Below are 56,802 nucleotides of genomic sequence, written 5' to 3'. Positions count from 1 at the left end.
CACGGCGCAGCACCTCACTGATCTGGCGCATGAAATGGTCCAGGCGGGGCATCAGGTAACTGTGGTGGCGTCGTCTCGTGGCTACGACAATCCAGAGATCCGCTACCCCGTGTGTGAAAAGTGGCGCGGTATCGACATTCGTCGCATTTGGACGCCTGGGCTCGGAAAGAAGGCCAAATGGCGGCGGTTTGTGGATTTTGCAGCCTTCTGGGGAAATGCGATGCGCATTCTCTTCTTTCTCCCACGGCACGATGTCACAGTCTGTCTGACCTCGCCCCCGCTGATCTCCACTCTGGGCACCGTCGTTGCCCGTCTTAAAGGAGGGGCTGTTGTTCCTTGGGTCATGGACCTGAATCCTGATGAAGCCGTGGCTGCGGGCTGGCTTAAAGCCGGGGGCCTGGTGGAGCGCGCGCTGACGTTCATTCAGAACTGGAGCTTTCGCCGTGCTTCCCGCATCATCGCACTGGATCGTTTCATGGCAGACCGGCTCACGGCCAAAGGTGTCCGCCCCGAGGTCATTCACACCGATGCGCCATGGTCTCACGATCAGGCTGTGCAGTATGATGTGGCTGCGCGGGATGCCTTTCGTGCCGAGCACGGAATTGCTGGAAAATTTGTGGTCATGTATTCCGGGAATCACAGCCCCTGCCACCCACTGGATGATGTGCTGGCAGCAGCAGACCAGCTAAAAGGGGAGGAGAGGCTTCATTTTCTCTTTGTGGGTGGTGGCAGCGAGTTCAAAAAGGTGCAGTCGTTTGCCAGGAGCAAGGTTCTCCAAAACATCACCTGTCTTCCATATCAGCCCATGGAAAAGCTCTCCGGCTCTCTTTCATCCGCAGATCTTCATCTGGTGGTGATGGGAGATGCTTTTGTGGGGATTGTGCACCCGTGCAAGATCTACAACATCCTCACTCTTGGTATTCCGTTCCTTTTTGTGGGCCCGGATCAAAGCCACGGCTCCGATCTGGCGCGGAGGCTCGGCCATCCTGAGCACGGGCGGGTGGCGAGAAACGGGGATGTACCGGGCATTGTGCGGCAGATCCAGGAGGCTGTGGCGCTTGGGTCACAGCCCGTCAATCCGGCCGCCAGGACACTTGGCGCGGAGTTTTCCCACTCGGTGCTCTGCCCGCGCCTGGTGCAGGTCATTCAGCAGGCTGCAGCACGCGCTTGATCAGTTCGTAACTGGCCAAGCGTTCGGCGTCGGGAAAGTCGTGGTCTGAGTCTGGGTGCGCCACCTGCAGGTGCGACTCTGCTCCGTGGAGTCTGAACAATGGCAGAGCTGCGCTCACAATCCGGTCCACGCTCTGCCAGCGGAAGTTGGCATCCCTGAGCGGTGCGTTCACATAAAGGTAACGCGGAGCCAGGCAGGCGATGAGCTCGTAGTGGTCCCATGGGCAGTCCTGCGGATGTCCCAAATAGTCAGCCATACGCATCATGTAGCGTTCCTGCACGTAGCCTTTGATGTTGCCGCCGTAGTAGTCCAGCAATGAGTCAAAGCCGCAGCTGGAGACGATGACTTGAATACGATCGTCAAAGACAGCGGTGAAGATGGCATTGTGCCCGCCCAATGAGTGACCGATGGCGGCATAGCCATGCTGACGGTCCACGTAGGGCAGGGAGTCCAGATAGTCCAGCCCACGCAGATTGTCCCAGATGGCCTTCATGGTGCCGCTGGGCATGTGCAGCGCCTTGAGGTCCGGCTGGTAGTCCGCGAGTAGCGGATAGCTGGGGGAAAGCGTTACAAAGCCCCGCTCCGCCAGCTCCTGGGCATACTGCCGGTGGGGCTTGCCCCCGAGCCCGACAACCACCTTGAAGCCGATTTTATTCTCTGTCGGGTGCAGGCACAGCACAGCAGGTGTTTTCTTTCCAGCCAGTGCAGCTTTGGGGATGCACAGATAGGCTGGCACCCGACCTCCCGGCTGAGAGGTATAGGTGATCAATTTCCGCACATAGCTGCCGCAGTCGGTTTCCTCCAGTGTCTGCGCATCCAGTGCACAGCGCATTTCCTGGCCGGGCAGGGGGCCGATGACCTGCTGAAATCCCGCCAGCGCTTCTTTCCTCCTGGATTCCCATTCGGCTGTCGTCTGCGCGGTTCTAAGCGTGCCGTCTTTGGCGCGGTATTCGAGCAGGTTGGTGCGGCTTAGCCCGCGAATGGGTGGAATATCCTGAGCTGCTAAGCCCAGCCAGGGCAGTAGGAGAAGAAGAGACGAAACACGGCGCATGGGAGCCATACGCCGCGTGGTGGCAATTCTTTGGTACACTTTGCCATGGCACTACTCGTCCCTGCGGTTGTTGCCCAGCAGGAGCATTACGTAGTAGAGGAAGGTGCCCAGCGCGCTGATAAAGGCTGCCACGTAGGTCAGGGCTGCGGCATCCAGTACACGGCTCATGGCGGCGGTTTCCTCTCCAGGAGCCACGGCTCCGGTGCTGGCCAGGATGCGTTTGGCGCGCGCTGTAGCATCAAATTCCACCGGCAGCGTGACCAGCTGAAAAAGCATCACAATGCCAAAGCAGACAGCCAGGATCGGCAGGGCGATCTTTGGCATCAGCCACAGCAGCCCCATGCCTACAAAAGGGATGATCTGCCCCGCGATGGTCGTGATGCCCACCGCAGCCATGCGCCATTGCAGGGGCGCATAGAGCTGCTGATGCTGAATAGCGTGGCCGCACTCATGAGCCGCCACTCCCAGTGCCGCCACATTCGTGCCGTAGTAGTTTTCTTCGCTCAGCATCAGCCGCTTGTTGGCGGGGTCGTAGTGGTCGCTGAGCTGGCCTGCGATGGGGTGGATGGACACATCCTGGATGCCGTTCAGGTCCAGAATGCGCTGGGCGATCTGCGCACCCGACAGTCCGGAGCGGGCTGGTACCTGAGAATACCTGCCGTAAGCGCTCTTGACACGCCAGGAGGCGTAAACTGACAGGGCGATCGTGCCAAACGTGAGCAGAAGATAAAATGGATCAAAATAGAAGCCTGGGGAGTACATGACGAAATGTAATGTGGGTTTGACAATAAATACGCAGCTACAGCGGTCTTGGGAAGCACCGGCGCATTCCAAAATTTCGCATAGTTTGTCACACAAAATCCCGTGTTGCGTCCACGCCAGCCTGCGATTGAGTCCGCAGTTATCATTCATGGAAAATCTTCCCCCCACATCCAGTCCCGCATCCTCGGAGACCATTCTCTGCCATATTACCAACTGGTACTACCGCCGCATGGGCATGTTGGCGGGGCTTTGCTTCGTCTTCGGCCTCGTGTTCCTTTATGATGGTGTCTGGGGGTATCCGAAGGTGGTGGCCATCGCCAAGGAGAAGGAACGGTTTCTGAAGGAGTTCATTCCTTCGTTTGACGCCGCCAAGCGTGAGGGGCGCATGGAGCAGTGGCTGGCGGACGCCAAGGCCAAGGGGATGCCCACAGGCGTGGATGGAGATTCCCCACGCTGGAAAAGCTACGCAGCCAAGAACGGCTGGGATGAGGAGCCAAAACACTACACTGACAACGAAATCGCTGAGCAGTTTTACTGGGCCTATGGCTGCTTTGCGGCTGCGGGCATTGCTGGCATTCTTGTCCTGCTCAATCGTGGCAAAACCCTTCGTGGGGAGGCTGACCACTGGGTGACGCCAGAAGGCGTGCAGGTTCACTACAAGGACGTCTTCCGCGTGGACAAGCGGAAGTGGGAGCACAAAGGCCTGGCCTATGCCTGGTACCGCACGCCATCAGGCGCTGAGAAGCGTGCCGTGATAGACGATCTGAAATTTGGCGGGGCCGACAAGGTTTTGACCCGCCTGCTTGGCCGTTTCAGTGGTGAACTGATCGAAAAAGTCAGCGATCCCGATAGCGGTGAAACACAACCTACGGCCACGGAAAAATAGCGGTATTAAGCCAAGGTGAAAAAAGGTGGGAATTTCCTCTTGCTAAACCAAACTCAGCCGCTAAAGCTCCGCCCCATCCCAACAACCCCCATCTATGGCAGAAAACATCACAGAAAAAGTCAGAGACATCATCGTTGAACAGCTTGGCGTGAATCCCGAGCAGGTCACATCCGAAGCCAAGTTCATCGAAGATCTCGGTGCCGACTCCCTCGACACCGTCGAACTCGTGATGGCCTTTGAAGAAGAATTCGGCATCGACGTTCCAGACGAAGAAGCTGAAAAGCTTCAGTCCGTGGGCGACGTCGTTCGTTACGTTGAAGAAAACGCCGAATAATATCGGTCGAACATCAATCTCTTCTAAAGCCAGGTGGTTCATCCACCTGGCTTTTTCTTTGGACTGACTCCGGTCTCACGTGATTTTCCAGTCGGTTGAACTGCGGCTTAAGGGCTGGTAGCGGAAAGGATGGGACAGAGCCTACTTTGAGAGCCCTGCGGTGGCTCAATCAGCCTGCAGTAACGGTGTGCGATCACGATTCATGATCGCGGGAACTGATCCGGAAAGCCGCTTCCAGGGAGATTCAGCCCATTAAAACCTCAGCACATACTCGCCTTCCTTCTGCAGGTGCAGGCGGTCACGGGCGGCCATTTCGAGGTAGGCGTTGTCGCTTTTGATCCACTCCATTCGGCGCAGGAGTTTGTCGCGCTGGGCTTGCAGTTCATTGCGTTGCCCTTTGAGCTGTTCCAGCTTGGCCCTCATGGCGGTCTGGGTGTCGATCGGGTTGTCGCACAGGACATACACGACAGGAACAACCAGCAGCAGAAGGATAAAGCGTCCGATCTTGAGAAATGCGCGCACCCAATGTTCCCAGCCTCGCTGGGGTTCTGATGCGCGCACTTCTCGGTAGTTCATGGATCGGGTCTGGGATTAGACTTTCATGCGGCCGCCAAAGATGGCGTTTTCGCCCAGTTCCTGCTCGATGCGCAGGAGCTGGTTGTACTTGGCGATACGGTCGCTGCGGCTCATGGAGCCGGTCTTGATCTGACCGCAGTTTGTAGCTACGGCAAGGTCGGCAATGGTGTAGTCTTCGGTTTCACCGGAGCGATGGCTCATGACGGCGGTGTAGCCGTGGCGGTGGGCCAGGTCCACAGCGTCGAGTGTCTCGGTCAGGGAACCGATCTGGTTCACCTTCACAAGAATGGAGTTGGCGACTTTCTGGTCGATGCCCTTCTGGAGGAATTCCACGTTGGTGACGAAGAGGTCATCACCCACCAGCTGGGTGGTGGCGCCGAGCTCCTTGGTGATCGTGCTCCAGCCTGCCCAGTCGTTTTCGGCGCAGCCGTCTTCGATGGAGATGATGGGGAACTTCTTCTTCAGCTCGGCGTAGTAGGCCACGAGTTCGGCGGCAGAGCGCTCGGACTTGTCGGACTTCTTGAAGACATACTTGTTCTTTTCCTTGTCGTAGAACTCGGAGGAGGCGACGTCCAGTGCGATGAAGATGTCTTCACCGAGCTTGTAGCCAGCCTTGTCCACGGCCTGGGCGATGACTTCCAGCGCGTGGTCAGCGCTCTTCAGAGTGGGGGCAAAGCCGCCTTCGTCACCCACAGCGGTGCTGAGGCCCAGGTCGTGCAGGATCTTCTTCAGGGAGTGAAACACCTCGGCACCGTAGCGGAGGGACTCGGAGAAGGTGGGGGCGCCTTTCGGCATGATCATGAACTCCTGGAAGTCGATCGGGGCATCAGAGTGTGCGCCACCGTTGATGATGTTCATCATCGGTACGGGAAGCACCTTGGCGTTCGGGCCGCCGATGTACTTGTAGAAAGGCACTCCCAGGGTGGCTGCGGCGGCCTTGGCTACGGCGAGGGAGACGCCCAGGATGGCGTTTGCACCGCACTTGGCCTTGGTCTTGGTGCCGTCGACTTCCAGCATGGCTTTGTCGATGCCCACCTGATCCTGTGCGTCGGCGCCGATGAGGGCGTCTGCCAGCTCGTTGTTCACGGCATCAACAGCCTTCAGCACGCCTTTGCCGAGGAAACGCTTCTTGTCGCCGTCGCGCAGTTCGAGCGCTTCGTGCTCGCCTGTGCTGGCACCGCTGGGGACTGCCGCACGGCCCATGGCACCGCCTTCGATGTAAACATCCACTTCAACAGTGGGGTTGCCGCGAGAGTCGATGATTTCGCGTCCGATGACGCGCGAGATGGTGAGTTCGTCCATGTGGATAGGATTATTTAAGTTTTGCTAATTAATGGGGATTTTTCAAGAAGGTTTCCAGAAATCTCCAGAAAGGCTTCATACACGGATGCGGCTAGCGCTCAAATGGTAGTTTTGTGCAGCGCAGCAAGACGCGAGCCACCAGCACCGGCGCAAGAAGGGGAAAAGCCTGCGAGAAGGGATTTTCGACACACATTTGTCACCCGCAGCCTGCCCGCAGGGGCTTCAGCGAAGGCCGGTCTGGCCGCTGGGCAGGGCAGGGGCCTGTACATTGATCTGCCCGTTGGGTATCTGCGCAGCAGGCTGCCCGTTGGGCAGTGTGTTGCCAACCGGAGCAGGCTGGATCAGTGTCAGAGGCTGGGACGGGGCTATCCAGAAGACCTGTCGGAGGCTTTCTTCCCCTGGCTGCTCCAGCACCAACTCCACGAGAGGCGGATGTTGAAAAACCATCGGTGCAGCGGTGGGGTTCTCCTCCGCCCAGACCGTGACCCACTGCTGTGTGGCGGGTACGTAGAGGCGCCAGTCGCATTGAAGCAATTCCTCAAACAGCACGACGGTGGTGACGTTGGCTGGCTTGTTTTTGAGCACATCGTTCGGGTTGGGCATCGGTTGGCATGAGAGCAACAGCCGCATGCCGCCTCCGGCCAATCCCTGGGTGTAGAGCTTGACGATGAAGTTGGGCGTTCCGTCAAAAGGAGAGGGGACATTCTGCAGTTCCAGCTCGTGCAGGTACTGCCCGCCAGACTGGGTGGTCTTCAGGTTCAGCGTCGAGGTGGCTGGAAGAGCGGTGAACAAAGATTCGCAAAAGGTCGCAAAAGCATGCTTGCGCGTGTCTCGTGCTTCGGCGCGGTGCACATCATCCGCCAGGGTCAGGGTGCCCTGCGTGATCGTGTAGATGGCGGTGATCACCAGGGCGGTGATGCCCAGGACGATGATCATCTCCAGCAGAGTGAATGCCTTGCTGCGGCTGCTCCGCAGTGCTTTTAGCCGGGGGGCTTTCATGGCTGGAAGAGCGGGGGGTAGAGCCAGGTTTCAGTGCTGGCTTGCTGCGGGGTGCGGCCTTCCATCCAGTCTGCCGTGACGCTGACCTCGAAGATGCCCTGAATCGCCTGCCCGTTACGGTCTGAAAGCTCCAGCGGGGTGCGTCGCACGGTGTAGGTGATCAGACCTTCCTTGATCTTCATCTCCTCAGGGGGATTTTGAACGAAAATGCGTGTCTGCTCGAGCAGGATGGAGCGCATGCGCTCTTGGATGGCAGCCTCATGCTGTCGCTGCAGAGTGTTTTCTCCGAGTTGGTGCACCGCCTCCACCAGCGCCACCACGGCCATGCTGAAAACAATGATGGCCAGCAGCGTCTCCAGCAGGGTGAAGCCCTCTCTCTTCATGGGGTTTCCTCCATGTCTTGAAAGGTGGCGGTCAGCGGGTCCAGGACGGCTGTCACGGCAGCATCTCCTTGCTGCCAGCGCAGCGTCAGGGGTTCGCACAGGCGTCCTGGGCGCAGAAAAAGACGTTGATTGCGGGAGGTGACAAAGATGCTGGCTCCAGCACGCTTCACCGTCAGCTTCATGCCTTTGGCCAGTTCGTCCAGCTCCACCTGCTGGCCTTGGGCAGTGGCCACTGTGCGGGTCATTGCCTGCATCAGCACGCTCTCCGCTTCATGCGCTACTTTTAACAACTGGTGGTCCTCGTTGATGCGTTGGATCGCTCCCACACCGATGCCGATGACGAGGGACGCGATGGCAAGCACCACGATCATCTCCAGCAGCGTGAAAGCAGCGGCGCGAGAGGGCATGCCCAAGGGGGATGAGGTTGGCTGAGCTTACCAGTTGCCGATGTCATCCTCGGTGTTTTCGACACCGTCAGCGCCGAGGGAGAAGACATCGTATCCTGCGGGGTTGTGTTTGCCTGGATTGCGATAGACCAGCTTGTGTCCCCAGGGGTCGAGGAGGCCTTCAGGCTTGGCCAGTTGCTTCCAGCGCTTGGGTTTGGGCTCGGCGGTTGGACGTGTCACCAGTGCATCCAAACCCTGGGCCTGGGTGGGATACATCATGGCGCCGAGCTTGTAAGAGGTCAGCGCGGATTCGATGCCTTTGATCTTGGACTGGGTCGTGACGTCCTGGGCGTTGCCTTCAATGCCCTGCACCATCACCGCTACGGCACCCAGAATGAGGGCGATGATGAGCAGCACGACCATCATCTCGAGCAGGGTAAAGGCTTTGGTGCTGAAGCGTGGGCTGGATGCGTGGATGTGTTTCATGGGTTGGAAAAGTGTCAGTGCTTGAGCTGGTTGAGGGTGGAAAAGACTATGTTGATCATCGTCCAAACGAGCCCACCTACAAGTACCGCCATGATCATGAGCAGGCAGGGCTGGATGAGGGCTGTGGCCCGCTCGATCACGCGGGAAAGCTGGGTGTCCATGCGCGCGGCGGCCTTTCCCAGAACCTCGGACAGGTGCCCGGTGTCTTCGCCGATGCGGATGACATCGATGGCCTGGGAGTCGAGGGCCTTGGTCTTTTTCATGGCGTGACTCAGAGATGCCCCCTCCTGGACCAGCACCTCAGCCTGAGAAAGAGCATGTTTCAGGTGCAGGTTGGTAATGGCGCGCCGCACCAGCTCCAGTGCAGGCAGCAGAGGCACGCCACCACGCAGAAGGCTGCCCAGGGTTTCAAAGAACTGAAGCTCAAAGTGCGCCCGTGTGATGTCGCGGATGGCGGGCAGGCTGATCATGAGCTTGTGCCACCAGGACTTGAAGGCGGGCGTCTTGTGCACAGCCACCAGGGACATGACCACCAGTGCCAGCAGGATGGCCAGTGCCCACCAGTAGCCTCGCAGGATTTCGGACAGGGCCAGGCTCAGCCTGATCATCAGTGGTGGCTCCTTGCCAGTACCTGTCAGCAGGCCTGCCATCTTGGGCAGCAGGTAGGTCACCATGATGACCGCCAGCGCCGCTCCTGTGGCAAACAAAAAGGCCGGGTAGATCAGTGCCCCAACCACCTTGGCGTGCACGGACTCCATCAGCCGCAGATGCCTTGCCTGCCGGTCCATGATCTCGTCCAAAGCGCCGCTGTTTTCCCCGGCGGCGATCATGTTGCAGTAAAGCTCGTCAAAGGCTGAGGAGGCCTGACGCAGTGCGGAGGAAAGAGGCACGCCATTGCGCACCAGTTCGCGTGCTTGTCCGGCCAGTGTGCCGAGCTTGGAGGCGCTGCGGTTTTCCATCGCGTGCAGGGCCTGCTCCACCTGGAGTCCGGAAGACAGCAGGTCTCCCATGTCTTCCGTGAAGCGGATGACATCTGCCTTGTTGAGTGCGAGCGAGTTTGGTTCGGCTGGCTGGGCTTTTTTCTCTGCGGTGGCCGCTGCGGCCTGGCCATGCGATTGGGACTGAATGGAACGTGCCTGCAGCCCACGCCGCGCCAGCTGGCGCAGGGCATCGCTGCGGTCGGCAGCTTCAATGGTTCCGGCTTTGACCGATCCGTCAGCGGACAGGGCTTGGTAGGCAAAGGCTGGCATCACTCAAACTCCTCGCTGGTCACACGTGCCACTTCTTCCAGCGTCGTCACGCCGGCAGCAGCCTTCTTCAGTCCGTACTCTCGCATGGGGACAAATCCGTCTTTGCGTGCCTGCGTCTGCAGATCCGCCTCGGACGCACGTTCAGAGACGAGCGTCTGCATCGTCGGCGTCATGAGTGCGATCTCGTAGAGTGCCACACGGCCCGAGTAGCCTGTGCCACGGCATTGCTGGCAGCCGCCGCGCGCCGCACGGTACAGCTTGAGGTTCTTTGCTTCAGGAAAGCCGAGCTTCAAAAAGTCTTCCCGCTTGTAGTTCGCAGGCTCTTTGCACGCAGAGCACAGACAGCGCACCAGTCGCTGGGCGATGAAAGCGCGCACTGCCGAGCTGACCAGGAAGGGTTTGACCCCCATTTCGATCAAACGTGTGATTCCCGCCACCGCGTCATTGGTATGCAGCGTGGAGAAGACCAGATGGCCCGTGAGCGATGCACGCACCGCGATCTCCGCTGTCTCCAGGTCACGAATTTCCCCCACCATCACAACGTTGGGGTCGCCGCGCAGAATGCTGCGCAGGCCGCTGGCAAAGGTGAGGCCGATCTCGCTTTTCACCGGGATCTGCACGATGCCTGGCAGCTTGTTTTCCACCGGGTCCTCAATGGTGACGATGCGGCGGTGCACACTATTGAGCTGGGAGAGGAAGGTGTAAAGAGTGGTCGATTTGCCGGAACCTGTAGGACCTGTCACAAGCACAATACCGTTGGGCTTGGCCAGCAGGACTTCGATGCGCTCCCGTAGTTCATCGCTCAGGCCCAGGCGATCGAGAGTAAAGCGCTCCTGGCCCAGCAGACGCAGGCTGATGGACTCGCCCTCCACACTGGGGATGCAGGCCACACGGACGTCGATGGACTGGTTGTCCGCCTTCAGATTGATACGGCCGTCCTGTGGCAGACGCTTCTCGGCAATGTCCAGTTTGCTCATCACCTTGATGCGCGCGATCACCGATGACTGCAGGGATTTGATATTTTCCGGCACCGGCACCTCATGCAGGAAGCCGTCGATGCGGTAGCGGATGCGCAGGCTGTCCGGCTGCGGCTCCACATGAATATCAGTGGCCTTCTGCGCCAGCGCTTCACGGATGATCTGATTCACAAACTTCACCACCGAGGCGTCTTCATCCTCGTCATCAATGACATTGGCCTCGTCCCGCAGGTGCTGGTCATCCGTGCCTCCTCCGCCAGCGGCGATCAGCGCGTCAAAGGTGTCCGCACCCACCCCGTAGAGCTGCTGAACGGCATTGAGCAGTTCTGTCCGAGGGGTGAGGCACCACTTTACCGGCAGTTGGGAAACACGTGCCACCGCCTGCTTGGTGATGAGGTCAAACGGGTCGTGACAGGCCAGCAGCAGCCGACGCTGGCTCTGCGGCTCGTCGTTGGTGAAGCCGACAGGGTAGATCTGGTGCCGTACCGCGAAGCGTGCAGGGATGAGGCGCTTGAGCTCCGCTGCTTCATCCGGGTGGGGCTGCGGAGATTCCAGCCACTGCCAGCGCAGATGCTCCGCCAGATGGCGGGAAAACTGGCGCTCATCCACAGCGCCGCTCTCCACCAGTGCCAGTGCAGGGGAAATGCCGCCTGCTGAGGCATGATCAAGTGCGGCCTGCATGTCGGCAGCATCCACCCCGGCGGCCTGCGCGACTGATTTGAGAATGACGTTCATGCGTGAAGACTAGGGGCGGGGATCCTCCTGGCTTCTTGGCCAGGCCGGGATTCCAAGCGCTGAATGGCAGACTACAAGAAATCCACCCCCAGGGCTAACCTTTTTACGATGTTCCAGCCACTTTTCACCTCGCATTAGTGCGATGGTGAGTGACAAATTCTTCACGAAGACGCCTGATGAAGGCTGACCTTCTTAGCCAAACAGCGAGGTCAGCGGCTTGCCTTTGTCTGCTACGGTGAAGGGGCGCTTGCTCGGGCTGTACAGCACTTGGTCCAGAGGAATGCCCAGTGCGTAGGCGATGGTTGCGTTGAAATCAGGAATCGTGACCGGGTTCACGGTGGCTTCATCACCGCTGTCATCCGTGGCTCCATACACCTGTCCGCCGCGGATGCCGCCGCCCGCCAGCAGGCAGGAGAATCCGCGCGCATGGTGGTCGCGGCCGTCGTTGGCGTTGATCTCCGGCGTGCGGCCAAACTCCGTGGCCAGCACCACCAGCGTCTCCTGCAGCATGCCGCGGGATTCCAGATCCTGCAGCAGGGTGCTGAGGGCGGAGTCCAGCTCGTCGCACAGCTCTGGCACACGGGTGAAGTTGGCGTTGTGAGTGTCCCAGCTGCCGAAAGAGACTTCGACAAAGCGCACTCCATTTTCCACCAGACGGCGCGCCAGCAGGCAGCCCTGGCCAAAGCGGTCGCTGCCGTACTTGTCGCGCAGCTTTTCGGGCTCGCTGCTCAGGTCGAATGCCTTCAGCTCCTCGCTCTTCATCATCTTGAGCGCGTCGTCATACATGTCGGCATAAGCACGCACGTTTTTGACGTTATAGGTTTCGGCAAACTGGCGGTCGAGCTGCTTGGCGGTGTTGAGTCGGCTGGCGAAGCGCTCTTCGGTGAACCACTGATTCGTCTTAACATTGTTGATGCCGCTTTCGGGATCATTGATCATCAGCGGGGCGAAGCGGCTCTCAAAGAAGCCGGCGCCGGGATGGCGGCTGTCATTGCCGATCATCACGCTGCCGGGCAGGGTGGGGTTTCCACGATCTTGAAACTTCTGCAGCCACGCACCCATGGAGGGGTGGCGGATGCTGCTGCGCATGGTGTAGCTGGTGTGCTGGTAGTAGTTGCCCTGCTCATGCGCGCCCTGGGTGGTCATCATGCTGCGGACAACCGCCAGCTTGTCCATCTGCCGGGCGATAAGGGGGATATTGTTCGAGACCCGAATGCCATCCACATTGGTGTTGATCACCTTCGTCAGGCCCATGATGTCGGTCTTTTCCGGCTTGGGGTCAAAGGTGTCCAGGTGGCTCATGCCACCGTTCATGTACAGGTAGATCACATTGCGCGCCGTCGCCGCCTGCTTCAGTGGGGAGGCCCCCTGGCCCGGAGCCGCTATGACACGCGGGGCGAAGTGCGCTGCGGTGCTCACTCCGAGAAAGGTCTTGGCGGCTCCAGAGACAAAGGACCGGCGGCTGAGATCGTGGCGAAGGGAATTCATGAGACGTGCGCGTTTTTTGGGGTGCGCCCCTTTAACGCAGCCTTCCTGCAGACTTATCACAAGATTTGCATTCCACACTCAGCCCGGCGCACGCCGCCCAAACTTCCGCTCAAGCTCTGAGGTGGAGATCTGCACCAGCGTGGGGCGGCCATGCGGGCAGCAGTAGGGCATCTCGCAGGCAAAGAGATCCTTCAACAAGGCTTGCAGTTCAGGAATGGAGAGCACGTCGTTGCTCTTCACCGAGGCGCGGCAGGCGATGGTGGCGATGGCGTCTTCGCTCAAGCGCAGGCTGGAGGATTTGGAACTCAGGCTGCTGAGCTCCTCGATGACCTGGTCCAGCCACGCGGAAGGATCATCCGTTTTCAGAAAGGAGGGCAGGGTCTCCACCTTGAAAATATTGGGGCCAAAGGGCTCGATCTCGATGCCCAGACGGTTCAGCGAGGTCAGGTTTTGCTTCAGCAGGTCGGCGTCCCGTGGAGTCGTCTGCAGCGTGATCGGCATGAGCAGCCGCTGGCAGGGGACACCGCCGGATTCAATGGCGCGGCGGAACTTTTCAAAGTTTACCCGCTCGTGTGCGGCGTGCTGGTCCATCAGCACCAGCCCCTCCTTGCTCTCCATCAGCACATAGAGCTTTTGCAGCACGCCGATGATGCGGAAATCCGGCGCTTCAGGTGCCTTCGTGTCGACGACTGCCTCCTGAGGGTGCTCCTCGGTTTCTTCCTCCGGGCTGGCGATTTGCGGCTGCTGGGGTTCTTCGGCTTTTTCTTCTTCAGTAGCGGCAGTTTCTGCTGGGAGCGGTGGCGCTGCAGGGGTGCGTGCAGCGGCGATCCTTGCCAGCACATCCGCTACGCGATGCGAGACGACCGATGTAGGAGTACTTGCGGGCACCTGCGGACGAGCCGGTTCAATATTTCGCAGCGGCGCAGACGAAGCTGCCACAGGCATGTCAAACTGCTCCTGCCGGCTGCTGGGCAGGGTGGGGGTGCTGCCGGCTGCGTGCGGAATCGGTGCCGGACGTGCAGGGGCGTGGCCAGTCGGCAGCTTGGCGGCCTTTTCCAGCGTGCGACTCACGCAGCGGGCAATGGCCTCTCGCACGCTGTTGCCGTCATGAAAGCGCACCTCTTTCTTGGCTGGGTGCACGTTCACATCAAAGGCCTGTGCATCCATCTGGATGAAGAGGAAGGTCACCGGATGCTGACCCTTCATCAGCGCCGTGTGGTAGCCCTCCCGCAGACCGTAGGAGATGCTGGCGCTCTCGATGGGACGGCCGTTCAGATAGGTGGTCTGCATCTGCCGGTTGGAGCGGCTCATGCCTGGGCCACCGATATAGCCGGAAATCGTTACGCCGTGCAGGGTGGTCTCCTCCACTTTGAGAAGGCGTGAGGCCAGTTCATCGCCCACCAGGCCGCGAATGCGCTCCAGCATGTCCCGGGTGGCTGGCAGGTGCAGCACCAGATCGCCATTATGGGTCAGTGTGAAAGCCACCTGCGGATTCGCGATCGCATGCAGACGCAACTGCTGCTCCACATGGGCAAATTCCGTATTCTCCGTGCGTAGAAACTTGCGCCTTGCTGGCACATTGAAAAACAGCGATCGCGCCTCCACAACAGTCCCCGGAGCGCCGCCATGGTCGCGCACGGCCACCATTTTGCCGCCGTTCACCTCGATCTCCGTTCCCACCAGCGCCGTTTTTTCCCTCGTGGCCAGTCGGAAGCGGGACACACTGGCGATGCTGGGCAGCGCCTCTCCACGAAATCCAAAGGTGTGAATCGCTCCCAGGTCCTCCTTGGTCCGTATCTTGCTGGTGGCGTGGCGCTCTAGGCACAGCATGGCATCCTCCCGGTCCATTCCAGAACCATCATCCACAATGCGAATCATCGCGATGCCGCCGCGCTGGGCGTGCACCTCGATATGGCGTGCTCCGGCGTCCAGGCTGTTTTCCACCAGTTCCCGCACCAGGGCGGCAGGGCGCTCCACGACCTCACCTGCCGCCACCTGGCTGGCGAGTGCGTCTGGAAGAATGCGTATTTTGGCCATGAAATTGGATAAAGTGTATGGCGGGGAGCGTAGCCTCTATAGTCATACAAGATTGTTACCTTGGACGCCTGATGGGGATTTGCAATCTCCGTGCTTCTCGGCCATCTGGCTGCTTCTTCCTTTTGTTCTGCCTCGCATGATTTCCCTGACCTCCAGCGCCATCGACCATCTGAAGTCCCTTATCGCCGAAAAACAGGCTGCGCCCGGCACCGGGTTGCGCCTCAGCGTAGAGAAGGGAGGCTGCGCGGGCTTCCAATATGTGATGGCGCTAGACCAGTCTCGGGAAGGGGATGCCGTGCACGAGCAGGAGGGGGTCTCTGTCATCATTGGGCCAGACAGCATCGGTTTCCTGCGCGGCTGCGAAATCGATTACGTGGACTCTCTTGCGGATTCCGGTTTCAAGCTCAACAACCCCAATGCAGCCCGCAGTTGTGGCTGCGGCACCTCTTTTGAACCGCAGCCGACAGAAAAGTAAGCCTTGGATTATTTGACCAAGCTAAAGCAATAGAAGCAAAGTATCTGCCAACTTATTCACAAAATTTCCTTTTCAAAATCCGTCAATATTGTAGAATTTGAACATATCTGTTTTATAGAAACTAAAATTTTCGCAATTCTGTTATGCAAATCCGATTTTTGAGCGACGGCAACGAGTACCGCTCCTACGGCGGTGGCAGTTTTTCCAAGAAGAAAGACTCCGGAGGCATCTTCTGGTGGACGATTCTCATCACTTTGCTGATGGGCTTTGCCACTTTTTGCTGGTTCTTCAGCATCATGGTGTTCGCGCATCCTGAAAAACCATTCAACTACCGCGTGCTGTCGCGTTTCGATAAACTCGACCCGCTTCGCAAGTTTACCAACTACACCGTTCCACAGGGGAAATTCCTGCCGGCGCGCGATTTGCTAGCAGAGTTCTATTCCTTTAATCGTGAACAGCTCGCGGTGAAGAATGACCTTCTGAAGCGCTCCTACATCCGCAACTACAAACAGGAGCAGCCGCTTTATGTCAAAGGCAGCTTCCAGGTGATCAATGCACGGCCTCTTACTGCTTCTGATGTTATCACCGATGGCTGGGTGGTGCGTGCGCGCTCTGCTGACATTGAAGACGTGGATATTGAGATCGTGCTGCCTGGCAACAAAGATAAAGCGGATCCTTATCAAGCCGGCGATACGCTGGTGCTCGATCAAAAAAGCACCTTCGCTGCTGCGCTGCATGTTCAGAAGTTTGATCAGGAGCGTGTCTGCATAACGCTGATGCCTCTGGCATACCAAGGTTTTGTCACCAAGGACGGCAAGCAGTTCAAGATGACACCTCCTGCCAAGCTCAACATGGACGCCTACTGGCCGCTCACTCGTGATCCTGGCGCTTCCGTTCTGGAAAGCAGCTCTGATAAAGTGGTGTCCAAGCAGGGCTGATCAGATTTGAGACATATTTTTTAAAGCGGGAGGTTTTGCCTCCCGCTTTTTTTTGCATCTTTGCTGCAGGCCTGAATAGGTGTTCAGGCTCGGCTAATCGCATGATCCTGCATCCCCGCAAAGATGGGTGTGAAATTGAATGAAGATGCCCACAGGTCGAACGACGGGGGAATGGCGGCGGCAACTTCATGCGCGTTGTCAAGCCACCAGATGATGATGCTTCTTCACTCTTTTGAAGAGGCGTATTTTTCCAGATGCTCGTTCCTTGCATCCGTTCAGGTTCACGCCATTAGCAGTGCGCATGTCCGCTGACTACACACCCGCCACCATCGCCGACGTCCGGCGTTTGCGTGACACCCTGGACCAGCAGGGAAAAAAGCTGGTCTTCACCAATGGCTGCTTTGATTTGCTGCATGCTGGCCATGTGCGTTATCTCGAGCAGGCTCGCGCTCTCGGAGATGCCATGGTGGTGGCTTTGAATTCCGACGAATCTGTCCGCAAGCTCAAAGGGCCGGATCGTCCCCTCAATTCGGAAAATGACCGCGCTGAAGTCATGGCTGCCCTGCGTGCCGTGGATGCTGTTGTTGTTTTTGGAGATGAGCGTGCCACTTCGCTCATCGAAGCGATTCAACCCCACGTTTATGCCAAAGGTGGGGATTACACGGTGGATTCTCTTAACCGTGAAGAGCGTACAGCTTTGGAACACGTTCGCGCAGAGATTCGCATTCTGCCACTTGTCCCAGGACGCTCCACTACCAGCACCATCAATAAGATGCTGGCAGGAGATGGAACTCAAGCCGCCGCTGGCGAATGCGGGCTGCGCATTGCTGTGCTGGGCTCTGGCGCAGGCTCAAACCTTGCCGCCATCATCGCAGATCCAAAGCTGCGTGCGCAGATGGTTGTCACCATCACCGATCAGGCTGACTCAGGTTTCCGTCAGATCGCGCAAGCGGCCGGAGTGCCCGCCCTGTATGTGGACGGCGGTGCCAATACACGCCGCCTCAGCGATGCCGCGCAAAAGGAGATCTATGAGCACCTGGAGCGTGCTCGCGTTGACGTCGTTGTGCTGGCGGGCTTCATGCGCATTCTTAAAGAGCCGGTGATCAGCGCCTATGCCGGGCGCATTGTGAATGTGCATCCCTCGCTGCTGCCAAAGCATAAGGGCGCCAATGCGCCGCAGATGGCCATCGATGCAGGTGATCAGGAAACCGGCTGCACCGTGCATCTCGTCACTGCAGAGATTGATGCCGGACGTATTCTGGCTCAGGCCTCGGTGCCCGTGCTGGCTGGCGACACGGCCGAGAAACTGCATGCACGCATCAAGGTGGAGGAGCACAAGTTGCTGCCTCAGGTGCTCAATGAATGGCGTGAGCGCGGCCTGCCCGTGCGTGGAGGAAAGGGGTTATCATGAGCGGATTTACTGGAACACTCAATGCCCAGCAGCGCGAGGCGGCCACACACATCCACGGACCGCTGCTCATTCTCGCAGGTGCTGGCACCGGCAAGACGCGCGTGCTCACCGCGCGCATCAGCTACATGGTGAACGAGGGCATCAACCCGAAGAACATTCTGTCCGTCACCTTCACCAACAAGGCCGCCAATGAAATGCGCGAGCGTATCAAAGGCATGGTGCGCGACGGCTTGGGCAAAAAAGTTGTCGTTGGCACCTTCCACGCCTTCTGCGTCCGCCTGCTGCGTGAGTTTGCCGAGCACGTGGGCTACAAAAACAACTTCGCCATCTACAGCCAGGGAGAGCAGGAGACGCTGATCAAGCGCGTGCTTCAGACTCTCCTGGTGAAGGACGAGACGCTGGACCCCAGCATGGCGCTCATGCGCATCAGCAAGGCCAAGAACGCGGGAGAGGGGCTCGGAGATCCCAAGGAAAACCTCGATGCCGCGGTCATGGAGAAGTACATGGATGAGATGCGCGGGCTGAACGTCATGGACTTCGATGACCTCATCATCCTCGGGGTGAAGTTGCTGGAAGAAAATGCCCAGGTGCGCGCCACAGTGCAGAGCCGCCACCATTACGTGATGGTGGACGAATTCCAGGACACCAACTCCCTGCAGATGCGCCTGCTGCGCGCCCTGGTGCCTGCACCATACAACGTCTGCGTGGTGGGCGATGACGACCAGTCCATCTACGGCTGGCGTGGTGCGGAGATTACCAACATCACCGAATTCGAAAACTTCTTCCCCAATCCACACGTGGTGAAGCTGGAGGAAAACTACCGCAGCACCACGCCCATCCTGCACACGGCCAACAGCCTCATCAAAAACAACGCGGGACGTCGCCCCAAGTCTCTCTGGAGCCGCAATCACGGCAACGACCTCGTTCGCCTCATCGTCACTGAGGATGAGAAAGAGGAGGCGGATATGATCGCGAAGGAGGTGGAAACCGCGCACTTCGCCAACAAGCAGCCTCTGGAGGAGTTTGCCGTGCTCTTTCGCACCAACGAGCAGTCGCGGGTGCTGGAGCAGGCCTTCCGCCAGCGCAAGATCGCCTACCGCGTGGTGGGCGCCCGCAGCTTCTTTGACCGCCGCGAGGTGAAGGATCTCGTCAGCTACCTCAGCGTGCTGCACAATCCGCACGATGACATGGCGCTGCTGAGAATTCTAAACACGCCCACTCGCGGCATCGGCAGTGCCACCGCCGAACTGGCGCGAGAGCGCAGCATGGAGAAGCACCACAGCATCTGGGTGGCCTTGTGCGATGAGGACTTCCTGCGCCAGATCCCTGAGAAGGGCCGCAATGCCATTCGCAATTTCACTGCGCTCATCACCAAGTATTCCGGCCCTGCGAACACCCCAGGCACGCAGCTTGTGGACATGACGCAGGCCCTGATTCTTGAGGTCGGCTACATGGATTATCTCAAAAAAGCAGCCAAAGAGCCGGATGATTTCACCGGTTGGGAAAACGGCGTCAATGAGCTGCTCAAGAGCATGGCCAACCACGCGGAGAGGGATCGCGCCAGCGGCCTTGCCGGTTTCTTGGACGAGGTGTGCCTCAATGACGATCGCGAGGAGAAGGACGATATCGAAAAGAAAAAAGGCGTGTGCCTGATCACCATGCACGCGTCCAAAGGACTCGAGTTTCCCGTCGTTTTCCTGCCTGGCATGGAGCAGGGCATCCTGCCTCACAAGCGCAGCTTTGACGAAGGTCGTGTGGACGAGGAGCGCCGCCTCTTCTATGTGGGCATCACCCGGGCCAAGCAGAAGCTTACGCTCAGCCACACGCGCATCCGCATGAAGTGGGGCAAGAAACAGACCAGCGCCCCCAGCACCTTCCTGAAGGAGCTGGATCGCAAATACGTCGAAGAGCTGGACTACACACGGCACATGAACGAGACCACGACTCAGGAGGAAAACACGAACTTCTTCTCCGGGCTTCGCGCCATGCTGGCGGATCAGCAGACGTAATCACCCGCCTGCCTGCCGTTTGGCGCCTCATGTCCCCCTCTCGTCTCCAGTTTCAGCTCGATGCCCAGGCCTCCGGTTCTCGTGCACGTGCCACCACCTTTCATACGCTGCACGGCACCATACGCTCGCCGCTCTTCATGCCGGTGGGCACTCAGGCCACGGTGAAGGCGCAGACGCAGGAGTCGCTGCATGAGTCCGGTTCGCAGATCCTGCTGGCAAATACCTACCACCTGCTGCTTCGCCCCGGCCCGGATGTTTTCTCCAAACTCGGCGGCATTCATAAGTTCATGAAGTGGCCCGGCTCGGTTCTCACAGACTCCGGTGGCTACCAGATTTTTTCGCTGCCCCACTCGCGTGAGATGACAGAGAAGGGGGCTGTCTTCCAGAGCTACGTGGATGGTCAGCGTATCCTTCTCAGCCCTGAGCTCAGCATCCAGACTCAGCGTGCCATCGGCAGCGACATCATGATGGTGCTGGACCAGTGCATTCCTTCCACGGCAGATGAGAAAGCCGCACGCGCGGCCCTGCAGATCACTCAGCGCTGGGCGGTACGCAGTCTCGCTGCACGTGAGGACTCGCCGCAGTCCATGTTTGGCATCGTGCAGGGGGCGCTCTATCCGCAGCTCCGCCGCGAGAGTGCCGAGGGCCTCATGCAGCTCGACTTCGACGGCTTCGCCATCGGTGGCTTGGCCGTGGGCGAGGAAAAGCAGGAGCGCGAGGACGTCTGCGAGCTCACCGCTGCCCTGCTGCCCGCAGACCGCCCGCGCTACCTCATGGGGGTGGGCACACCACTGGACGTGCTGGAGGCCGTGCACCGTGGCGTGGACATGTTTGACTGCATCATTCCCACGCAGGTGGCCAAGCGCGGCACCGCCTTTACCTCCCGCGGCATTGTGGAGCTGCGTCGCTCCGTGTACAAATTTAGCGAGGCACCTCTGGACCCCGCCTGCACCTGCCCGGTGTGCTCTACGCACACCCGCGCCTACCTGCACCATCTGACCAAAACTCAGGAGCCGCTCGGCTGGACGCTCGTGGGCCAGCACAATATCCACTTCTATCACCAGCTCATGCGCGAGGTGCGCCAGAGCATACTCGAGGATCGCTTCCTGCCGTTGTACCACCACTGGCGCGAGATCCTGCCCATCGAGGACATCGACCACCCCGTTACCCATCCCAAGCGCACCTCCACCAAGGTGGAAATGGTAGGAGACTACGAACTCTGCGGCGATCCACCGGCGATCCGCCACCGCATCTCGACGCGCACGGTTTGCACCACGCCGCAGCTCGATGCCACCACCGAATCCCAGATCGTGCAGCACCTGCGCCAGCCCGCCGACTCCCCGCCGCTGGTCGTGTGGGACACGCACCTGGACGCCGCCGCCACCGCCCTCGCGGTGATCCTGCTCTACGAAGCCGAAGCCGCCAAAGGCCACGTGCGCCCGCTGCATCTTGTCAGCTTCAGCGATGACCTTTCCCCGCTGCGCCTCGCCCTTCATCACAAGCGCCACTTCCCCTATCTCCGCCACGGCGCCGCAGACACCCTCATCCGCCGCGATGTCTGGGAATCCCGCTACTGCATCGGGCTGAAGTGGACGCTGGTGCACGGCGCTGCTGTGGATGCACAAGCTCCTGCCGCAGACGTCTTGTTGCCGCGGGCATGATGTAGAACGACTTCCAAGCTCGTTCCCGCCCGCCACCGAACTTGGAAGTTCGGTTTACATCTTCTCCACGTCAATGTCATGTGTCTTAGGGGCAGGCTTTGTGCTCGCGTCCTTGCGCTTGAACAAATGCCCCAGATCCACGCCAAAATAGGCAAGGCAGTTGATCAGCAGCGCCGTGGCCGCCGCCTCATCCAGATTGCCAAAGATGGGCGTGTTGTCGGGAATGATCTCCACAATGCCAAAACCCATGTTCAGCAGGTAAAGGGCGGAGACGATGCCCGAGCCGAGCACCACAAGATCACGAATCAGTTTCATAGGGAAGGGGGAAGACTTGCCTCACAATGTGCTCGCACGCCTGCCGATGCGCCAAAACATCCTCAGGCCAATTTTGGAATGGCTAGCAGACGCCCACACCTAACTGTTGTTGAGGGGTTCACTCACTTCTTCCCCCACCCGTCCTTCAGCGTCACCGTACGGTTAAACACGGGCGCTCCGGGCTTGGAATCAATCGGGTCCGCATAGAAATACGCCACGCGCTCAAACTGCCAGAGGCTTCCGGGAGCGGCTTCTTTGAGCGAGGGTTCCAGCTTGGCATTGGTGATGACTTCCAGAGAGGCCGGATTCAGGAACTGCGCAAAGTCGCCGTCCTCACCCGCATCCGCATCTGGCGTCTCTACGGTGAAGAGGCGGTCGTACAGACGCACAGTGGCATCGATGGCATGGCGGGCGCTGACCCAGTGGATGATGCCCTTGGGTTTGGTGCGGCCTTCGGGCTTCTTGCCGTGTCGGGTGGCGTCGTCGTAGGTGCAGCGCAGTTCCACGATATTGCCTGCGGCGTCCTTGATCACCTCCTGGCAGATGATGCAGAAGGCGAATTTCAGGCGCACCTCGCCACCGGGCTTCAGACGGTGGAATCCGTCCACAGGCACCTCCATGAAGTCGTCTGACTCGATGTAGAGCTCGCGGCACAGCGGTACCTGGCGTGTGCCAGCGGCGGCATCTTCAGGGTGGTTCGGCGCTTCAAAGTATTCGATCTGGTCCTTAGGGTAGTTGGTGATCACTACCTTGATCGGACGCAGCACACCATAGGCGCGCAGGGCCACCTTGTTCAGGTCTTCGCGGATGGCATGTTCCAGCAGGGCGATCTCGGTGAGCGAGTTGAACTTCGTCAGGCCGATCGTCTTGCAGAAGCTGCGGATGGCGGCGGCGGTGATGCCACGGCGGCGCATGCCGCTGATGGTGGGCATGCGCGGGTCATCCCAGCCGCTCACCAGATTGTCCTTCACCAGACGCAGCAGCTTACGCTTGCTCATCACGGTGTAGGTCAGGTTTAGGCGGGCAAACTCACGCTGGTAGGGCGCGCCGGGCAGGCCGTCCACGTTGTTGATCAGCCATTCGTACAGCGGGCGGTGGTGCTCAAACTCCAGCGTGCACAGGCTGTGGGTGATGCTCTCCAGCGCATCGCTCAGCGGGTGTGCGTAGTCGTACATCGGGTAGATGCACCACGCGTCTCCCGTGCGGTGATGGTGCGCATGCAGGATGCGGTAGATCACCGGATCGCGCATGTTCATGTTCGGCGATGCCATGTCGATCTTGGCACGCAGCACGCACTGTCCTTCCTTAAATTCACCTTTCCGCATGCGGCGGAAGAGGTCTAGATTTTCTTCCACGCTGCGGTCCGCACCTGCACTGCGTGTGCCCGGAGAGGTCAGCGTGCCGCGGTTGGCGCGCATCTCCTCGTGCGTCTGGTCATCCACATAGGCGAGACCTTTCGTGATGAGCTGTTCGGCAAAGGCGTAGAGTTTTTCAAAGTAGTCGCTGGCGTAGTACAGGTTCGTGCCCCAGTCAAAGCCCAGCCACTTCACATCAGCCATGATGCTGTCCACGTACTCCACTTCTTCCTTGGTGGGGTTGGTGTCGTCAAAGCGCAGGTGGCAGCGCGCGTTCGGAGCGTGTTCCTGGGCCAGGCCAAAGTTCAGGCAGATGCTCTTGGCGTGGCCGATGTGCAGATAGCCGTTGGGCTCCGGCGGGAAACGGGTCACGACCTGGCCGCCGTTCCGACCAGCGGCAAGATCGGCGGCGATCATTTCACGGATGAAATCGAGGGAGGCGGGGGAGGGGGCTGCGGCTTCGGACATGGAAGGGCGGAGTTTGGGCCGAAACTTTAAAGTTCAAAGTTTAAAGTTCAAAGTTCGCGCTTCTCTGTTCGCAGTTGCACAGGGGCGGAATCCGTTGTTTTTCCCTGCAACCATGTCCCATCCCGCCCCAGCGCCCACACATCTTGACCTCTCCAAGCTCGGTCAGCCCGTCTATCGCGGCTCCGTGCAGAATCTCTACGCCGTCCCGGATCACCCGGGCTTCGTCGTCTGTGAAACCACCCCCGCAGGCTCCGTCTTCGACGTCGGGTCTATTTTCAACATCGAGGGAAATGACCTCAATCGCGCCATTTTCCGGCACGCCATGTATTCCCGCCTTGGCCAGCCGGAGACCTGGCAGCGCGTCAAGGCCGCCATTGAGAACACCCCCATGGACGCCGCCTGGCGCAAAGAACTGCTGACCGGCCCCCTGGAGCTCATGCTGGAGCGCGGCGCGGCAACGCACCACATCGGCATGGTGGACGCTGTCACCGGAGAGATCGTGCGTTCCGGCCTGCCGGCCAATCCCAGCTGTTACAATGTGGTGCGCCGCTTTCCCGTGATGCATCCGCCGCAGCGTACACTGCTGGGCACACATGTTTTTGACTACGCTCAGTTCCACCAGAGTGCCACGTACGTGGTGCCGCTGGAGTACATCGTGCGTTTCGGCGTCACCAGTGGTTCCTCCATTCTGAAAAAGTATCAGAGCTTGAGCGAATCCGCCAAGCGCAGCTATGAGCAGGAGCTGGGCCTCTCCAAGCCCATGGGCGTGTGGGAGATGCTGGAGCGTCCCATCTATGACCTCACCAGCAAGTATGAGCCCGAAGACCGCGCCGTGAGCAAGCAGGAGGCCCTCATGATGTCCGGCCTCAGCAGCGATGACTTCCTTCACACCGTTAAACTTGCCATCTTGGGCGGCTGGGCCGTGCGTGAGCTCCTGGAAAGCGCAGGTCTTCTGCTCTGGGATCTAAAGTGGGAGTTTGCCGTGGACCGCGAGGAATTGCTCTTTGTGGACACCATCGACGCCGACTCCTTCCGTGGCACCACTTTCCTCGATGTGGACGGTCGCAAGCTCGTCATTCACTACAACAAGCAGGCCATGCGCGACTACTACCGCATCGTGCATCCCGAGTGGTATGCTGGCATCAATGAGGCCAAGGCTCAGGCGCAGAAAGCTGGTGTGCCCTTCAAGCAGGTTCTGAAAGCGGGACAGGCCGAAGGTAAATGGCCTCAAACTCCTGTGGTGGACATCGAATTCCTCGATCTCCAGGCACGCAAGACCGCTCTCATCCGCGAACACGTCGCTGCCGAGCGCGATGCAGCTGCCATCCGCAGCGACCTTGAAGCCACCGGACAGGCGGAGGTGGAATTCTACCGTCAGCGTGGCTTGCTGCCCGCTTTGTTGCAGGCAAATGCCGTGGGTTGAAAAAAACACTTCAATTCATTGTGATAAAATACTTGCGCGCTCGATAGGACCGTCTATCAATCTCGCCCCCTTCTTCGGGAGGGAAAAAAGAAATGATTCCTGAGTAGCTCAGCGGTAGAGCGGGTGGCTGTTAACCACTAGGTCGTAGGTTCGAACCCTACCTCAGGAGCCATCGCAATGGCAGAGTAGCTCAGGGGTAGAGCAGAGGACTCATAAGCCTTTGGTCGGGAGTTCAAATCTCCCCTCTGCCACCACTTCAAAACTAAAAGTGGTGTGCTTGTTAAAGATGGATCCGCAAGGATGCGGAAATCCATTCGTGACAGCAGTCACGCCTCCAATGTTTAGTTCACAGTCTCATTTTCCCGGCAGCACGTTGCCAGTGCATGAAAACAGCTGGAGGCCTGCTGAAGACAGCAGCAATTCCGACCTCTCACCAGTCAGCTCTGTACTTCAGCCATGTACTCGCGCACCGCTCGCAGCGTTTCTCCTGCCACGTCAGCACGTGCTTTGGCAAAGGGAGGCCTGAACCAAGGGAAGCTGCCTAGGAGGTCAGGAGTGACCAGCACCTGCCCGTCGGTTTCAGTGCCGGCACCAATGCCAATCGTGCTGGCCTTGATGAGGCCGGTGATCTTTGCAGCCACCTCAGGGACGATGCTTTCCAGCACAATCGCTGCTGCGCCAGCCTCATCCAGTGCCAGGGCATCCGCGATGAGGTGGTCGATGGATTCAGCAGTCTTGCCCTTCTTTTTGTAGCCGCCTTCTTCTCGCACACTCTGGGGCAGCATGCCGATATGGCCCACGAAGGGAATGCCTGCGGCGATGATCGCGCGCACCTGGGGGATCATGCTCACGCCGCCTTCGAGTTTTACGCACGCGGCACCGCATTCCATGAGGCGCCGCGCATTGGCCACGGCGATCTCAGGGGTTGCGTAGCTGGCATAGGGGAGGTCAGCTATGACAGGTGCACGGCTGACGCCTCGGCAGACTGCGGTGGTGTGGTGCACCATCATGTCCATCGTCACACCCGTGGTGTCAGGCAGGCCCAGCACCACCATGCCCAGGGAGTCTCCCACCAGCAGGAGATCCACCCCTGCCTCGTCCAGCATGCGGGCGGTGGGATAGTCATAGGCGGTCAAAACGGCCAGTTTTGGCCCCTGAATTTTGCGTTGAGGGAGTTCGGAAAGGGAGGTCAGCATGGACGGGCGCGTGCGTAGCAGGGTTGGCTTTTATTAGGGAGGGCAGGCATTCGCTGTCACGCTGAAAATCATGCGTGACACTTTGGCGCAGATGCGTTGAAATCCACTGCCGTCTGATTTTGTTCCAACCGATTTCGATGCTGCTGCGGCGTTCCAGACTTCCTGTCCCCGCGTCAACGCGGCCTTGCTTCTTTAATTCCCTCTTGAGCCCCAGACTGCCCGGCGGATAGACGCTGGCTTCATTTTCCTTCATGTCATCCAGTTCACCGGACACCTCCTCTCAGACTGCGGCGCTAGACCGCGCACGCAGCAAAGCCTACTGGCACCTGCTGCCGCTGCTGTTTGTCAGCTATATGATCGCTTACGTGGACCGGCAAAATGTGGCGGTGGCCAAGCTGACGATGACCAAGGATCTGCAGGGCTTTGACAATGCGGTCATCGGCTTTGGCGCAGGCATCTTTTACATCGGCTATGTGCTGCTGGAAATCCCCGGCACCCTGATGGTGGAGCGCTGGAGCGCACGGAAGTGGATTTGTCGCATCATGATCACCTGGGGCATGATGGCAGGTCTGACGGCGGCGGTGACGACTCCCTGGCAATTTTACACCGTGCGCTTTCTTTTGGGACTGGCGGAGGCGGGGTTTTTCCCCGGAGTGATCGTGTACCTGACTCACTGGTTTCCCAGCCGCGATCGTGCACGGGCGCTGGCTATCTTTTTGGTGGCGGCACCGCTGGCGCAGATCGTGAGCCCGTTCATCTCCTTCCGGTTGCTGCAGATCGGTTCAGATGCCGCGCACCCCGTTCTCCTGGGCTTGGTAGGCTGGCAATGGGTGTATGTCTTCTGGGCCCTGCCTGCGGTGGTGCTGGGAGCCATCGTCTTTTACAAGCTGGTGGACCGCCCCGGGCAGGCCGCCTGGCTTACGGCAGAGGAGAAGGCGGCGTTGGAGTCTGAGCTGGAGCGTGAGAGCGGTCAGGCCAGCAAAGGCAGGCGCATGACGGTTCTGGAGGCTCTCAGCCATCCCAAGGTGCTCCTGTTGGCACTGGCGTATTTTTGCATGACCACCGGCAGTATTGGCATGGAGCTTTTCATGACCAGCATTCTCAATGACTGGTATCATCCGGGTCCGGATACTTTGAAGTGGCTCATCACCCTGCCGCCTATAGCGGCGTTGGTGGGCCAGCTCGTGGCGGGCTGGAGCTCGGACCGTTTCAAAGAGCGCCGCTGGCATGCAGTGGTGCCGATTGTCATGGGCTCGGCCGCCATGGGCCTCCTGCCGCAGACGCAGGGCAGCATGGTGATGACGGTGCTGTGCTTCATGGCCGCCTTTACCGGGTTCAAGAGCTACATGCCGGCCTTCTGGGCTTTGCCGAGCATGTTCCTCACCGCGACTGCGGCGGCTGGCAGCATCGGCCTCATCAACTCCCTCGGAAATCTCGGCGGTGCCTTTGGCTCCACACTGCTGGGCACCGTGGAGAAAATGACCGGCTCCTATGTGGGAGCCCTTTATTACATGTGCTGTTCCGCACTCGTATCTGCCACCATCATCTTCTTCTTTGGCATGGGGCGGAAGGGAGAAGACTCCGCCCGCTGACACCTCACACTGCGCTTTTTCTGCTCCACCTGCCATGAGTCTCAACACCAAGAAAAACGACAACCCTCTGGAGCGGGACATCGCCATCCACATCTTCAGCGCCTCGGCTGCGATGGTTGGCGTGTGCCTGACCGTCATCAGCATCGTGCAGACTTTCACCCGTTCTCGGGAGGTTCAGACGCTGGTAGACGACCTCCTGGCGCTGAATGCTCTGGTCTTCCTCTGCGCCTGCCTGCTCTCATACTGGGCGTTGCGCACCCGCAGCGTCCGGCGCATGCACCGGGTGGAGTCTGCCGCAGACATCGTCTTTCTGGTGGGCCTGGGAGGTACGGTGTGCGCCTGCGGCATGATCGTCTGGGCCGCTACGGCGTGACGTCCTCCACCTTCTCTTCTACCTATCTCATTGATCTTTTGGTTATTGCGGCACGACCTCTGCACCTCCTATACTTTTCACCTCTTCTCCCGCACACATGAAAAAAGGCCTGTTCATCACCAAATCCACCTCTCAGCTCATCGCCGAGTCCAATGACGATTCCCATGGCCTGAAGCGGGTCCTTTCACGGTGGGCGCTCGTCTCCCTCGGCATCGGGGCGGTGATCGGCACGGGCATCTTCGTCCTCACCGGGCATGCAGCCGCAGATTATGCCGGGCCGGCTGTCGCGCTCTCCTATGTGCTCTCCGGCGTGGGCTGCCTTTTTGCGGGCCTGTGCTATGCTGAATACGCCGCCGCCATCCCCATCGCAGGTAGTGCCTATACCTATTCCTACGCCACGCTGGGCGAGTTCGTGGCCTGGCTCATCGGCTGGGATCTTATTCTCGAATACCTTTTTGCTGCCGCTACCGTGGCCGTGGGCTGGTCCAAGCACTTTATCCCTTTCATGCGGGATTTTTTCAATGTGGACCTCCCTGAGAAGTGGTGCCGGGCGCCTCTCGACTACATCGACGGCCACATCGTCCACACCTCCAACTATGTGAATCTGCCCGCCATTTTCCTGATCTGGGTCATCTCATGGCTGCTGGTGGTTGGCATCAAGGAATCCGCCAGTTTCAACAACCTCATGGTCGCCATCAAGGTGGTGATCATCCTCATGATCATTGGTCTGGGCTGGGGCTACATCAATTCCGACAACCTGACCCCCTTCATCCCTGAAAACACCGGCAAATTTGGCCAGTTCGGCTGGAGTGGCATCCTCAAAGGTTCGGCCACCATCTTTTTTGCCTACATCGGCTTTGATGCAGTATCCACGGCTGCCCAGGAGACCAAGAATCCGCAGAAAGACATGTTCTGGGGCATGATCGGCTCCCTGGCCATCTGCGCCGTGCTCTTTGTGCTGGTCTCCATCGTGCTCTGCGGCATGGTCAACTACAAGGAACTTCATGTGGATGCCCCTGTGGTCTATGCTCTTGAGAAAGTGGCTGGCGACGGCCTTAAATGGCTCCGCATGGCAGTAGAAATCGCCGTGCTGGCCGGACTGAGTTCGGTGATCTTGGTGCTGCTCATGGGGCAGCCGCGTGTGTTTTTCAGCATGGCTAAAGACGGCCTGCTCCCCCCGGTCTTTGCCAAGGTGCATCCCAAGTACGGCACGCCGCACATCACCACCATCGTCACGGGTCTGGTGTGCTCAGTGCTCGCAGGCTTCCTGCCACTGAACCTGCTGGGAGAGCTTGTCGCCATCGGCACACTCATGGCCTTCAGCGTGGTGTGCATCGGCGTGGTCGTCTTGCGCAAAAACAAGCCCGACATGCCGCGCCCCTATCGCACGCCGCTGGTGCCCTGGGTGCCGGCTGCAGGTGCCATCATCTGCGTGGGGCAGGCTGCCTCGCTTCCACAAGACACCTGGGTGCGTCTTTTCGCGTGGATGGGCATAGGCCTCGTCATCTACTTTCTCTACGGCATCAAGCACAGCAAACTGCGCAACCAGCCCTGAGGTGACATCTGTCCAGCGACAGTCCCAGGGCGCTTTTTCCCGCCTGGCTTCTCAAGTTGGCTGAAAACTCCAAGCTGTACACCGGGTTTACCGTTACACTGCTGCCATGCTCACCAACCCTGAGGAATTCCAACATCTGCCAACGGTGGATGATGACGACCACATGGCAGAGTCTGGAGCCGCCCCGGTGAGGCTCCCCCAGCCTCTGCCCGAGGCGTACGCTGGGCATGAAATTCAGGATCAAACACCGGAAGCCCTCGCGGAGCCTTCCCACCCGCAGGAAATCCCGCCTGGAGAGCCCTTTCAGGAGCTGATACAGGAAGCGGCTTCCGAGGTGCAGACAGCGCCTCCTCTCGAAATCCCGGCCGCTCCACCTGAAATCTCCGTCACAACTCCTCCGCCCAAGGCCGAAGAAGCCGCAGTCCACGAATCAAAGAGCAACGAGTCGCCCAAGGCACGCCTCAAGACGGCGAAGGTGCCCGTTGAGGCATATCCACGCTCGGCACCGCCATCGGAAGTATCGTCAGAGCTCAAGCCTGGAGTGCAGGCAGAGAAGGCCACAAACAAGGCCACCAAGAAGATTTCTCTGTCAGAGAAAGCAGCCGAGCCCCCCCCGGCAGAGCATCCGGAGGAAACCGCAGCACATCTCGAGGCCATCAAAGCAGAGGCAAAAGCCAAGGCGGAGGCCGCCGAGGCCGAGGCCCCACCGAAAGAGCCGTGGCGCGAACGCTGGGAAAAAATGGGAGGGCGTTCCCTGGCTATAAGTGTCGGAGCCCACCTGCTCCTGCTCATCATCGCCGCAGTCACGGTTTTCCATCATGTCATCGACAAGCAGATCGACTTCCTCCCAGGCGGTGGGTCGGTCCAGGGGCAGCAGGCTCAGCAGGCATTGCAGCACAAGATTCAGCAGAAGAAAAATCCCTGGCTGAAGCAGTCCATGCCCAGCCGGAAAATCGCCGTGGCCAGCAGTATGAACAACTTGGTGCTGCCAAAAAACGAGATGCCCGATGTGCTCGATCTCCCCCAGACCTCCAAGCCTCTGGGGGGCGGTGCCATGAGCGGAGGCTTTGGTCTGGCCGGCGCAGGCGGCGGTTTCGGCAGCGGCGTGGGGCTGGGTGCCAAAAACGGCATGGTTTTCGGCCCGCTCTTCGGCATGAACATTAAAGCGAGGAAGCTCGCCTTGGTAATGGATGTCTCCTACTCGATGGCTCCGCACTTGGAGCGAGTCGTCAAGGAGGTGGACAAGGTGGCCAAAGGCAGTGTGGTCGTGCTCTATTTTGGCTGCGGTCTGGAGAAACCCGGAAAGCAGCTCGCGGGCACCAAGGTCTTCAAGACCTCGACGACGGAGTTTGAAAAATTTTGGAGAAGAGATTGCGCTGCTACATTCATGGAAACGGCCAGCTTCAAGATCGACAAAAAAGAGCCCATCCCCAACAAGGATCTGTTTCTCCAGCTTTCGAAACGGCCGCAGACTTATTTCATCCACAATGTGGGGGTGGGCTTTACGTGGCTGGCACTGCTGAGCGATGAGGTGCGCAACGCCGACGGTCTCTACTGGTTCTCCGACTTTCAGGACACCGTGGACTTCAAGCAGCTCGGTGTGGTGCTGGAAAACCTGCAGCGTCGGAAACAACGCCTCTACATCCACTCCTATGGCAAAGGGCAGTACTTTGACCTGATCAAAAACCAGCTCGTGGAGCCTACCAAGGGAGACTCCTACGTCGAGGAGTGATCGTCTTCAGCGCACCGGCACAAACCGCACGATGTTGCGGTGGTACACCTCGCACTCCTTCTTGTGCATCCAGATGCTGAACCAAAAAAGGAACGCGCCAAAGATGATCACAAAAAAGAGCAGCAGCTTTCCTCTGGGGCTGCGCATCGTCGCCAGTGCTGCCAGGCTGCTCAGCGCCATCACATAGTAGGGCCAGGCCCAGTCTTTGCGTCGCTGCGTCTGCTCTTTGATCAATGGGGCAAAATCCGGTGACCGCGTGGCCAGGATGCGCGGCGTGGCCATGTCCCGCAGATCCAGATAGGGCCAGACACTGGCGCAGGATACGCAGATGATCGTCAGGGCCAGCATCCGGCTGCGCACCTCCCGAAACACAAACGCCACAATCAAAAACGTCAGACCGATTCCAAGGCCATACAACGGCAGAGGCTCCAGCAACAGGTGCAGGTATTCAGGATCGCAGATGCTCTGCCAGAGAGTGGTGAGTTCACGCCACATGCGTAGCGCATGCTGAATGACGAACGGCAAAACAGCAAGCCGTGGATGAGCGGCCACCCGCATAATACTGGATTGAATTGGGGATGGCGCGGCAGAGATCTAAATTTGCATGCATTCCAAGCCAAACGACTTGCAGGCTTCCCATTCCTGTCGGTATCGTACTTGCATGAACCTAAGAAGCCTTTTGTTGCTGATCTTGACCCTTTTCTGTCTTGTCTCCTGCAACGATCTGGTCAAGGGGAAGGGTCTGGCGGATGCGGCCATTGTGGACTTTCATCTGCAGTTCAACGAAGGGAACTTCAAGAAACTCTATGCGGCGGGTCATCAGGAACTGAAGGCTTCCGCCACTGAGGAGGACTTTGTGAAGCTCCTGGAGGCTGTGCATCGCAAGCTGGGCAAATATGTGAAGGATGGTGATGGCAGCTGGCGGGTGAACACCGTCAATTTCAAAACCGTCGTGTCGGTGAGCCGGAAAGCCGAGTTTGAGCACGGGAAGGGGACCGAGACGTTCTCCTTCATCGTTTCAGGAGAGTCTTGCCTGCTTCTCAGTTACTACATCCAGTCCAACGATATGCTGGTAAAGTAGTGGCTCGGGCGCAGTGGGCCTTTGTGACGAGCCAAAGTTCTAAAACAGCTCCGACTGCCCCGTGTTCGGCGGAATCAGCCCCAGCTTTCGGTACGCCGCAGGCATGGCCACACGTCCACGTGGCGTGCGTTTGAGGTAGCCCTGCATCACCAGGTAGGGCTCGTGCACATCCTCCAGCGTGCTCGTATCCTCGCCCACAGCCACAGCCACGCTCCCCATGCCGACAGGACCGCCGTCAAACTTGCCGATGATGGTTTCCAGGATGCGAGTGTCCATTTCATCGAGCCCTGATTCGTCAATGTCGCGCATGGTCAGCGCCTGCTGTGCCACCTCTTCGGTGACGATGTTCTGCGCCTTCACCTGGGCATAGTCGCGCACCCAGCGCAGCAGGTGGTTGGCGATGCGCGGTGTGCCGCGTGAGCGCCGTGCGATTTCCAGCGCACCTGCGGGTTCGATCCCCACATTCATCAGCCGTGCAGAGCGGATCAGGATGTGCTGGATCTCCTCGGGCGTGTAGTAGTCCAGCCGGTTCGGAATGCCAAAACGCGACCGCATGGGCGCGGTGAGCATGCCTGCTCGTGTCGTGGCTCCCACTAGCGTGAAAGGCGGCAGGTCGATGCGGATCGTCCGTGCCTTGGGGCCCTGGTCGATGATGATGTCCAGCCGGTAGTCCTCAATGGCGGGGTACAGATACTCCTCGATGCTGGGATGCAGGCGGTGGATTTCGTCGATGAAAAGGATGTCGCGTTCCTGAAGGTTGGTCAGGATGCCGGCCAAGTCTCCCGCACGGTCAATCTGCGGGCCGCTGGTGGTGTGCAGTTTCGTGCCCACGGCGTTGGCAATGAGGTTGGCCAGTGTCGTCTTGCCCAGGCCGGGCGGCCCGCAAAGCAGCACATGATCCAGAGATTCCCCGCGCATCTTTGCAGCCTCCACCATGACTAGGAGCTGTTCTTTGACCTTGGTCTGTCCATGAAACTCGGAAAAGTCCGCCGGACGCAGGGCCAGATCGAAGGGAGAGTCGGGTTCGTTGAGCGCAGGATTCACTGGCATCTATAGGAGCGTGCGCAGCCCAGAGTGCAAGGCGGTGTGCGTATTACTCCCGGCGTATGGCATCCGTCAGGCGGCCGCGCACGGCTGAGCCTACGGCAAAGACACACACCACCAGTCCAAAAACAAGCACCGCAGTGATCAACTGGCCGAGGAATCCCACCGGCAGGCCGCCACCGCGCTCGATCAGCTGTGGCAGCACCGCCAGCGCTGCGGTGAAGACGCCCAGAATGACACCCAGCACCAGCAGTACTCCATGCTCTCCCAGGATCATGCCGCGTAGCGCACCTGCCTGAAATCCCAGCGCCTGCATCAGGCCCAACTCTCCGCGTCGCTCCAGCACATGGCGGGCGATGAGCACGCCGATGCCCGCCGTTCCCAGCAGCACGCCCAGGCCGCCCAGCACGGTGAAGATGCCGATGTAGGTGTTCTGCACACTGAGAAACAGTTCCAGCCTCTGGCGCGCAGGTTCCAGCGCCAGCCCGCGCTGTTCCAGTTGCCGGGTCAGGTGCTCGGAAATCTCAGCGGCCTTGTCAGGCTTGGCATCGACCAGAAAGAAGCGGTATCCTGCTGCATCGGGATATTTGGAAAGAAAGTCCTTCTCACTGATAATCATCTTGCCTTGGAGCACCGATCCCGCCAGAAGGCCGACGAGCTTGACCTGGAAAGTCTTCCCGGTGCTGTCTTGATAGTCCAAGGTGTCTCCCACACCTTTGCCGAGTCCCCACATCGCCGTGGCCTGGTCTGCAATCGCGGGGATGTAGGTGGAGTCGTGGTAAGAATCATTGAGTTTGTCCCAGGTGCCATCATCAAAGCTAACTGAGGCAAACGCAAACGTGCCGCTCAGCTTGGCTGGATCCGCGGCCACCAGCACCGGCTTCTGCGCACGGTTCAGGTTCAGGCAGCTGGCGTCATCGCCTTCACGGATACGGAAAGGCACCACCCGGGCCTGCGGCATGAGCTTTTCATCCAGGCCAAAAGCATCCCAGCCGGCCTTCGCGTTCAAGTCTTCATACACGGGCAGGGAGGATTCTCCCACCAGGGCAAAACCGCCTGTGCCTGAGCGGCGCTCCGTAGCATCGCCAGCGCTCATGCGGAAGGCGTTCACCGCCACTACCAGAAAGATGCCACCGGCCATCATGCCGATCACAGCCAGACTGCGGGAAGGGCGGCGTGAGATGTTGCGTGCACCGATCTGCCACAGAGTGCGTGCCAGGGAGCCGCTGTCACGCCGCATCCAGCCACGCAGCACCAGCAGGCCCGCCACAAGCATGAGCATGCCGGAGCCAAAGAACATCCCTGCCACGGCTTCAGGATTTTTCATCACAAACCCGCCCGGCAGAAGCGCCAGCGCCACCCCGCCGATGATCAGAGGTAGCATTTTTTTTGCAGGCTTCTTGTCCTGCACCGGCTGCAGTTCATCAGCCCATGTCCCCGCCAGAAGATCGCGCGCCTGCACTTTGAACAGCTTTCGGCTGGCCCAGGCCAGGGTGAGCAATACAACGATCAGCGTACCCAGAGCCGCATTAAAGACCGTGCCAAAACTGGCGCTGAAAACGAGAGGCAGCCCCTGCGTGGCGCCACTCCAGACAGCGGAGAGGCCATGCAGCGCCGTCTGCGTGTAGATCATGCCACCAAACACGCCCAGCAGCACGCCTGCGACAGCGATGACCCCCGCCTCCAGCAGCCAGGCGCGCCGCACCATGCCGCGCGTCCAGCCCATGGCCAGAAGCAGGCCGATCTGTGAGGCGCGCCGCTCCAGCGTGAAGAGGAACAGCAGCGCGGCAAACACCAGCGCCGCTGCGATGAGAAACATGCTCAGCCCGATGAAAAGTCCGCCAAAGTCCACGCTGCCCTGGGCGGCGTTTCCAGCCTCGTGTTTGAAATCACGCGGCACCAGTCCGATGTCTGCCAGTTGCAGACGCAGGGCCAGGATGTTGGCTTTGGCCTCACGGGTTTGCCCTTCATTCGGCAGACGGATGGCGGTTAGTTTGCCAAAGCGGTTGGACCAGAGTTTTTGCCCCGCTGCCAGTGTGATGAATCCCTTGGGCGTGCCTTTGTGCTCGTCCCAGTATTCTTCGTCCTTGTCTCGGATGGCTTTCATGTCCATCGGAATGCCAGGCTCCCAGTCTCGGCAGTTGTCCACATCAGACACACCTGGAAATTCCGGTGTCCATGCTTTCGTCACGCGAGGATCATCCATGGGCAGAATGCCCGCCACTTTGAACTTGGCCGATTCTTGTTTGAGATCACGCCCCAGGCCGACCACGAAATATTTGATCTCCAGCTCATCCCCGACAGCCAGTTTTTGGTCATCGGCCAGCCATTGAGTGATGGTGATCTCATCGTCCTTGCCCGTGCCTGTCGCTGTTACCATCGAGTAGGGAGTGCCACCTTGTTTGGAGGTGATGCCATTGACCAGATAAGTCAGCACACCATAGGCCCCTTTGAAGTCGATCAGCTTGGAGGCGATGTTGTTTTCCAGAAACACCCGGCTGGTGCTGATCTCCCATTCTTTCTTGGCTGCCTCAATCCGTTTCAGGCTCAGGGAGAAATCTTCCAGAGTACGATGTTTTTCGAGCTGGGCGCGCAGGGCATTGAACTGCGGATGCAGCATCGCATTCACCCGGCCGTCCATCTCCAGCTGGTTCTGCAGATCGGCCAGATTCACAAAGACGGTGTCCGGCGGGACCTGTGAGGCGATGAGCTGGAAGGCACCAAAGTCCTCTGCGCTGACCACGGCGGCGACAGTGCGGCGCAGCGAGATGTCCTGATTGGTGCTGCCGGAAAGAGGTGCATCGCGGGAGATCGCGCTGGGGCGCTCCATTCGGACAAGGATGGTGTCTCCCACTTTGGCGCCGAGTTTGCGTGCCAGCGGTTCGTTGATGGCCACTGAGGTTTTTTCAAAAGAGACAGCCTTGGAGCTGGTGCTGAGCTTCCAGAATCCGGCATCCACGCCCATCACCTGAGCTCCGTTCACACGCACCTTGCCGCCTGTGGCGCTCGCAGATCCTGTGGCGATGATGACCGGGGCAGCCTGGCATTTGCGGGCCAGACCTTCGGTGAACCAGTGATCTCCGCCCAGCACGCCGCCCTCCACCATGCCCAGTCGCAGTGCAGCCACACGCTGCAGGCTCGCTCGCACAGAATCACCCACCAGCAGTGAGCCGGTGAGAATCGTTGCTGCCAGAAAGGTGCCTAGCAGCAGGCCCAGATGACCGCGCCCGTAATGGCGTGCAGATTGGATGACATAATCCGTGAGTTTCATTGCAGCACGCCTTCGTGGATGGTGAGCACACGTCCCATGCGATCCGCCTGCGCCCGGTGATGGGTCACCATCACCAGCGTGACACCGCTGCTTTTCTGCAGGGTTAGCAGCAGGTCTGTTAAAGCGGCAGCGTTGGTTTCATCCAGCGCGCCAGTTGGTTCGTCGGCCAGTATCAGCTGCGGCTGGTTGATCAGCGCACGCACAAAAGCCACACGCTGGCGCTCTCCGCCGGAGAGTTGGGCTGGCTTCCAGTTCATGCGCTCCTTTAGTCCCACCTGCTCCAGCAAGGACTCCGCGCGTTGCAGTGCGTCTCCCGGAGCCTTTTTCAGCGCCAGTGTTGGCAGCAGCACATTCTCCAGTGCGGAGCACTGCGGCATGAGGTGATGCATCTGAAAGATGAAGCCGATTTTCTGGCTGCGCAGGGCAGCGAGCTTCTGCGCCGTCAGTCCGGCCAGAGACTCTCCATCAAATGTGACTTCGCCTGTGTCTGCCTGGTCCAGCGTGCCGAGGATGTTCAGCAGGGTGCTTTTACCACACCCTGAAGGCCCGACGATGGCCACGGACTCACCGGCTTCGATGGCGAGATTAATCCCGCGCAGCACCGGCACCTGCGCTCCGCTGCCAGGATCAGTGTAGGATTTGGAAACGTTGGTCAGCTGGATGAGTGGCATGGGGCAAGCCTAGTCAGGACGGTTGGAGATGAACAAGGGGAAAATGACGAAATCAGAACGACTTCTCCACGGCAGGCATCAGGCCGCCTGCACCATGCGCCAGCGTCGCGCCTTAAACTCATGGCGTGGCAGGCTGTTTGAATCGGCAAGTCGAACGGGAATGCGCAGCGAAAAAGTGTCCTTGAGCTTGGCTTCGAGGCGCTTCTGCAAGGATTTGGCGGTGGTGCCGTCCACTTCGATCAACAGCTCAATCTCGTCCATCGCATCGACTTTGCGCTGTTCGACCATGAACTCGACCACTTCAGGGAACTGCCTCACCACGGCCTCGATCGCGCTCGGGTAGATGTTCACGCCACGCACCACGATCATGTCGTCCACACGGCTGAGAATGCCGCCTTCCAGCACAAGGCGTCCGCGATGAAGCTTCTTCTTCACCCAGTCGCCAGTGCGATAGCGCAGCAGCGGGCACGCAGTGCGGTCCAGGGTGGAGAGAATGAGCTCGCCACATTCACCGTCAGGCACTTCTACGCCTGTTTTCGGATCCACCACCTCGGCCAGATAGGATTCCTCCATCACCACAAGTTGGCGTGGCAGATCCTGGGTCTCATAGCTCACGGGGCCTACTTCCGTCATGCCGTGATGGTCAAAGACACGTGCACCCCAGAGCTCCTCCAGCCGGTTGCGCACTTCAGGCACGCTGCCTCCCGTTTCACCGGCTACGATGATCTTTTTGATGTTAAGGCTTTCGCGGGAGATGCCGGATAGTTTTCCAATATGCTCTCCCAGTCTTAGGGCGTAGGTGGGCGTGCAGCACAGCACCGTGGGGCCGTAGCGTGCCATCGCCTCCAGCCGGGCCTGGCTGGAAAGGCCGCCGGTGGGGATCACAAGAAAGTCCTTGGCCGCAGCCTCGTAGGCCGTCCAGAAGCCTAGAAAGGGACCAAATGAAAAGGCGAAAAAGATGCGGTCCTGCCCTTTGACCAGCCCTGCGGCTTCAAAGACGCGCTGCCAGCACTTGAGCATGGCATCCCAGCTCTCCGGCGTGTCCACCCAGGCCATCGGCACCCCGGTGCTGGTGCCGCTGGTCTGGCAGAAGCGTGTGTACTGATGGATGGCACGTGTCAGATTGGTGCCAAAGGGTGGGTGTGCCAGGCGGTCCGCCTGGATGTCAGCCTTGGTGGTGAAGGGCACCTGCGCGATGAAATCCTCCACCCGGTTCAGCCGGCTCACTTTCAGCTCCCACTCACGGATTTTCTTGCCGTAAAAGCTGTCCGTCGTGGCCAGATTGAGCACGATGGAGCGGAGCTTGCGCCACTGGTTGGAACGCAAACGGACTCGGTCAATCAATGGCGGGCCGTCAGACATTCCGGTTAGAAATGGCGAGGCGGCTGTCGGGGTCAAGCAACGCGGTAAATTTGAAGAAATAGCTAATCCGAGAAGCGGAATTCACCATTTTTCGCACAGCCCCCACCACCCCGGCAGCCGATGCCTCAATCTTACAGCTTTCTCACCTCGATGCGCTGCGTCAGCAGGTGCTCATGGCCCGGCTGCACGGTGACGACATCCTCACCGGCATTCGCCGCCTCGATGCAAAGAAACTCAGGGTAGGCTTCATCCGGCAGATCCGCGAGACGCTTGGACTTTTCGATCCACGGATTCCACACCACCGTGGCCAGGCTGCCTGCCTTCTCAATGACCAGCTCACGCTTCCACAGCGGGTCATGTACGATGACGGTCGCATCAGAGATGTACATGCGGTCCACCTCCTGGTCGATGATGATCATGCCGCTTTGCGGGCGCTTGTCGGGGGAGAGGCGGCCTTCCACATACTGGGTGCCATGCAGCCCGTGGATGCTGATCTTGCGCACATCCTCCACATTCAGGTAGGTGTGCAGGGCACCTGTCATGGTCCAGGCGGCGGTGCCGGTGTTTTGCGCCTGCAGGCTGACCTGCAGTGTAGCCCCCATGTGCACATGCATTCTCACCTGAAAGGAATGCGGCCAGAAAGCCTTGCTCTCAGCAGAGTCTTGCAGCTTGAGCACGATGTCCACGCCTGCGTCGGATTCACGTGCCACATCCACTTCCCAGGCCATCTGGCGCACAAAGCCGTGCGCGGGCTTGGTGCTGTCTGTGGGGTGCGGGCCAAACCACGGCCAGCAGACTGGGATGCCGCCGCGGATGGGCTTGCCAGTTTCCAGAATGGCATCCGCGCTCATGTACAGCACCGGGTCGTGCCCTTCCGGAATCCAGTCGGTCACATGCGCTCCATTCAGCGCGATCCGGCCCGTGGCCGCAGCGTGTTCGATGACCAGGACAGGATAACCAGCGGGTTCTTCAATGAGGGTGACGGAGGGTGGGAGAGTCATGAGGTCGTACTCATAACTTGAAGCTGGCTGGCAGCAACTCCGCCATCGTCAACCTCACCGGTTTTCCGTCCCGCAGAAACCACACCGGGGTCTCGGCATCCGCAAATTCGGCGATCACCTGCCGGCAGGCACCACACGGGGGAAATTCATGCCCCAATGCGATCACCGCCAGCTCGGCGATTCTCATCTCCGGCCCCTCGGCTGCCACGGCCTGAAAAATGGTGCCACGCTCCGCGCAGATGGTCAGGCCATAGCTGGCATTCTCCACATTGCAGCCGGTGAAAAGATTCCCCTGCGCCGTGACCAGCGCGCAGCCCACCTGAAACCGCGAGTAGGGCGCATAGGCCTTCGCGGCGGCGGCGGTGGCGGCTTCCAGCAGGGCAGGGGCTTGGTGCATCACTTCTTCTTTTTCTTCTTCGGCTCGTTGGCGGGGGCAGGTGCTGGAGGAGCATCTTGCGGGCCGTCTTTGATCAATCCGGCACGGGTCAGCTGCTCCTTGGCTTTGTCCACCTTGATGCCGCCAGTGGGCAGGTCAAAACCGAGGGTGTCGCCGTTGGGCGTGAAGCCGTGGCCGTCAGCGTCCACGTAGATGGGGTTGTTGTAGGCGCAGGGGCGGACCTTGGCGTAGTCGCTGGTGCCGTAGCCGATCTTCTGATTGCCATCTTCGTCGAGGGCTACCACGATGAGATGCGCATCGTGCTCCAGCGGCACGTGGATCTTTTCTTCAAACTTCACCACGCCGTCCTTGAACATCTGCGGGTGGGTGGCGCGGGTAAAGTTCAGCTTGGGATCAGGGCGGCTGTTTACCAGCACCTGCACGCGGTCGATGTCCATCCAGTCGGTGCACTGCACACGCACCTTCAGGTCGATGCCTCCCGTGGCGCGGTCGTCATCTCCGGCGATCTTGCCATTCTGCGTGGTCACTTCGAGGAACGGGCCGGTGCTCAGCACCAGATGGCCGGCCTTGGCATGGGGGGAGAGTTCCGCCCAGTCAATCTTGGCGGGCTCATCGGAGCTGCTGGGCAGGTAGCAGCGCCAGCAGCCCACGCCATTGCCATACACGGAGTGCGCATCGGCCACGCCCACGGCGGTGACGCGCAGGCCCTGGTTCAGCAGTTGGCGCCACACAAATTCCCGCACGGCGCTGACTTTCATCGCTAGCGACCCTTTGGGGCGGCTCAGCGTGAAAGGGGACTCCGCAAGGATGTCCGTGCCTGCACCGTTCTGCGATTCCGCACCGTCGATCATGCTTCCCACGCCCACAAAGCCACCGTCCTGCACGCCGTCGCTATCGCGGTCAATGAACATGTTGGAGAGGTCGGGATGGTTGAACTGGATCCAGCGGTCGGCGCGCTCAGTCTGCCAGCGGCGCAGTGTCAGCACCGTGATGCGCGGATCGTCATTCCAATCGGGAGCACCACCGTTCTGCTTGAGCGGCTCGGGCTCAAACGGGAAGGCATTCACATGCTGGCGGCTGCCGGTGAGCTCGATACCCTTGACGGTCTTGATGAAGTTTTCCAGCCCCAGCGCCTTGATGGTGGGCTCCCAGTCGTAGAAGCGGTTGTGCTCGGTGGTGGGGGTGAATTCCAAGTTCTCCGCAGCAATGTTGATCAGGCGACCGTCCGTGTCGCACACGTTGTCACCGCTGGGGGTGCTGTGGTTGTGGAAGTCGGCGCTGATCCAGCCCTTGGTGTCCACGATGCGCTTCAGCGTGCCTTTAAAAACGGCTTCCTTCCCGGCTTCGAGGGTGATCTCCTTTTCGAGGTGGGAGTACTCAGGACCACGCACCACAACGACCTGATATTTTCCAGCAGGCAGCTGCTGGGTGAACTGGCCATTCTCGCTCATGTACTGGTCCACGCAACCGTGTGCACGCCACTTGGGCCCGAGATCGAGCTCCGGTGCCCCCTCGTCCAGCGGGGCAAAGTGGGCCTTGCACGGAATGGGCTTGCCGGATTCATCAGTGATCTCAAACCGAATGCGCGAGGCATTGGCCATGGCCAAATTGGGAGCGGTGGTCGTTCCTTCGGCCACGGTCAGGGAGATTTTCGTGTCCGGGCGGCCCAGGTCCTGCACCTGCAGTTCCACCGGCCCCTGTGGGATCTTGAGGCTGAATTTGCCATCAGCATCCGGATAGGCGGGAATGCCTTTGTCACCTTCGGGAACGACGATCGTGGCAGTGGCGACTCCCTTGCCGCTGCCATCGGCGATCGTGCCGCTCACCGTGCCGACCTTGTCGCCTTTGACGGAGCGGAATTCGCCCACCGCCTGTGCGGGCGAGGTGCCCACGGCAAAGAAACGTGCAATGACCACTTCCTGCTTCGGTGCCAGGCTCAGGTTGTCCTCCACTTTGTCAGTGCCCTTCACCTCCAGGTTGCCCACGGCGTAGCCGCATTTGTGCGCGGGATTGATGGCGTCCACCCAGGAGATGCCGTCCTTGGTTTTGCCGGTGGAATCAAAGCGGGTGAAATCAGACTTCGTGAAAACAACCTGCGGCTTGTCAGTCTCGTTGCGCAGTGTGGTGGTGATGTAGATCCCCTGCACACCATCCTGCACACGGTACTCGTGGCGCTTGTACACACCGCCGTTTTTCGCTGCGGTGGTCACAGATTCCACAGCAGCGCTGCCAGCCTCTGTGGTTTCCACCCTTTTCACATAACTCACCGGGCCGTGGCCGCAGGGGGCATAGACGACGAGCTGATCGTTGTTCGCACCGCGCAGGGTGATGTCATACAGGCAGCCGGGGGTTACGCCGTCCTCACCGTAAAAGGTGCTCATGTTGGCTTTACGCCCCGGGGAGTTCTGCGAGATCAGGGCCTCCACCTTGTCGCTGCGCAGTACAAAGTCACCCAGGATACCATCCGCCTCCTTGCCCTTGGGCAGTTCGGTTTCGCGGCCGAGCGCGGCTTCAAAGACTTCAGCGGCAGGCAGTGAGCCTGCCATGAGGAGAGAGAGCAGAATAGCTGACTTCATGGGTTGGAAAAGTGAGGTGTAACCAACGTCGCTCGGAGTGACATCTTGTGAATGGAAACAAATTAGTTATTCTCGCGCGTGCCCGGTTCCTCAAAACGCCTCCTCTGGCTCGATCTCTTCCGCGGTCTGGCCGTGCTGGGCATGGTGTGGACGCATTCGGCCAATACCTTTCTCGACGCTGGCCTGCAGAAAACCGCATGGTATCGTGAGATGAGCTACTACCACGGACTCATCGCGCCTGCATTCTTCTGGATCGCAGGCTACGTGCGGGCGCACATCACTGCCGGGTCTCCAAAGCCGCCGCTGCCAGCGCTCAAACGCCTGCTCATGGTGCTGCTCATCGGATATCTGATGTATGTGCCGTGGAATGATCTTTTTCATGCTCAGGCATGGCGCGCCGCCTGCACCGTCAATGTGCTGCACTGTTTGGCCATCAGCGGCATGCTCATGCTGCTGGCCGAGCGCTTTGGCCGCTGGCGGCAGATGGTGGTGGCTTTGTTTCTGCTCTTCTTTGTCGGACTGCAAACCTCCGCCGAGCACTGGCACACGGGGCTGCTCCTCATAGATCAATACTTCAATCGCAATCAAGGATCCCTCTTCGCCCTCTTTCCTTGGGTCGGCTTTGGACTTGCGGGCTTTCTGACGCGCAGCCTTTGGAGCGGCACTCCGGACCGCCATGCGGCAGTCGTTTTTACACTGGGCGCACTGCTGGCCTTTGCCCAGCCTTGGTCTCCTTGGCCGGGCGGCGCGCCGGAGTTCTTTCTGGAGCGCCTCGGCTGGGTGCTGATGGCCGCCGTGCTGGTGGCCTGTGCGGCAGAGCGCGTCAGCTCAGTCACCGGCTGGCTGCGCCTGGCGGGGCGTGAATCACTGACGCTCTACGTAGTCCATCTGCTATTCATCCATGCCGTGCCGCTGCCACGACAGTCACTTCAGTTCCTGATCGGGCCTACGCAGCAGATGCCTGCAGTGTTTGCCATCTTCATCGTGCTTTTTCTTCTTTCTCTGGCTGTAGGATGGGGAAACGAGCGCAGGAAGCATAAGCAAGCATAGAGCGGCTGGCGTGGGCGCACCAAACCTCACGCCAAGATCGCCTTCGCCACCTCACCGCTCACGTCCGTCAGCCGGAAATTTCTTCCCGCATATCGATACGTCAGCCGCTCATGGTTCATGCCCAGCAGGTGCAGCACCGTGGCATGCAGATCATGCGTGCCGATGATCCCCGTCTCCGCCTTGTCTCCCATCTCATTCGTGCTGCCGTAGGTGAATCCACCCTTCACGCCACCACCCGCCATCCACATCGTGTAGCCACCACCATTGTGGCCCCGGCCATTGTACGGCTCATTGTCATACCCGCTGCCACGTCCAAACTCACCGCCCCACAAAATCAGCGTGTCCTTCAGCATGTCCCGCTGCTTCAGGTCCGCGATCAATCCCGCAATCGGCTTGTCGATCGACGTGCACTGCCGTGCGAGGTTGTCCCGCAGCCCATTGTGATGATCCCATCCCGGCGACGTGAGCTGAATAAACCGCACGCCCTTCTCCGCCATGCGCCGCGCCATCAGGCACTGCGTGCCAAACCGCTCCGTGGCCCCATCATCCAGCCCGTAAAGCTCGCGGATATGCTGTGGCTCCTTGTTCAGATCCAGCACCTCCGGCACGCTCGTCTGCATCTTGTACGCCAGCTCATAGCTCTGGATGATTCCCTCGATCTCCGGGTTCCCTGGATCCCCGCTGAGCAGCTTGCGGTTTGCCTTTTGGATGAACTCGATCTGCTTTCGCTGCTGCGCATCACTCAGCCTGCCATTGCTCAGGTCCGGCACGCCACCACCGCCCGTGCTCAATCGCGTTCCCTGAAATGTCGCTGGCAGAAACGCCGAGCCATAATTCATCGCCCCGCCATTGTCCGCAGCCGGATTGATCGTGACAAAGCCCGGCAGATCCTCCGCCTCTGTTCCAAGTCCATAGACAATCCATGCCCCCATCGACGGCCGCACAAACGTCTCGCTGCCGATGTGCAGCGCCACCGTCGCCATCTGGTGCGCATTTGTCCGCGTCTGCATCCCGTTCAGCAGACACAGCTCATCCGCATGCTTTGCCAGCTCCGGAAACGCTTCTGAGATCATGATCCCGCTCTTCCCGCGCGGCTTGAACTCAAACACGCTCCCCATGTACTTCTGCACCTTGTTCGCCTCCGCCTTTGCCAGCTCCGGCTTGTAATCAAACGTGTCCAGATGACTCGGCCCACCCTGCATAAACATGAAAATCACCCGCTTCGCCCTCGCCGCGAAATGCGGCTCCTTAGGTGCCAGCGGATTGATCGTCTTGAGCGGCGCCGCAGCCCCCGCCCACTGCTGATTCAGCGCGTTAAACGCCAGCCAGCCAAAGCCGGTGCTGGTGGATTGGAGAAGGTGGCGGCGTGTGGTCATGGTCGAATTTTTTTGTACCACTAATGTCCACTAATCAGACACTAATGACTGAGATTGGATGGATTGGAACATTAGTGTGTTATTAGTGTCCGATTAGTGGTTAGAAAATGTACCGAAACTCCGCCGTCCCCAGCAGCGCCTGCACCAGCGTCTGCAGATCCAGTTCACCCGCATCACGCATCTCCTCGCTCGACGGCTCCCGTCCCAGCACAAGCCGATAGGCCGCCTTCACATCCTTTCCGGTCTTCGCTGCAATCTCCCCCGCCACCTCCTCCACAAACTCGTTGTTCATGAAAAACAGCGCCTGCGGTGCCACTGTTGTCACATCGCGCTGCCCCTTGATCTGCGTCGGTCCCGGAAAATCAAACGTGCTGAAAAGCTCCGGCACATTGTCCCGCACCACCGGCAGATAAATCGTTCGATAGGGCTCATCAATACCTAGTAGCCCGCGCGTCAGTCCATGCCGTCCCTTGCCCCCCGTGCCCGCCACCTGGATGCCTTCAGGCCGGTCAAACGTCAGCTTGCCCGCCAGTTGCAGCAGCGTGTCTCGCAGCGGTTCCAGCTCCAGCCGCTTCGCATTCATGCGCCACCGCAGCTTGTTGCCCGCATCATGATGCTCAGGATTTCCCGTGCTCGCCAGCCGGTACGTGCGGCTCAGCATCATCGCACGGATCATCTTTTTCACCGACCACCCTCCTTCCACAAACCGGATCGCCAGATGATCCAGCAGCTCCGGATGCGTCGGATCACTCCCCGTGATCCCAAAATCATCCACCGTGCGCACGATCCCTTCGCCCATCAGATGCTGCCAGATGCGGTTCACCGCCACGCGCGAGGTGAGGGGATGCGTTGCCTGTGTCATCCACAGCGCCAGTTCCAGCCGGCCCGAAGACTTCGCAGGAATCTTCGGCAGCGGGGGCAGGGACGGCATGCCCAGCTTTCCCCGCTCAGGTGCAGCCTTGCGGTCGTTCGGATCTCCTCCCACCGCCAGCTCACAGTCCTTGATCTCACCCTCGATCACCCCCATGCATAAATGCGGGTCCACATCATAGCGGATCGTCGTCTTCGGATTTCCCAGCGCCCGAATGTCATCCATCGAATGAATTCCCTCCGGCAGCTGGCTCGGCGGGCCCACGCGCTCGTCCAGTTTCGTCGGCAGATCCACCAGCATCTCCGGATCCACATAGCCCGATCCATTCATGTCACTCCGATTCGCCTGACCCGGCAGCGTGCGGCTGCTGTAAAAGATCCCCGCCAGCGCATAGTAGTCCTTCTGGCTCACCGGTTCCGTCTTGTGGTCATGGCACCGCGCACAGCTGATCGTCAGCCCCATGAACGCACGCGAAACCACGTCGATCTGGTCATCCACCTGATCCAGCACAAACTGCTCATAGTCTCCCTCCTGTAGATTCACACTGCCCAGAGCCAGCATGCCTGTGCCCACAATCTGGTCACGCTTCTGCAGCACCGTCGTTGCCGGTAAAAGATCTCCCGCAATCTGCTCCGCCACAAACCGGTTGTACGGCTTGTCCGCGTTCAGTGAATCAATCACCCAGTCACGATACTTCCACGCATACGTAAACGGCGCATTCCACACCCGGCCCACGCTGTCTGCATACCGCACCACATCCAGCCAGTGCCGCGCCCATCGTTCTCCAAAACGCTCCGACTGTAGAAACGCATCCACCACCTTCGCAAACGCCACATCATCCGCCGCCGCATCCTTCACAAAACGCTCCACCTCCTCCTGCGTCGGCGGCAGTCCGCGCAGATCAAACGACGCCCTCCGTATCAGCGTCAATCTCGACGCATCCCCAATCGGCCGCAGGTTCTCCTTCTCCAGCTTCGCTAGAATAAACCGATCCATGTCATCCTTCGGCCACGCCCCATCCTTCACCACCGGAACCACCGGCCTCAGAATGCGCTGATACGACCACGGCGTCTCGTTCTCATATTTCTCAGACGCTTGGATGGCCGAGCCGCAAAACGCTACCGAGACAAAGATGGCGCAGATGCCCTGTGTGGGCATGAGGTGAACGCGACAGCGTCCTGGAGTGCGCCGGTCCTCCGGCGCTTTCGAGCGTTCAAAAGCCTGCGCAAAGTTCCGCCACATACGCGTCCCAATGCCCATCATAGTCTTCATCTGCCGCCTCCTTTCGCCTTCAGCCACGCACACAGCGCCTTCACATTCTGCACAAAGTCCAGGCTGTAGATCACCCCGCCCGCAGGCCGCGTTTTCTTCCCACTCGCATCGCGCATCCATCCCCGCTCCTCATCCGTCACGGGCCACGAGCCATCCGCATGCTGCTCCTTCAAAATTATCGCAATCTCCCCCTCCGTCGGCGGCGATGACCAGCGCTCTTTCTCCACCCGTGGAAAAACAACACGCTCACCGCGCTCGATCTTCTGCCTGAAAGACTCCAGCGCCTCCAGCTCGCTGTCCCATTTCCAGCCGTAATTGGAGGAAGCCTTTGCATCCGAGTAGGTCAGCACAAACCCCTTGCCGCCCTCGCCACGCTCAAAATACAGCGGCTTGTTCGTCTGTAGCTCATAGTAGCGCGCGATCCTCCCGTCCGGCAGCAGCGCCTTCCGCAGATACGCGATCGCCCTCGGCAGCGGCGCAAGGTACTTCTTCTCACCCGTCACCGCCGCCAGCTTCAGCAGCGCCCACATCGCCGCCTGGCTTTCACGTCCGCAGATTGCACTCGGTTCAAAGGCCCGGCTCCACTCCGGCTGCATCTCCGCATCATACTGCTGCGCCCACGCCGGCTGCGGATCAGGCATCTGCGCGGCGACTAAAAAATCCCCGCCACGCTTCGCCGCTTCCAGATACTTCTCTTCTCCCCGTAGCTGCCACGCCAGGATGAGCGTGCTCATCAGCGTCGCATGTGTGTTGTCATTGAGCACATAGCATCCCGTGAAATCCTTCGGCCACTTGCGCGGCCAGTCAGCCGGATAACTCCCCGCCTTGATCGGATACATCGCGGTCGTCGGTGGCGCTTTAGGAAAGCTGTCCCAGTTCGCACTCCATCCCCCCGAAGGATACTGCGTCGCCAGGATCGCGCTCAGGGCAAACTCTGCCGCCTCCTTGATCTCCGCATCCTTCCCGCCCAGCGCAGCGTCCACCCGCACCAACAGCCGCGTCGCCGCCTGCGACACATCATCATCAAAGGTGGAGTAGTTGTTCTTGTTCGCGTGCTTCCTCCACACATGCCACCCGCCTTCGCTTGCCGGCACCTTCCTCCGCTCGATCAGCCTGCCATTCACGTCACGCCGATAAAGATGCTTCTCCCGATCCTTCTCGGCAAAGTCCCCTGAGTAATCCCATCCGCCCGACACCAGCTGCGTGCGCGCCACCGCATGCGCCGCCTCCACCGCTGCAGCCAGGCACTTCTCATCCTTCGTCACCTCATACGCATCCAGCATCGCCATGCCCACCGCAGGCGTCCCTGGCGGCTGGATCCAGATCGTGTCTTTCCCCGGAATCCCCTCCGCCTCCCTCAATTTGAAGTCCGAGCTGTAACGATACACATACCCACCGTGCGTCGCTGCTTTGGAATGATAAAACAAAACCGCCTTCGTTATCGCCGCGTTAACATCCTGCGTTGTCGCTGACTTTACGAGCGACGGGACTACGAGAGCTGAAAGCAAAATGACGAATGAGTGACAAAGTCCGAAGGACGAAATTCGCATCGAGTTCTTTTTGGAATCCGGCTTCGACATTTGGAATTATTTAGTCATTCGGATTTACTCATTCGTCATTGTGTCGTCATCGCCGCATCCAGCGTGAACATGACGGTATGAGGAGGTGGTAATGCAGCTATTGGCTATTCCGTCTGAATACTCACACTCTTATTCCCATTATCTCGCACCGCATCCATCGTGTTGTGCATCGCGCTCATGGGCACATCACCTTCACCTGTGATCACCACCTTCGCTCCCGCATGATCCGGCAGAAAGCTGTGCAGATGACCGCGCAGCCGATTCATGGCGATCTCCTCACCATTCACCACCACGGCCTCGCCGCCCTTGATCACACGCAGCGTGATCGTCTCACCTGCGACTGTGGCTTTCTCTCCATCCCGTGCCCCGCTTTTTCGCATGCCCTCGCCATCACGCTCTCCTGTCGTGCGCGGCTTCTCCCCATCGCGTGCACCCGTCTTCCTCGCACCCTCTCCGTCACGCTCTCCTGTGCGCGGTTTTTCCCCATCGCGCATGCCGGTCTTGCGTGCGCCATCGCCGTCACCGCTTCCACTGCGCGGCTTCTCGCCATCACGAGTGCCAGGTTTGCGCGTGCCGCCATCGCCTTCACGCATGCCGGTGGCCTTCGTGCTGCCACTCTCACCTTCACGGGCTTTCGCTGGAGCACCAGTCTCTGTTTCATTCGTGGCAGTCTTGGGCGGTTCCGCCGCAGGCGTGCGTGATCCCTCCCGCGTGCGCACCTTCTCCGGCACTTCTTTTTCCACTGCGCGCGCAGTGGTGAAGGAATAACTCACCAGCGCTCCGAGCGTGACGGTGAGCAGGGCTTGGAGCACAGGCTGGCGGATGGTTGGCTGGGCGATCATATGAATGCGTTGGCGCAGGGCAGGGTGGTTGCGCACACAGGGGGCCAGTCCTGCCATGACCGGTGGTGCGAAAAATGTCTCCTGAATGCGCAGCAGCGTGTGCCCGTAGTCCAGCCGCTCCTTCGGCGGCAGCAGCGCCAGCGCGCCCGCATCGCATCGCAGTTCGCGGTCCGCCTGAAAGCGCGACACCACAAGCCACACCAGCGGATTAAACCAATGCAGCGCCTGTACTGCCACGGCGGTCCAGTTCCAGATCAGGTCATGGTTTTTGATGTGCAGCAGCTCATGCAGCAGCACATGGCGCAGGCTGCCTTCGTCAAAACGCTCTTCCCAGTCCTCCGGCAGCAGGATGCAGGGCCGCATCACCCCCACCAGGGCTGGCGTTGTGCCTGCGGGCATCAGCAGAAGACGCACTGGTTCTTTCACCCCGGCTTTCCGGCTCAGGCTCGCCACGAGAGCACAGAGCAGGGGATCTGCAGCCTGCGGCCTGCGGCGTAGCGCACGGTGAAAACGCTGCTGCCGATAGATCGCTGCCAGTAAAACAAACATACCACCGCTCACCCACAGCCCCAGCGCCAGACTGACCCCGCTCGGAATCCATGCAGACGCTGATGAATGAGACACCACTGGTGCAACAGACTGCACCTTTACAGAAGCGGCAGCGTCCACTTCGTCAGCCACACCACGCTGCGTCATGACAGTCTCACCAGCAGAAGCATCCGCAGTTTGTTGAAACCACCCACCCAGTCCAAACCCCGCCGGGATGAAGGCAGGCAGCATCAGCTTCACTCCCACCAGCATCCACAGACCGATCCGCCACGCCGGGCTCAGCCGCGTGCCCAGCATCAGTCGCAGTCCCAGCACCGCCAGAATGAGAACGCTGGCTTCCAGCGAGGTTCGCAGCAGCCAGTGCAGTAGGGTGTCGGCATTCATGGTGGAGCTACTTTTTGAGTTTCTTCTCAGCCTGGTTCAGCACTTCACGAAGCGCAGCTAGGTCATCTTGCGTCACTTCTTCACGTTCCATCAGCCCCGCCACAAAGGGTGTCAGCCGCCCGTTGAAGACGCGGTCCAGAAAGCTGCGGCTCTCCTCATGCTGGCACTGGTCCTGGGCCACGGCGGGCAGGTAGCGGTACTCTCGTCCCACCGCCTCCACCCCCAGCGCACCTTTGTCCACCAGACGGCGGATCAGGCTCTGCACCGTGCGCGGTTTCCAGTGCAGCCTGCCTTCCAGCTCCTTCACCACCTCCGCCAGCGTGCTCGTGCCCCGCTGCCAGAAGACATTCATCACTGTCCATTCGGCGTCGGAGATCTTAGGCGTGGGTGGTGTCGTGGGACGGCGTGCCATGGGGGTCGGATTACAAATGTAATCATAGGATTACGGGTGTAATCCAATCCGGCAAGAACTTTTTTCAAGCGTTCTTTGAATCGAACTCAATTCGAAGAATGGCTTGCCACTTCGGCATTTCGCAGCACAAAGCAAGACAGTCTCACTCTCATGGAAAAACTCATCGTCCACGGCGGCGCTTCGCTCAAAGGCCGCATCAACATCAGCGGCTCTAAAAACTCCTCGCTGCCCATTCTCGCCGCCACCCTCCTGACCAAGGACACCTGCACCATCCGCCGTGTGCCCGATCTCAGCGACACCAACTACATGGTCCGCATCCTCGGGGAACTCGGTGCCGAGGTCGAGCGCGCCAGCGGCGTCGTCGTCGTCAAGGCGGAGAAGATCAAATCCGTCGCCCCTTACGACCTCGTGCGCAAAATGCGCGCCTCCATCTGCGTCCTCGGTCCGCTCACCGGCCGTCTCAAAAAGTGCACGGTTTCTCTCCCCGGCGGCTGCGTCATCGGCGACCGCCCGGTGGACCTCCACCTCAAAGGCCTCGAAGCTCTTGGCGCACAGATCCTGGTGGAAGGCGGCGACATCTTTGTGAATGCCAAGAAAGGCTTCAAAGGCGGCCAGATGAATCTCATGGGCAAGCACGGCTCCACCGTGCTCGGTACAGACAATGTCATGATGGCCGCTGTCCTGGCCAAAGGCACCACCATCATCGAAGGCGCCGCCGCAGAGCCTGAGGTGGAGGACCTCGCCAACTTCCTCATCAAAATGGGGGCCAAAATAGAAGGCGCTGGCACCAACCGCATCGTCATCGAAGGCGTCAAGGAACTCCACGGTGCCGAGCACGTCGTCATCCCTGACCGCATCGAAGCCGGCACCTTCCTTGTGGCCGGTGCCATGCTTGGAGAGGGCGTCACGCTCAGGCGCGTCATGCCCGAGCACATGAAAGCCGTCACCGATGCCATGATCAAATGCGGCTTCCCCATCGACATCACCAAGGACAGCATCACCGTAAAGCCCAATCCGAACGCCAAGGGATTCGACCTCACCACTCTCTGCTACCCCGGCTTTCCCACCGACATGCAGGCGCAGATGTGCGCCCTCGCCTGCGTCATCAATGACACCAGCACCATCACCGAGACCATCTTCCCGCAGCGCTTCATGCACTGCGCCGAAATGAAGCGCATGGGCGCCAACATCGACCTCCAGGGCGCCACCGCCCGCATTCGCGGCGGCGCAGTGCTCAAAGGTGCTCCCGTCATGGCCTCCGACCTCCGCGCCTCCGCCGCCCTCGTGCTCGCCGGACTCGTTGCTGAAGGCAAAACCGAGATCAACCGCCTCTACCACATCGACCGCGGCTACGAGCACCTTGACGACAAACTCGCCTCTCTCGGTGCTCAGGTGGAGCGTGTACAAGGTTAGAGCAGTCATCAAAACACCCCTCCAGCACTAAGCTGCCAAAGACACACCGACGAATCAAACTCGTCCTCGCTCCTCTCCCCGCGCAGACACTCAGATCTGCCGCGTAACCAAGGCTGTCTCTTTCTGGCAGGCTCGATTCTTCGTGTTTTAATTCCGGCTTCAGCCGCTCCAGGTTAGCTTCTATGGCTCTTTTCTCCACCGCCGCAAAACCTGAAGACGCCAATTCAAAGTCTGAATGAAGAGGCGGCATGGCTGGCGTTGTATAGCGCATGACCAGCCGCCGTCGCTTCCTGCAGTCCCTGTCCGCCATCGCCGCCGCTCCAGCGTGCGCCGCCGAGCCGCCGCCGTGGAAGCTGAACTACATGCTCGCCTCCTCCATGTATGGCAGCCTGCCCCTGGCGGAGATCCTGCCTGAAGTGAAGAAAACCGGCGCAACCAGCATCGAACTCTGGCCCAAAAAGCACGGCACCCAGCGCGAGGAGATCGATGCCATCGGCCACGAAAAGTTTGCAGACATGCTGAAGGAGCATGGCCTTGGCTTTGGCGGCACCACGCGTTATGACCTTGGGCCCTTCCGCCTCACCGAAGAAATCGGCATCGTGAAAAAGCTCGGCGGCACCTTCATTGTCGCAGGCGGGGCAGGGGACTACAAGGTCTCTCCCGAGCAGCTCAAGCTCAACGTGAAAGCCTTCGTCGAAAAGATGAAGCCCCATGCCGCTCTCGCCGCCCAGAGTGGCATCACCCTCGGCATCGAAAATCACGTCAACAACCTCATCGACACCCCCGACTCCCTCCGCTGGCTCGCCGATGAAATCCGCACCATCCCCGGCATCGGCATCGCCCTGGCTCCCTACCACCTGCCGCAGGACGAAAAACTGCTGTGCGATCTCATCACGCACATCGACCAGAAGATGACCCTCTTCTATGCCTGGGAGTTTGGCCACGGCTGCTTCAAGCCCATGCCGAAGGAAGAAGAACTTCAGCAACTGCCCGGCCGTGGCAAACTCGACTGGAAGCCCCTGCTGCAATCTCTGAAAGCCACCGGCTTCACCGGCCCCACCGAGATCTTCATGCACCCCACCCCGCGCGGCATTCCCATCCTGCCCACGGCAGCAGAAACCACGGCGGAAATCATGCGTGCCAAGAATCATCTCGACAGCCTGCTCGGTTAATCATTCAATCCCACAAACCAAACTCAAACACACACCTCATGTCCGAAGCCAAAGTCCTCATCATCGTCGGCGACGCCACCGAAACCGTTGACACCCTCTATCCCTTCTACCGCCTCATCGAGGGCGGTTACAAGCCAGTCGTCGCCGCGCCGGAAAAACGGAAATACCAGATGGTGCTTCACGAGATCAAGCCCGGCTGGACCATCACCAAGGAGTGGGAAGGCTACAGCATCGATGCCGACATCGCCTTCAAAGACATCAAGCCCGAGGAATACGTCGGCATCTTCTTCAGCGGCGGCCGCGCCCCCGAGTACATCCGCGAGGACGCCGACCTCCTCCGCATCACCAAGTGGTTCTGGGAGCAGAAGAAGCCCTGCGCCAGCGTATGCCACGGCGTGGAGATCCCCGCCCGTGCCGACATCGTCAAAGGCCTCCGCATGGCCACCGTGGCCAAGTGCAAGTTCGACCTCGAAATCTGCGGCGGCATCTACGTCAATGAGCCTTGCGTCATCGACCAGCACATGTACTCCGGCCGCACCTACCACGACTCCGGCCACTTCGTCGCCCCATGGATCAAGGCCCTCGACGCCGAGCGTGCCAAGATGGGCATTTAACCTGACTCGAATGGCCGCAAAGCGACACAAAAACGCAAAATGAATTCATCGAAACTCTGCACCCTTTTTGCGGCTTCTGCGTTTTTTAGCGGCCATCTCCAGGCCCATCCTCTCCAGGCCGAGCCCATCAATCACGCCTTCGTTTACACCTTCGACCAATTCCACATCCCCCAGGATCCCGACGAATCACTCGTCAATGGCGGCCTGCTCCTGCTCGCCGAACTCAACTGCACCGCCTGCCACACAGCACCCGCCTCATGGCAGCAGCGCCTCGTCGCCAAGGAAGGCCCCAGACTCGGCGGCGTCGGCTCGCGTCTGGACGCAGATACCCTCTGGCTCATGATCCGCAGCCCCCAGACCCGCAAGAAAGGCACCCAGATGCCCGGTCTCTTCCACGGTGCAGAAGGCGATGACGAAAAGGTCGAGGCGTTGGTGGAATATCTCAGCGCAATGAAATGGGATGCTCCGCAGGTGCCCGCCGGAGACGCCGAGCGCGGCAAAGATCTCTACCATAAAGTCGGATGCGTCGCCTGCCATGAGCCCGGCAAGGATGTCCGCCCGCCCAAGGCCGCTCCTGATGCAGAAGTCGAGAAACCCGGCAATGCCTCCGTGCCCATCGCACTCGCAGACGCCTACGACTTCACCGCGCTCTCCTACTTCCTCCGCCATCCTCTCGCCATCCGCCCCTCCGGCCGCATGCCAGACATGCGCCTCACCGAGCAGGAAGCCTCAGACATCGCCGCCTACCTGCACACCGGCCGCATCTCAGAAAAAGCCACCGCCCGCGCAGCGCTGAAAATACCGCCGCAAGGCATCGCCAAAGGCCGCGCAGTCTTCGAGCAGATGAACTGCATCGCCTGCCACAAAGTTGATTCCGCCGTGGCAGCCAAAGCCACCTCCAAGCCCCTCAAAGACCTCTCACCCTCACTCGGCTGCATGGCTGAAAAGCAGCCCAGCGGCACGCCCCGCTACGATCTCAACGACCTCGAAAAACGCGCCCTCACACTCGCTCTGAAAATGATCCAGCAGCAGGATGCTCCCCAGCTTACCGCTCAGGAAAAGGTGGACTGGCAGATGACCCGCCTCAATTGCTACGCCTGCCACGACCGCGATGGCAAAGGTGGTCCCGAAGATCCCCGCGCTCAATACTTCGGCGTCAGTGACCCCGGTGCCGAATCTCTCGGTCACCTCGCCAATCTTCCCCCCACGCTCGACAAAGCTGGTCGCAAGCTCACGCGCGATTGGTTCGAAAAAATCCTCTGGGGCACCGGCGGCAGCGTGCGCCCCTACATGGACACCCACATGCCCAGCTTTGGCCGCGATCAGACAGAGATGCTCATCACCTGGCTCAATGAAGCAGACGCCTTGCAAAAGCCCGTGCAGATCGATGTCTCCGGCCTCGCCAAGCACCACCGCGCCGAGCTCGGCCGCCAGCTCCTTGGTGCCAAAGGGCTCGCCTGCGTCTCCTGCCATGGTCTCAAAGACCGCAAGTCCCTCGGCCCGCCCGTCATCCGCCTCACCCACACCGTCGAGCGCCTGCAGCCCGAGTATTTCAAAGAGCTGCTTCTCAATCCCCAGGCCACGCAAACAGGCACCGTCATGCCCCCAATGTTCGTCGGCCGCAAGACCGCCGACAAAGACATCGAGAGCATCTGGACCTACCTGCGCGAGATCGATGGCCAGCCTCTCCCCGAAGGCCTCATGTCCGCCGCCGACTTCGAGCTCAAGCCCGACTCCGAAAAGCGCCCCATCATCTTCCGCAGCTTCATCGAAGGCGTCGGCACCCACGCCATCGGCGTCGGTTTCCCCGGCGGACTCAATGCCGCCTTCGATGCCAAGACCAGCCGCTGGGCCATCCTCTGGAAAGGCCGCTTCCTCGACGCCATGAGCAACTGGCAGGACCGCACCATGCCTCCCATCAAGCCCCTCGGCACCGACGTCAAAGAACTCCCCGCCGCCACCGGCACCCGCATCTTCCGCGGCTACACCCTCGCCAAAGACGGCATCCCCACCTTCAAATACCTCAAAGACGGCCAGCCCGTCGAAGACACCCTGCGCCCCACCGCCAGCGGCTTCGAGCACATCATCACCATCAACGGCAAGCAAACAAAGGAGATCCTGTCATGGTAGTCGCGAAGCGTCTTGGAGTGCGGTGGCAGAGAGGCAAGCGCAGTCTTGCCTCGGCGACACCGTTTTGGTCTGTCACTTCATTAATTCACCAGAGGCACCCACGCTTGGAATCATACCAGAATGCAGCAGCAAAACTCTGCTCCCTCTGCCTCTCTGCCCCTCTGCGGCTGATCCTTGGTCTCCTGGTTGTCTTTTCAGCCGCCCACGCGCAGGACCAGTCCGCCTACTACCGCATCGAAACCTACGAGCCCCCTAAGGGCGTCAATTTCGAAGCCAGCGGCATCGCCGTCACTGCCGATGGCAGGCTCGCCGTCGCCCTCCGCAAAGGCGAAATCTGGATCGCCCAAAATCCCACCGACACCTCCAAGCCAGACTTCCGTCTCTTCGCCTCCGGCCTGCACGAGATCC

48 protein-coding genes and 2 tRNA genes (2 of these 50 cut by a window edge) are annotated in these 56,802 nt (G+C 59.7%); 22 read left to right on the top strand and 28 right to left on the bottom strand.

Features of this window, described 5'->3' with window-relative positions; genetic code table 11:
• Window positions 1–1,171: the 3' portion of a glycosyltransferase family 4 protein gene (locus HNQ65_RS02560; RefSeq protein WP_184337903.1), read on the top strand. The gene continues 47 nt to the left of window position 1, outside the view; the window shows 1,171 of its 1,218 coding nt (coding positions 48–1,218); its start codon lies off the left edge, out of view; its stop codon occupies window positions 1,169–1,171.
• Here HNQ65_RS02560 and HNQ65_RS02555 read toward each other — a convergent pair.
• Both HNQ65_RS02555 and HNQ65_RS02550 read right to left on the bottom strand, forming a co-directional pair.
• Window positions 1,143–2,222, bottom strand: coding sequence for an alpha/beta hydrolase family protein (locus tag HNQ65_RS02555; RefSeq protein ID WP_184337902.1), 1,080 nt, complete (start codon window positions 2,220–2,222; stop codon window positions 1,143–1,145). The two genes, HNQ65_RS02560 and HNQ65_RS02555, sit on opposite strands and share 29 nt — an antisense overlap.
• 51 nt (window positions 2,223–2,273) lie before the next feature.
• On the bottom strand, window positions 2,274–2,984 hold the full coding sequence (locus tag HNQ65_RS02550) for a zinc metallopeptidase (RefSeq protein ID WP_184337901.1): 711 nt from the start codon (window positions 2,982–2,984) through the stop codon (window positions 2,274–2,276).
• A 148-nt stretch (window positions 2,985–3,132) separates the two neighbouring features.
• Between HNQ65_RS02550 and HNQ65_RS02545 the strand changes: the two genes are divergently transcribed.
• Both HNQ65_RS02545 and HNQ65_RS02540 read left to right on the top strand, forming a co-directional pair.
• Window positions 3,133–3,870, top strand: a complete 738-nt coding sequence (locus HNQ65_RS02545; protein WP_184337900.1) for a hypothetical protein — start codon at window positions 3,133–3,135, stop codon at window positions 3,868–3,870.
• 94 nt (window positions 3,871–3,964) lie between these two features.
• Window positions 3,965–4,204, top strand: coding sequence for an acyl carrier protein (locus HNQ65_RS02540; RefSeq protein WP_184337899.1), 240 nt, complete (start codon window positions 3,965–3,967; stop codon window positions 4,202–4,204).
• A 252-nt stretch (window positions 4,205–4,456) separates the two neighbouring features.
• On the opposite strand, the gene HNQ65_RS02535 is transcribed toward HNQ65_RS02540, so the two are convergent.
• From HNQ65_RS02535 to mutL, 10 genes are all read right to left on the bottom strand, one after another.
• Window positions 4,457–4,780 (bottom strand): FtsB family cell division protein, encoded by a 324-nt coding sequence (locus HNQ65_RS02535; protein ID WP_184337898.1) that lies wholly within the window; start codon window positions 4,778–4,780, stop codon window positions 4,457–4,459.
• A 15-nt stretch (window positions 4,781–4,795) separates the two neighbouring features.
• Window positions 4,796–6,082: a phosphopyruvate hydratase gene (eno, locus tag HNQ65_RS02530; RefSeq protein WP_184337897.1), complete on the bottom strand. Its 1,287-nt coding sequence runs from the start codon at window positions 6,080–6,082 to the stop codon at window positions 4,796–4,798.
• A gap of 222 nt (window positions 6,083–6,304) precedes the next feature.
• Window positions 6,305–7,081: a prepilin-type N-terminal cleavage/methylation domain-containing protein gene (locus HNQ65_RS02525; protein ID WP_184337896.1), complete on the bottom strand. Its 777-nt coding sequence runs from the start codon at window positions 7,079–7,081 to the stop codon at window positions 6,305–6,307.
• Window positions 7,078–7,464 carry a type II secretion system protein gene (locus tag HNQ65_RS02520; RefSeq protein WP_184337895.1) on the bottom strand — a complete coding sequence of 129 codons (387 nt, stop codon included), beginning with the start codon at window positions 7,462–7,464 and terminating at the stop codon, window positions 7,078–7,080. Before HNQ65_RS02520 ends, HNQ65_RS02525 begins: the two co-directional genes overlap by 4 nt.
• The gene (locus HNQ65_RS02515; protein WP_184337894.1) at window positions 7,461–7,871 is read right to left on the bottom strand and encodes a pilus assembly FimT family protein; all 411 of its coding nucleotides are present in this window, start codon (window positions 7,869–7,871) and stop codon (window positions 7,461–7,463) included. The genes HNQ65_RS02520 and HNQ65_RS02515 overlap by 4 nt, the downstream gene beginning before the upstream one ends.
• 27 nt (window positions 7,872–7,898) lie before the next feature.
• Window positions 7,899–8,336, bottom strand: coding sequence for a type II secretion system major pseudopilin GspG (gspG, locus tag HNQ65_RS02510; protein ID WP_184337893.1), 438 nt, complete (start codon window positions 8,334–8,336; stop codon window positions 7,899–7,901).
• 14 nt (window positions 8,337–8,350) lie between these two features.
• The gene (locus HNQ65_RS02505) at window positions 8,351–9,586 is read right to left on the bottom strand and encodes a type II secretion system F family protein (RefSeq protein ID WP_184337892.1); all 1,236 of its coding nucleotides are present in this window, start codon (window positions 9,584–9,586) and stop codon (window positions 8,351–8,353) included.
• A complete protein-coding gene (locus tag HNQ65_RS02500; protein WP_184337891.1) occupies window positions 9,586–11,298 on the bottom strand; it encodes a GspE/PulE family protein in 1,713 nt (570 codons plus the stop codon). Before HNQ65_RS02500 ends, HNQ65_RS02505 begins: the two co-directional genes overlap by 1 nt.
• A gap of 192 nt (window positions 11,299–11,490) precedes the next feature.
• Window positions 11,491–12,786: a DUF1501 domain-containing protein gene (locus HNQ65_RS02495; protein ID WP_184337890.1), complete on the bottom strand. Its 1,296-nt coding sequence runs from the start codon at window positions 12,784–12,786 to the stop codon at window positions 11,491–11,493.
• A gap of 78 nt (window positions 12,787–12,864) precedes the next feature.
• A complete protein-coding gene (mutL, locus tag HNQ65_RS02490; RefSeq protein ID WP_184337889.1) occupies window positions 12,865–14,823 on the bottom strand; it encodes a DNA mismatch repair endonuclease MutL in 1,959 nt (652 codons plus the stop codon).
• Here mutL and HNQ65_RS02485 point away from each other — a divergent pair.
• The 5 genes from HNQ65_RS02485 (at window position 14,822) to tgt (ending at window position 21,317) form a co-directional block, all read left to right on the top strand.
• Window positions 14,822–15,298 (top strand): HesB/IscA family protein, encoded by a 477-nt coding sequence (locus tag HNQ65_RS02485; protein WP_246437514.1) that lies wholly within the window; start codon window positions 14,822–14,824, stop codon window positions 15,296–15,298. The genes mutL and HNQ65_RS02485 overlap by 2 nt on opposite strands.
• Before the next feature lie 143 nt (window positions 15,299–15,441).
• Window positions 15,442–16,236, top strand: a complete 795-nt coding sequence (locus HNQ65_RS02480) for a hypothetical protein (protein WP_184337888.1) — start codon at window positions 15,442–15,444, stop codon at window positions 16,234–16,236.
• Window positions 16,237–16,537: 301 nt separating this feature from the next.
• A complete protein-coding gene (gene purN, locus HNQ65_RS02475) occupies window positions 16,538–17,647 on the top strand; it encodes a phosphoribosylglycinamide formyltransferase (protein ID WP_184337887.1) in 1,110 nt (369 codons plus the stop codon).
• Window positions 17,644–19,656, top strand: coding sequence for an ATP-dependent helicase (locus HNQ65_RS02470; RefSeq protein ID WP_184337886.1), 2,013 nt, complete (start codon window positions 17,644–17,646; stop codon window positions 19,654–19,656). Before purN ends, HNQ65_RS02470 begins: the two co-directional genes overlap by 4 nt.
• Window positions 19,657–19,685: 29 nt before the next feature.
• The gene (tgt, locus tag HNQ65_RS02465) at window positions 19,686–21,317 is read left to right on the top strand and encodes a tRNA guanosine(34) transglycosylase Tgt (protein ID WP_184337885.1); all 1,632 of its coding nucleotides are present in this window, start codon (window positions 19,686–19,688) and stop codon (window positions 21,315–21,317) included.
• A gap of 54 nt (window positions 21,318–21,371) precedes the next feature.
• Here the strand turns inward: tgt and HNQ65_RS02460 are convergent, their stop codons facing one another.
• Together HNQ65_RS02460 and HNQ65_RS02455 are read right to left on the bottom strand one after the other, a co-directional pair.
• The gene (locus tag HNQ65_RS02460) at window positions 21,372–21,632 is read right to left on the bottom strand and encodes a DUF1232 domain-containing protein (RefSeq protein WP_184337884.1); all 261 of its coding nucleotides are present in this window, start codon (window positions 21,630–21,632) and stop codon (window positions 21,372–21,374) included.
• Window positions 21,633–21,754: 122 nt separating this feature from the next.
• Entirely contained in the window at window positions 21,755–23,455 is a 1,701-nt protein-coding gene (locus tag HNQ65_RS02455; RefSeq protein ID WP_184337883.1) for a glutamine--tRNA ligase/YqeY domain fusion protein, read from the bottom strand.
• Window positions 23,456–23,567: 112 nt separating this feature from the next.
• Here HNQ65_RS02455 and HNQ65_RS02450 point away from each other — a divergent pair, with 112 nt between their 5' ends.
• The 3 genes from HNQ65_RS02450 (at window position 23,568) to HNQ65_RS02440 (ending at window position 25,132) form a co-directional block, all read left to right on the top strand.
• Window positions 23,568–24,878 carry a phosphoribosylaminoimidazolesuccinocarboxamide synthase gene (locus HNQ65_RS02450; protein WP_184337882.1) on the top strand — a complete coding sequence of 437 codons (1,311 nt, stop codon included), beginning with the start codon at window positions 23,568–23,570 and terminating at the stop codon, window positions 24,876–24,878.
• Window positions 24,879–24,975: 97 nt separating this feature from the next.
• Window positions 24,976–25,050 (top strand) — tRNA-Asn (locus tag HNQ65_RS02445).
• 7 nt (window positions 25,051–25,057) lie between these two features.
• A tRNA-Met gene (locus tag HNQ65_RS02440) sits at window positions 25,058–25,132 on the top strand.
• A gap of 183 nt (window positions 25,133–25,315) precedes the next feature.
• Here HNQ65_RS02440 and panB read toward each other — a convergent pair.
• Window positions 25,316–26,074: a 3-methyl-2-oxobutanoate hydroxymethyltransferase gene (gene panB, locus HNQ65_RS02435; RefSeq protein ID WP_184337881.1), complete on the bottom strand. Its 759-nt coding sequence runs from the start codon at window positions 26,072–26,074 to the stop codon at window positions 25,316–25,318.
• 251 nt (window positions 26,075–26,325) lie between these two features.
• Here panB and HNQ65_RS02430 point away from each other — a divergent pair, with 251 nt between their 5' ends.
• The 4 genes from HNQ65_RS02430 (at window position 26,326) to HNQ65_RS02415 (ending at window position 31,326) form a co-directional block, all read left to right on the top strand.
• Entirely contained in the window at window positions 26,326–27,666 is a 1,341-nt protein-coding gene (locus HNQ65_RS02430) for an MFS transporter (protein WP_184337880.1), read from the top strand.
• Window positions 27,667–27,700: 34 nt separating this feature from the next.
• Window positions 27,701–28,039: a hypothetical protein gene (locus tag HNQ65_RS02425; protein WP_184337879.1), complete on the top strand. Its 339-nt coding sequence runs from the start codon at window positions 27,701–27,703 to the stop codon at window positions 28,037–28,039.
• Window positions 28,040–28,136: 97 nt separating this feature from the next.
• Window positions 28,137–29,594 (top strand): APC family permease, encoded by a 1,458-nt coding sequence (locus HNQ65_RS02420; protein WP_184337878.1) that lies wholly within the window; start codon window positions 28,137–28,139, stop codon window positions 29,592–29,594.
• Between the two features lie 106 nt (window positions 29,595–29,700).
• Window positions 29,701–31,326 carry a hypothetical protein gene (locus tag HNQ65_RS02415; protein ID WP_184337877.1) on the top strand — a complete coding sequence of 542 codons (1,626 nt, stop codon included), beginning with the start codon at window positions 29,701–29,703 and terminating at the stop codon, window positions 31,324–31,326.
• A 6-nt stretch (window positions 31,327–31,332) separates the two neighbouring features.
• Here the strand turns inward: HNQ65_RS02415 and HNQ65_RS02410 are convergent, their stop codons facing one another.
• Entirely contained in the window at window positions 31,333–31,821 is a 489-nt protein-coding gene (locus HNQ65_RS02410; protein WP_184337876.1) for a hypothetical protein, read from the bottom strand.
• 196 nt (window positions 31,822–32,017) lie between these two features.
• Between HNQ65_RS02410 and HNQ65_RS02405 the strand changes: the two genes are divergently transcribed.
• Entirely contained in the window at window positions 32,018–32,407 is a 390-nt protein-coding gene (locus HNQ65_RS02405) for a hypothetical protein (RefSeq protein WP_184337875.1), read from the top strand.
• A 39-nt stretch (window positions 32,408–32,446) separates the two neighbouring features.
• Here the strand turns inward: HNQ65_RS02405 and ruvB are convergent, their stop codons facing one another.
• The 7 genes from ruvB to HNQ65_RS02370 all read right to left on the bottom strand — a co-directional run bounded on the left by ruvB (window position 32,447) and on the right by HNQ65_RS02370 (window position 42,729).
• Window positions 32,447–33,457 (bottom strand): Holliday junction branch migration DNA helicase RuvB, encoded by a 1,011-nt coding sequence (gene ruvB / locus HNQ65_RS02400; RefSeq protein ID WP_184337874.1) that lies wholly within the window; start codon window positions 33,455–33,457, stop codon window positions 32,447–32,449.
• Window positions 33,458–33,500: 43 nt separating this feature from the next.
• Entirely contained in the window at window positions 33,501–36,722 is a 3,222-nt protein-coding gene (locus tag HNQ65_RS02395) for an FtsX-like permease family protein (RefSeq protein WP_184337873.1), read from the bottom strand.
• A complete protein-coding gene (locus tag HNQ65_RS02390) occupies window positions 36,719–37,393 on the bottom strand; it encodes an ABC transporter ATP-binding protein (RefSeq protein ID WP_184337872.1) in 675 nt (224 codons plus the stop codon). Before HNQ65_RS02390 ends, HNQ65_RS02395 begins: the two co-directional genes overlap by 4 nt.
• 78 nt (window positions 37,394–37,471) lie before the next feature.
• Window positions 37,472–38,755, bottom strand: coding sequence for a phenylacetate--CoA ligase family protein (locus HNQ65_RS02385; protein WP_184337871.1), 1,284 nt, complete (start codon window positions 38,753–38,755; stop codon window positions 37,472–37,474).
• Between the two features lie 131 nt (window positions 38,756–38,886).
• On the bottom strand, window positions 38,887–39,756 hold the full coding sequence (locus HNQ65_RS02380; protein WP_184337870.1) for a D-hexose-6-phosphate mutarotase: 870 nt from the start codon (window positions 39,754–39,756) through the stop codon (window positions 38,887–38,889).
• A 10-nt stretch (window positions 39,757–39,766) separates the two neighbouring features.
• Window positions 39,767–40,153 carry a cytidine deaminase gene (locus tag HNQ65_RS02375; protein WP_184337869.1) on the bottom strand — a complete coding sequence of 129 codons (387 nt, stop codon included), beginning with the start codon at window positions 40,151–40,153 and terminating at the stop codon, window positions 39,767–39,769.
• The gene (locus HNQ65_RS02370) at window positions 40,153–42,729 is read right to left on the bottom strand and encodes a CehA/McbA family metallohydrolase (RefSeq protein ID WP_184337868.1); all 2,577 of its coding nucleotides are present in this window, start codon (window positions 42,727–42,729) and stop codon (window positions 40,153–40,155) included. Before HNQ65_RS02370 ends, HNQ65_RS02375 begins: the two co-directional genes overlap by 1 nt.
• A gap of 78 nt (window positions 42,730–42,807) precedes the next feature.
• On the opposite strand from HNQ65_RS02370, the gene HNQ65_RS02365 reads away from it, so the two are divergent.
• On the top strand, window positions 42,808–43,779 hold the full coding sequence (locus HNQ65_RS02365) for a heparan-alpha-glucosaminide N-acetyltransferase domain-containing protein (protein ID WP_184337867.1): 972 nt from the start codon (window positions 42,808–42,810) through the stop codon (window positions 43,777–43,779).
• Between the two features lie 26 nt (window positions 43,780–43,805).
• Here HNQ65_RS02365 and HNQ65_RS02360 read toward each other — a convergent pair whose 3' ends face one another.
• The 5 genes from HNQ65_RS02360 to HNQ65_RS02340 form a co-directional block, all read right to left on the bottom strand.
• A complete protein-coding gene (locus HNQ65_RS02360) occupies window positions 43,806–45,155 on the bottom strand; it encodes a DUF1501 domain-containing protein (RefSeq protein ID WP_184337866.1) in 1,350 nt (449 codons plus the stop codon).
• A 100-nt stretch (window positions 45,156–45,255) separates the two neighbouring features.
• Window positions 45,256–47,184, bottom strand: coding sequence for a DUF1549 and DUF1553 domain-containing protein (locus HNQ65_RS02355; protein WP_184337865.1), 1,929 nt, complete (start codon window positions 47,182–47,184; stop codon window positions 45,256–45,258).
• A 110-nt stretch (window positions 47,185–47,294) separates the two neighbouring features.
• Complete coding sequence (locus tag HNQ65_RS02350; RefSeq protein ID WP_184337864.1) at window positions 47,295–48,725, bottom strand: polysaccharide lyase; 1,431 nt, start codon at window positions 48,723–48,725, stop codon at window positions 47,295–47,297.
• A 257-nt stretch (window positions 48,726–48,982) separates the two neighbouring features.
• Window positions 48,983–50,653 (bottom strand): M56 family metallopeptidase, encoded by a 1,671-nt coding sequence (locus HNQ65_RS02345; RefSeq protein ID WP_184337863.1) that lies wholly within the window; start codon window positions 50,651–50,653, stop codon window positions 48,983–48,985.
• Window positions 50,654–50,660: 7 nt separating this feature from the next.
• Window positions 50,661–51,065 carry a BlaI/MecI/CopY family transcriptional regulator gene (locus tag HNQ65_RS02340; protein WP_184337862.1) on the bottom strand — a complete coding sequence of 135 codons (405 nt, stop codon included), beginning with the start codon at window positions 51,063–51,065 and terminating at the stop codon, window positions 50,661–50,663.
• Window positions 51,066–51,215: 150 nt separating this feature from the next.
• Between HNQ65_RS02340 and murA the strand changes: the two genes are divergently transcribed.
• The 5 genes from murA to HNQ65_RS02315 all read left to right on the top strand — a co-directional run.
• Window positions 51,216–52,478: a UDP-N-acetylglucosamine 1-carboxyvinyltransferase gene (gene murA, locus HNQ65_RS02335; protein ID WP_184337861.1), complete on the top strand. Its 1,263-nt coding sequence runs from the start codon at window positions 51,216–51,218 to the stop codon at window positions 52,476–52,478.
• A gap of 269 nt (window positions 52,479–52,747) precedes the next feature.
• Entirely contained in the window at window positions 52,748–53,650 is a 903-nt protein-coding gene (locus tag HNQ65_RS02330; protein ID WP_184337860.1) for a sugar phosphate isomerase/epimerase family protein, read from the top strand.
• Between the two features lie 38 nt (window positions 53,651–53,688).
• Window positions 53,689–54,264: a DJ-1/PfpI family protein gene (locus HNQ65_RS02325; protein WP_184337859.1), complete on the top strand. Its 576-nt coding sequence runs from the start codon at window positions 53,689–53,691 to the stop codon at window positions 54,262–54,264.
• 39 nt (window positions 54,265–54,303) lie between these two features.
• Complete coding sequence (locus tag HNQ65_RS02320; protein ID WP_184337858.1) at window positions 54,304–56,394, top strand: c-type cytochrome; 2,091 nt, start codon at window positions 54,304–54,306, stop codon at window positions 56,392–56,394.
• A gap of 104 nt (window positions 56,395–56,498) precedes the next feature.
• Window positions 56,499–56,802, top strand: the 5' portion of a protein-coding gene (locus HNQ65_RS02315; protein ID WP_221306017.1) for a DUF7133 domain-containing protein. 1,211 nt of this gene lie beyond the right edge of the window; the window shows 304 of its 1,515 coding nt (coding positions 1–304); it begins with the start codon at window positions 56,499–56,501; its stop codon lies off the right edge, out of view.

This window comes from Prosthecobacter vanneervenii, assembly GCF_014203095.1.
Lineage (GTDB): Bacteria > Verrucomicrobiota > Verrucomicrobiia > Verrucomicrobiales > Verrucomicrobiaceae > Prosthecobacter > Prosthecobacter vanneervenii.
The sequence above is the reverse complement of the archived record's forward strand: the minus strand, read 5'-3'. Positions and strand labels throughout refer to the sequence as shown.

What these genes read in the sequence shown, in the direction of transcription:
- HNQ65_RS02555 (WP_184337902.1), bottom strand. Translation starts at nt 2,222, where the DNA reads ATGCGCCGTGTTTCGTCTCTTCTTCTCCTACTGCCCTGGCTGGGCTTA.
- HNQ65_RS02550 (WP_184337901.1), bottom strand. Translation starts at nt 2,984, where the DNA reads ATGTACTCCCCAGGCTTCTATTTTGATCCATTTTATCTTCTGCTCACG.
- HNQ65_RS02545 (WP_184337900.1), top strand. Translation starts at nt 3,133, where the DNA reads ATGGAAAATCTTCCCCCCACATCCAGTCCCGCATCCTCGGAGACCATT.
- HNQ65_RS02540 (WP_184337899.1), top strand. Translation starts at nt 3,965, where the DNA reads ATGGCAGAAAACATCACAGAAAAAGTCAGAGACATCATCGTTGAACAG.
- HNQ65_RS02535 (WP_184337898.1), bottom strand. Translation starts at nt 4,780, where the DNA reads ATGAACTACCGAGAAGTGCGCGCATCAGAACCCCAGCGAGGCTGGGAA.
- eno (WP_184337897.1), bottom strand. Translation starts at nt 6,082, where the DNA reads ATGGACGAACTCACCATCTCGCGCGTCATCGGACGCGAAATCATCGAC.
- HNQ65_RS02525 (WP_184337896.1), bottom strand. Translation starts at nt 7,081, where the DNA reads ATGAAAGCCCCCCGGCTAAAAGCACTGCGGAGCAGCCGCAGCAAGGCA.
- HNQ65_RS02520 (WP_184337895.1), bottom strand. Translation starts at nt 7,464, where the DNA reads ATGAAGAGAGAGGGCTTCACCCTGCTGGAGACGCTGCTGGCCATCATT.
- HNQ65_RS02515 (WP_184337894.1), bottom strand. Translation starts at nt 7,871, where the DNA reads ATGCCCTCTCGCGCCGCTGCTTTCACGCTGCTGGAGATGATCGTGGTG.
- gspG (WP_184337893.1), bottom strand. Translation starts at nt 8,336, where the DNA reads ATGAAACACATCCACGCATCCAGCCCACGCTTCAGCACCAAAGCCTTT.
- HNQ65_RS02505 (WP_184337892.1), bottom strand. Translation starts at nt 9,586, where the DNA reads ATGCCAGCCTTTGCCTACCAAGCCCTGTCCGCTGACGGATCGGTCAAA.
- HNQ65_RS02500 (WP_184337891.1), bottom strand. Translation starts at nt 11,298, where the DNA reads ATGAACGTCATTCTCAAATCAGTCGCGCAGGCCGCCGGGGTGGATGCT.
- HNQ65_RS02495 (WP_184337890.1), bottom strand. Translation starts at nt 12,786, where the DNA reads ATGAATTCCCTTCGCCACGATCTCAGCCGCCGGTCCTTTGTCTCTGGA.
- HNQ65_RS02485 (WP_246437514.1), top strand. Translation starts at nt 14,822, where the DNA reads ATGAAATTGGATAAAGTGTATGGCGGGGAGCGTAGCCTCTATAGTCAT.
- mutL (WP_184337889.1), bottom strand. Translation starts at nt 14,823, where the DNA reads ATGGCCAAAATACGCATTCTTCCAGACGCACTCGCCAGCCAGGTGGCG.
- HNQ65_RS02480 (WP_184337888.1), top strand. Translation starts at nt 15,442, where the DNA reads ATGCAAATCCGATTTTTGAGCGACGGCAACGAGTACCGCTCCTACGGC.
- purN (WP_184337887.1), top strand. Translation starts at nt 16,538, where the DNA reads ATGTCCGCTGACTACACACCCGCCACCATCGCCGACGTCCGGCGTTTG.
- HNQ65_RS02470 (WP_184337886.1), top strand. Translation starts at nt 17,644, where the DNA reads ATGAGCGGATTTACTGGAACACTCAATGCCCAGCAGCGCGAGGCGGCC.
- tgt (WP_184337885.1), top strand. Translation starts at nt 19,686, where the DNA reads ATGTCCCCCTCTCGTCTCCAGTTTCAGCTCGATGCCCAGGCCTCCGGT.
- HNQ65_RS02460 (WP_184337884.1), bottom strand. Translation starts at nt 21,632, where the DNA reads ATGAAACTGATTCGTGATCTTGTGGTGCTCGGCTCGGGCATCGTCTCC.
- HNQ65_RS02455 (WP_184337883.1), bottom strand. Translation starts at nt 23,455, where the DNA reads ATGTCCGAAGCCGCAGCCCCCTCCCCCGCCTCCCTCGATTTCATCCGT.
- HNQ65_RS02450 (WP_184337882.1), top strand. Translation starts at nt 23,568, where the DNA reads ATGTCCCATCCCGCCCCAGCGCCCACACATCTTGACCTCTCCAAGCTC.
- panB (WP_184337881.1), bottom strand. Translation starts at nt 26,074, where the DNA reads ATGCTGACCTCCCTTTCCGAACTCCCTCAACGCAAAATTCAGGGGCCA.
- HNQ65_RS02430 (WP_184337880.1), top strand. Translation starts at nt 26,326, where the DNA reads ATGTCATCCAGTTCACCGGACACCTCCTCTCAGACTGCGGCGCTAGAC.
- HNQ65_RS02425 (WP_184337879.1), top strand. Translation starts at nt 27,701, where the DNA reads ATGAGTCTCAACACCAAGAAAAACGACAACCCTCTGGAGCGGGACATC.
- HNQ65_RS02420 (WP_184337878.1), top strand. Translation starts at nt 28,137, where the DNA reads ATGAAAAAAGGCCTGTTCATCACCAAATCCACCTCTCAGCTCATCGCC.
- HNQ65_RS02415 (WP_184337877.1), top strand. Translation starts at nt 29,701, where the DNA reads ATGCTCACCAACCCTGAGGAATTCCAACATCTGCCAACGGTGGATGAT.
- HNQ65_RS02410 (WP_184337876.1), bottom strand. Translation starts at nt 31,821, where the DNA reads ATGTGGCGTGAACTCACCACTCTCTGGCAGAGCATCTGCGATCCTGAA.
- ruvB (WP_184337874.1), bottom strand. Translation starts at nt 33,457, where the DNA reads ATGCCAGTGAATCCTGCGCTCAACGAACCCGACTCTCCCTTCGATCTG.
- HNQ65_RS02395 (WP_184337873.1), bottom strand. Translation starts at nt 36,722, where the DNA reads ATGAAACTCACGGATTATGTCATCCAATCTGCACGCCATTACGGGCGC.
- HNQ65_RS02390 (WP_184337872.1), bottom strand. Translation starts at nt 37,393, where the DNA reads ATGCCACTCATCCAGCTGACCAACGTTTCCAAATCCTACACTGATCCT.
- HNQ65_RS02385 (WP_184337871.1), bottom strand. Translation starts at nt 38,755, where the DNA reads ATGTCTGACGGCCCGCCATTGATTGACCGAGTCCGTTTGCGTTCCAAC.
- HNQ65_RS02380 (WP_184337870.1), bottom strand. Translation starts at nt 39,756, where the DNA reads ATGACTCTCCCACCCTCCGTCACCCTCATTGAAGAACCCGCTGGTTAT.
- HNQ65_RS02375 (WP_184337869.1), bottom strand. Translation starts at nt 40,153, where the DNA reads ATGCACCAAGCCCCTGCCCTGCTGGAAGCCGCCACCGCCGCCGCCGCG.
- HNQ65_RS02370 (WP_184337868.1), bottom strand. Translation starts at nt 42,729, where the DNA reads ATGAAGTCAGCTATTCTGCTCTCTCTCCTCATGGCAGGCTCACTGCCT.
- HNQ65_RS02360 (WP_184337866.1), bottom strand. Translation starts at nt 45,155, where the DNA reads ATGACCACACGCCGCCACCTTCTCCAATCCACCAGCACCGGCTTTGGC.
- HNQ65_RS02355 (WP_184337865.1), bottom strand. Translation starts at nt 47,184, where the DNA reads ATGCCCACACAGGGCATCTGCGCCATCTTTGTCTCGGTAGCGTTTTGC.
- HNQ65_RS02345 (WP_184337863.1), bottom strand. Translation starts at nt 50,653, where the DNA reads ATGAATGCCGACACCCTACTGCACTGGCTGCTGCGAACCTCGCTGGAA.
- HNQ65_RS02340 (WP_184337862.1), bottom strand. Translation starts at nt 51,065, where the DNA reads ATGGCACGCCGTCCCACGACACCACCCACGCCTAAGATCTCCGACGCC.
- murA (WP_184337861.1), top strand. Translation starts at nt 51,216, where the DNA reads ATGGAAAAACTCATCGTCCACGGCGGCGCTTCGCTCAAAGGCCGCATC.
- HNQ65_RS02330 (WP_184337860.1), top strand. Translation starts at nt 52,748, where the DNA reads ATGACCAGCCGCCGTCGCTTCCTGCAGTCCCTGTCCGCCATCGCCGCC.
- HNQ65_RS02325 (WP_184337859.1), top strand. Translation starts at nt 53,689, where the DNA reads ATGTCCGAAGCCAAAGTCCTCATCATCGTCGGCGACGCCACCGAAACC.
- HNQ65_RS02320 (WP_184337858.1), top strand. Translation starts at nt 54,304, where the DNA reads ATGAATTCATCGAAACTCTGCACCCTTTTTGCGGCTTCTGCGTTTTTT.